49 protein-coding genes (2 of these 49 only partly in view) are annotated in these 57,671 nt (G+C 54.1%); 24 read left to right on the forward strand and 25 right to left on the reverse strand.

Translation table 11 applies throughout. The annotated features are described in order from the left end of the window. Both menD and menH read left to right on the forward strand, forming a co-directional pair. Positions 1 to 141, forward strand: partial view of a 2-succinyl-5-enolpyruvyl-6-hydroxy-3-cyclohexene-1-carboxylic-acid synthase gene (gene menD / locus HALA3H3_RS11395; protein WP_022521689.1) — the 3' portion only. Its footprint begins 1,635 nt before the window's first position; the window shows 141 of its 1,776 coding nt (coding positions 1,636–1,776); its start codon lies off the left edge, out of view; the stop codon is at positions 139 to 141. After that, complete coding sequence (gene menH, locus HALA3H3_RS11400; protein WP_053856963.1) at positions 131 to 883, forward strand: 2-succinyl-6-hydroxy-2,4-cyclohexadiene-1-carboxylate synthase; 753 nt, start codon at positions 131 to 133, stop codon at positions 881 to 883. Before menD ends, menH begins: the two co-directional genes overlap by 11 nt. 6 nt (positions 884 to 889) lie before the next feature. Here the strand turns inward: menH and HALA3H3_RS11405 are convergent, their stop codons facing one another. After that, positions 890 to 2,359 carry an anion permease gene (locus HALA3H3_RS11405; protein WP_022521691.1) on the reverse strand — a complete coding sequence of 490 codons (1,470 nt, stop codon included), beginning with the start codon at positions 2,357 to 2,359 and terminating at the stop codon, positions 890 to 892. 265 nt (positions 2,360 to 2,624) lie between these two features. On the opposite strand from HALA3H3_RS11405, the gene frdA reads away from it, so the two are divergent. The 7 genes from frdA to HALA3H3_RS11440 are packed head-to-tail and all read left to right on the forward strand — an operon-like array spanning position 2,625 to position 9,222. Further along, a complete protein-coding gene (frdA, locus tag HALA3H3_RS11410; protein WP_022521692.1) occupies positions 2,625 to 4,412 on the forward strand; it encodes a fumarate reductase (quinol) flavoprotein subunit in 1,788 nt (595 codons plus the stop codon). Continuing rightward, a complete protein-coding gene (locus HALA3H3_RS11415) occupies positions 4,409 to 5,161 on the forward strand; it encodes a succinate dehydrogenase/fumarate reductase iron-sulfur subunit (protein WP_022521693.1) in 753 nt (250 codons plus the stop codon). The genes frdA and HALA3H3_RS11415 overlap by 4 nt, the downstream gene beginning before the upstream one ends. A 12-nt stretch (positions 5,162 to 5,173) precedes the next feature. Next, entirely contained in the window at positions 5,174 to 5,575 is a 402-nt protein-coding gene (locus HALA3H3_RS11420) for a succinate dehydrogenase/fumarate reductase transmembrane subunit (protein WP_022521694.1), read from the forward strand. Continuing rightward, on the forward strand, positions 5,572 to 5,958 hold the full coding sequence (gene frdD, locus HALA3H3_RS11425; RefSeq protein ID WP_022521695.1) for a fumarate reductase subunit FrdD: 387 nt from the start codon (positions 5,572 to 5,574) through the stop codon (positions 5,956 to 5,958). Before HALA3H3_RS11420 ends, frdD begins: the two co-directional genes overlap by 4 nt. 50 nt (positions 5,959 to 6,008) lie before the next feature. Beyond that, positions 6,009 to 6,869 (forward strand): 1,4-dihydroxy-2-naphthoyl-CoA synthase, encoded by an 861-nt coding sequence (gene menB / locus HALA3H3_RS11430; protein ID WP_022521696.1) that lies wholly within the window; start codon positions 6,009 to 6,011, stop codon positions 6,867 to 6,869. Then, positions 6,869 to 7,819 (forward strand): o-succinylbenzoate synthase, encoded by a 951-nt coding sequence (gene menC, locus HALA3H3_RS11435; RefSeq protein ID WP_022521697.1) that lies wholly within the window; start codon positions 6,869 to 6,871, stop codon positions 7,817 to 7,819. Before menB ends, menC begins: the two co-directional genes overlap by 1 nt. Then, positions 7,816 to 9,222: an AMP-binding protein gene (locus HALA3H3_RS11440; RefSeq protein ID WP_022521698.1), complete on the forward strand. Its 1,407-nt coding sequence runs from the start codon at positions 7,816 to 7,818 to the stop codon at positions 9,220 to 9,222. The genes menC and HALA3H3_RS11440 overlap by 4 nt, the downstream gene beginning before the upstream one ends. Positions 9,223 to 9,639: 417 nt before the next feature. Here HALA3H3_RS11440 and HALA3H3_RS27620 read toward each other — a convergent pair whose 3' ends face one another. From HALA3H3_RS27620 to HALA3H3_RS11455, 4 genes are all read right to left on the reverse strand, one after another. Beyond that, positions 9,640 to 9,864, reverse strand: a complete 225-nt coding sequence (locus HALA3H3_RS27620; protein WP_022521699.1) for an anion permease — start codon at positions 9,862 to 9,864, stop codon at positions 9,640 to 9,642. An 8-nt stretch (positions 9,865 to 9,872) separates the two neighbouring features. Continuing rightward, positions 9,873 to 10,133, reverse strand: coding sequence for an anion permease (locus tag HALA3H3_RS27625; RefSeq protein WP_022521700.1), 261 nt, complete (start codon positions 10,131 to 10,133; stop codon positions 9,873 to 9,875). 164 nt (positions 10,134 to 10,297) lie between these two features. Then, positions 10,298 to 13,366 (reverse strand): efflux RND transporter permease subunit, encoded by a 3,069-nt coding sequence (locus HALA3H3_RS11450; protein WP_022521701.1) that lies wholly within the window; start codon positions 13,364 to 13,366, stop codon positions 10,298 to 10,300. A gap of 10 nt (positions 13,367 to 13,376) precedes the next feature. Continuing rightward, positions 13,377 to 14,429, reverse strand: coding sequence for an efflux RND transporter periplasmic adaptor subunit (locus HALA3H3_RS11455; RefSeq protein ID WP_022521702.1), 1,053 nt, complete (start codon positions 14,427 to 14,429; stop codon positions 13,377 to 13,379). A gap of 284 nt (positions 14,430 to 14,713) precedes the next feature. Here HALA3H3_RS11455 and HALA3H3_RS11460 point away from each other — a divergent pair, with 284 nt between their 5' ends. Beyond that, positions 14,714 to 15,754 (forward strand): AraC family transcriptional regulator, encoded by a 1,041-nt coding sequence (locus HALA3H3_RS11460; RefSeq protein WP_022521703.1) that lies wholly within the window; start codon positions 14,714 to 14,716, stop codon positions 15,752 to 15,754. 41 nt (positions 15,755 to 15,795) lie between these two features. Then, positions 15,796 to 17,301 (forward strand): efflux transporter outer membrane subunit, encoded by a 1,506-nt coding sequence (locus tag HALA3H3_RS11465; protein ID WP_022521704.1) that lies wholly within the window; start codon positions 15,796 to 15,798, stop codon positions 17,299 to 17,301. Between the two features lie 46 nt (positions 17,302 to 17,347). On the opposite strand, the gene HALA3H3_RS11470 is transcribed toward HALA3H3_RS11465, so the two are convergent. The 11 genes from HALA3H3_RS11470 to HALA3H3_RS11520 form a co-directional block, all read right to left on the reverse strand. After that, a complete protein-coding gene (locus tag HALA3H3_RS11470; protein ID WP_238326083.1) occupies positions 17,348 to 19,243 on the reverse strand; it encodes an esterase/lipase family protein in 1,896 nt (631 codons plus the stop codon). Between the two features lie 38 nt (positions 19,244 to 19,281). Continuing rightward, positions 19,282 to 20,499 (reverse strand): sodium/glutamate symporter, encoded by a 1,218-nt coding sequence (gene gltS, locus HALA3H3_RS11475; RefSeq protein WP_022521706.1) that lies wholly within the window; start codon positions 20,497 to 20,499, stop codon positions 19,282 to 19,284. 43 nt (positions 20,500 to 20,542) lie between these two features. Then, positions 20,543 to 21,175: a TetR/AcrR family transcriptional regulator gene (locus HALA3H3_RS11480; RefSeq protein ID WP_158414242.1), complete on the reverse strand. Its 633-nt coding sequence runs from the start codon at positions 21,173 to 21,175 to the stop codon at positions 20,543 to 20,545. A 7-nt stretch (positions 21,176 to 21,182) separates the two neighbouring features. Next, positions 21,183 to 21,704: a universal stress protein gene (locus HALA3H3_RS11485; RefSeq protein ID WP_022521708.1), complete on the reverse strand. Its 522-nt coding sequence runs from the start codon at positions 21,702 to 21,704 to the stop codon at positions 21,183 to 21,185. Positions 21,705 to 21,769: 65 nt separating this feature from the next. Beyond that, positions 21,770 to 23,980, reverse strand: a complete 2,211-nt coding sequence (locus HALA3H3_RS11490) for a DUF3141 domain-containing protein (protein WP_022521709.1) — start codon at positions 23,978 to 23,980, stop codon at positions 21,770 to 21,772. Between the two features lie 72 nt (positions 23,981 to 24,052). Continuing rightward, complete coding sequence (phbB, locus tag HALA3H3_RS11495) at positions 24,053 to 24,799, reverse strand: acetoacetyl-CoA reductase (RefSeq protein ID WP_022521710.1); 747 nt, start codon at positions 24,797 to 24,799, stop codon at positions 24,053 to 24,055. A 4-nt stretch (positions 24,800 to 24,803) separates the two neighbouring features. After that, on the reverse strand, positions 24,804 to 25,121 hold the full coding sequence (locus tag HALA3H3_RS11500; protein WP_022521712.1) for a hypothetical protein: 318 nt from the start codon (positions 25,119 to 25,121) through the stop codon (positions 24,804 to 24,806). 44 nt (positions 25,122 to 25,165) lie between these two features. Further along, a complete protein-coding gene (locus HALA3H3_RS11505; RefSeq protein ID WP_022521713.1) occupies positions 25,166 to 26,290 on the reverse strand; it encodes an ABC transporter permease in 1,125 nt (374 codons plus the stop codon). A gap of 1 nt (position 26,291) precedes the next feature. Further along, positions 26,292 to 29,066, reverse strand: coding sequence for a ribosome-associated ATPase/putative transporter RbbA (gene rbbA, locus HALA3H3_RS11510; RefSeq protein ID WP_022521714.1), 2,775 nt, complete (start codon positions 29,064 to 29,066; stop codon positions 26,292 to 26,294). After that, complete coding sequence (locus HALA3H3_RS11515; RefSeq protein WP_022521715.1) at positions 29,063 to 30,139, reverse strand: HlyD family secretion protein; 1,077 nt, start codon at positions 30,137 to 30,139, stop codon at positions 29,063 to 29,065. The genes rbbA and HALA3H3_RS11515 overlap by 4 nt, the downstream gene beginning before the upstream one ends. Before the next feature lie 297 nt (positions 30,140 to 30,436). Then, positions 30,437 to 31,090 (reverse strand): protein kinase family protein, encoded by a 654-nt coding sequence (locus tag HALA3H3_RS11520; protein ID WP_022521716.1) that lies wholly within the window; start codon positions 31,088 to 31,090, stop codon positions 30,437 to 30,439. A 530-nt stretch (positions 31,091 to 31,620) separates the two neighbouring features. Between HALA3H3_RS11520 and HALA3H3_RS11525 the strand changes: the two genes are divergently transcribed. Next, positions 31,621 to 33,249: a BCCT family transporter gene (locus tag HALA3H3_RS11525; RefSeq protein ID WP_022521717.1), complete on the forward strand. Its 1,629-nt coding sequence runs from the start codon at positions 31,621 to 31,623 to the stop codon at positions 33,247 to 33,249. Between the two features lie 130 nt (positions 33,250 to 33,379). On the opposite strand, the gene HALA3H3_RS11530 is transcribed toward HALA3H3_RS11525, so the two are convergent. The 5 genes from HALA3H3_RS11530 to HALA3H3_RS11550 are packed head-to-tail and all read right to left on the reverse strand — an operon-like array spanning position 33,380 to position 38,700. Further along, positions 33,380 to 34,789, reverse strand: coding sequence for an amidase (locus HALA3H3_RS11530; protein WP_022521718.1), 1,410 nt, complete (start codon positions 34,787 to 34,789; stop codon positions 33,380 to 33,382). 2 nt (positions 34,790 to 34,791) lie between these two features. After that, positions 34,792 to 36,066, reverse strand: coding sequence for a Zn-dependent hydrolase (locus HALA3H3_RS11535; RefSeq protein ID WP_022521719.1), 1,275 nt, complete (start codon positions 36,064 to 36,066; stop codon positions 34,792 to 34,794). Positions 36,067 to 36,084: 18 nt separating this feature from the next. Further along, positions 36,085 to 36,912, reverse strand: a complete 828-nt coding sequence (locus HALA3H3_RS11540; protein ID WP_053856964.1) for a FadR/GntR family transcriptional regulator — start codon at positions 36,910 to 36,912, stop codon at positions 36,085 to 36,087. Positions 36,913 to 36,924: 12 nt separating this feature from the next. Beyond that, positions 36,925 to 38,439 carry a sodium:solute symporter family protein gene (locus HALA3H3_RS11545; RefSeq protein ID WP_022521721.1) on the reverse strand — a complete coding sequence of 505 codons (1,515 nt, stop codon included), beginning with the start codon at positions 38,437 to 38,439 and terminating at the stop codon, positions 36,925 to 36,927. A gap of 15 nt (positions 38,440 to 38,454) precedes the next feature. Continuing rightward, the gene (locus HALA3H3_RS11550) at positions 38,455 to 38,700 is read right to left on the reverse strand and encodes a hypothetical protein (protein WP_022521722.1); all 246 of its coding nucleotides are present in this window, start codon (positions 38,698 to 38,700) and stop codon (positions 38,455 to 38,457) included. A 322-nt stretch (positions 38,701 to 39,022) separates the two neighbouring features. Here HALA3H3_RS11550 and aptA point away from each other — a divergent pair, with 322 nt between their 5' ends. From aptA to HALA3H3_RS11565, 3 genes are all read left to right on the forward strand, one after another. Then, a complete protein-coding gene (gene aptA, locus HALA3H3_RS11555) occupies positions 39,023 to 40,396 on the forward strand; it encodes an omega-aminotransferase AptA (RefSeq protein WP_022521723.1) in 1,374 nt (457 codons plus the stop codon). Between the two features lie 45 nt (positions 40,397 to 40,441). Continuing rightward, entirely contained in the window at positions 40,442 to 41,938 is a 1,497-nt protein-coding gene (locus HALA3H3_RS11560; protein WP_022521724.1) for a CoA-acylating methylmalonate-semialdehyde dehydrogenase, read from the forward strand. 92 nt (positions 41,939 to 42,030) lie between these two features. Next, positions 42,031 to 42,651 (forward strand): TetR/AcrR family transcriptional regulator, encoded by a 621-nt coding sequence (locus HALA3H3_RS11565; protein WP_022521725.1) that lies wholly within the window; start codon positions 42,031 to 42,033, stop codon positions 42,649 to 42,651. Positions 42,652 to 42,658: 7 nt separating this feature from the next. Here the strand turns inward: HALA3H3_RS11565 and HALA3H3_RS11570 are convergent, their stop codons facing one another. Then, on the reverse strand, positions 42,659 to 43,117 hold the full coding sequence (locus HALA3H3_RS11570) for an Lrp/AsnC family transcriptional regulator (RefSeq protein WP_022521726.1): 459 nt from the start codon (positions 43,115 to 43,117) through the stop codon (positions 42,659 to 42,661). Between the two features lie 125 nt (positions 43,118 to 43,242). On the opposite strand from HALA3H3_RS11570, the gene HALA3H3_RS11575 reads away from it, so the two are divergent. The 4 genes from HALA3H3_RS11575 to HALA3H3_RS11590 all read left to right on the forward strand — a co-directional run bounded on the left by HALA3H3_RS11575 (position 43,243) and on the right by HALA3H3_RS11590 (position 52,208). Continuing rightward, a complete protein-coding gene (locus tag HALA3H3_RS11575; RefSeq protein WP_022521727.1) occupies positions 43,243 to 44,205 on the forward strand; it encodes a nucleoside recognition domain-containing protein in 963 nt (320 codons plus the stop codon). Between the two features lie 329 nt (positions 44,206 to 44,534). Then, positions 44,535 to 45,167 carry a hypothetical protein gene (locus HALA3H3_RS11580; protein ID WP_022521728.1) on the forward strand — a complete coding sequence of 211 codons (633 nt, stop codon included), beginning with the start codon at positions 44,535 to 44,537 and terminating at the stop codon, positions 45,165 to 45,167. Positions 45,168 to 45,190: 23 nt separating this feature from the next. Further along, on the forward strand, positions 45,191 to 47,122 hold the full coding sequence (locus tag HALA3H3_RS11585; RefSeq protein WP_022521729.1) for a hypothetical protein: 1,932 nt from the start codon (positions 45,191 to 45,193) through the stop codon (positions 47,120 to 47,122). 166 nt (positions 47,123 to 47,288) lie between these two features. After that, a complete protein-coding gene (locus HALA3H3_RS11590; protein ID WP_022521730.1) occupies positions 47,289 to 52,208 on the forward strand; it encodes a DNA repair ATPase in 4,920 nt (1,639 codons plus the stop codon). A 114-nt stretch (positions 52,209 to 52,322) separates the two neighbouring features. Here HALA3H3_RS11590 and HALA3H3_RS27360 read toward each other — a convergent pair whose 3' ends face one another. From HALA3H3_RS27360 to HALA3H3_RS11600, 3 genes are all read right to left on the reverse strand, one after another. Continuing rightward, a complete protein-coding gene (locus HALA3H3_RS27360; protein ID WP_022521731.1) occupies positions 52,323 to 52,652 on the reverse strand; it encodes a TFIIB-type zinc ribbon-containing protein in 330 nt (109 codons plus the stop codon). Further along, entirely contained in the window at positions 52,624 to 52,878 is a 255-nt protein-coding gene (locus tag HALA3H3_RS27365) for a TFIIB-type zinc ribbon-containing protein (protein ID WP_022521732.1), read from the reverse strand. Before HALA3H3_RS27365 ends, HALA3H3_RS27360 begins: the two co-directional genes overlap by 29 nt. Before the next feature lie 149 nt (positions 52,879 to 53,027). Beyond that, on the reverse strand, positions 53,028 to 54,023 hold the full coding sequence (locus HALA3H3_RS11600) for a LysR family transcriptional regulator (protein ID WP_053856966.1): 996 nt from the start codon (positions 54,021 to 54,023) through the stop codon (positions 53,028 to 53,030). 87 nt (positions 54,024 to 54,110) lie between these two features. On the opposite strand from HALA3H3_RS11600, the gene HALA3H3_RS11605 reads away from it, so the two are divergent. The 5 genes from HALA3H3_RS11605 to HALA3H3_RS11625 form a co-directional block, all read left to right on the forward strand. Beyond that, on the forward strand, positions 54,111 to 54,743 hold the full coding sequence (locus tag HALA3H3_RS11605; protein ID WP_022521734.1) for a serine-tRNA(Ala) deacylase AlaX: 633 nt from the start codon (positions 54,111 to 54,113) through the stop codon (positions 54,741 to 54,743). A gap of 102 nt (positions 54,744 to 54,845) precedes the next feature. Further along, positions 54,846 to 55,616: a 2OG-Fe(II) oxygenase gene (locus HALA3H3_RS11610; RefSeq protein WP_022521735.1), complete on the forward strand. Its 771-nt coding sequence runs from the start codon at positions 54,846 to 54,848 to the stop codon at positions 55,614 to 55,616. Between the two features lies 1 nt (position 55,617). Then, the gene (locus HALA3H3_RS11615) at positions 55,618 to 56,283 is read left to right on the forward strand and encodes a LysE family translocator (RefSeq protein WP_022521736.1); all 666 of its coding nucleotides are present in this window, start codon (positions 55,618 to 55,620) and stop codon (positions 56,281 to 56,283) included. A 59-nt stretch (positions 56,284 to 56,342) separates the two neighbouring features. Next, positions 56,343 to 57,107, forward strand: coding sequence for a 2OG-Fe dioxygenase family protein (locus tag HALA3H3_RS11620; protein WP_022521737.1), 765 nt, complete (start codon positions 56,343 to 56,345; stop codon positions 57,105 to 57,107). After that, positions 57,062 to 57,671: the 5' portion of a LysO family transporter gene (locus tag HALA3H3_RS11625; protein WP_199105068.1), read on the forward strand. Its footprint extends 353 nt past the window's final position; 610 of the gene's 963 nt are visible here — the first part of the coding sequence; it begins with the start codon at positions 57,062 to 57,064; its stop codon lies off the right edge, out of view. The genes HALA3H3_RS11620 and HALA3H3_RS11625 overlap by 46 nt, the downstream gene beginning before the upstream one ends.

Genomic DNA, 57,671 nt, shown 5'->3' on the forward strand with positions numbered 1-57,671 from the left:
CTGGATGCCTTTATGGCGGCCTACACTCAGGCCCTGCAGGCGGGCGTTACGTTGATTGAGATTAACGTACCCCATCAGCAGGTAGCTGATGATCTCAAGCATCTTGGCGCAGCGATTCGAGGGGAGCCGCGTGAGCAGTAAACCTCAGGCGCCGACTCTGGTAATGCTCCACGGTCTGTTGGGCGATGCTGAGGACTGGAGTGAGGTAATCGCTGGCTTGGAAGACATTCGCTGCCTCGCGCTGGATTTACCCGGCCACGGCCAGAATCACCACGTGCAGGTAGGCTCTTTTGAGGTCTTTCACCACTGGCTTGTCGATACGCTGATAACTCACGGTGTTCGCCATTACTGCCTACTGGGTTACTCCCTGGGCGGGCGCTTGGCGCTGTACCATGCCAGCCGTCAGCCACCGGGGCTGGAAGCACTCTGGCTGGAGAGTGCCCACCCAGGGCTGCCCGCCAGTGAGCGCTCTGCCCGAATTGCGCACGATGAGCACTGGGCAACACGCTTCGAGCAGGAACCATTGGAAAACGTACTTGCCGACTGGTACCAGCAGCCGGTGTTCGCCGACTTAACCGAGGTTCAGCGCGGTCGGCAGATTCAACGTCGGCTAGCGAATCATGGGCCAGCTATTGCCAGCATGCTGCAATCAACTTCCTTGGGTCAACAGCCTACGCTTTGGCAGTGGCTGGAAAGCACCTCGCTACCGGTGGGGTACTTTTCGGGGCAGCGGGACATCAAGTTCCACACTCTGGCGTCTCATCTGGCAACAATGGCCCCGCGCCTGCGCCATATCACGCTGGAAGGGGGCCACAATCTTCATGCTGAGCAACCTGAGATGATTGCTCAGCAGCTCAATGCCTGGTATCGCACGCTAGGCTAATGTTTATCAGCTGATCACCATTAACCAGGGCAGGCCGACCACCAGCCAAATTACCAGAAATAGCAGCCCGAAGATCGCCCCTAGGCGCCAAAAGAGCGCGCTGGGCAGGTAGCCGCTGCCGTAGTAAACCGGGCTTGGCCCTGTGCCGTAGGGGGTCAGAATGCCCATAAAGCCAAGTGTGGGTAGCAGTAGCAGAACAAACATCTGCATATCCAGACCGGCAATGCCTGATGCCGCTGCCAGAATCACCGGTAGCAAGGCGGTAACGTGGGCAGTAACACTGGCAAAGAAGTAGTGCAGTAGATAGAAAATGACCACCAGCGCCACCATGGCCATTAGGGGGTTGAAGTGGCTTATTTGCCCGCCAACCACATTGCCAAACCAGTTAACGAACCCTACTTGGCTGAGCCCGCCCGCTAGTGCCACCAGAGTGGCAAACCATACAAAGGTATTCCAGGCTGCTCGGTTATCGAGAATATCGCTCCAGGTCACAATGCCGGTTAACAGCATGCCGCAGATCACCACCAAGCCTACCAGCGACCCAGAGATAATATCGCCCGCAAAAATCCATAGCAGCAGGGCGGTGACCACCATAATGACCAGCATTATTTCATGGCGGGTCAGTGCTCCCAGCTTAGTTAACTCCTGCCCCGCCCAGTCGGAGATTTCATTCCCCGCTTTCACTTCGGGCGCGCATAGCCAGTAGCTCAGCAGCGGCACCAGCAGAAGCAGCAGAATGCCGGCAGGTGCTACTGCCATAAACCACTGCCCCCAGTTGATATGAATACCTGTCGCGCTCTCGGTTAGCGCGATCGCCAATAGGTTGGGCGCCAGAGCGGTCAAAAATAGCGAACTGGTCACACAGGTGGAAGCCAGCGCGGTCCACATCAAAAAGCTGCCCATGCGCTTCATGCTGGGGTCATTGGGGTGCGAATCGTAAAGCGGCGGCAGGTTGCGAATCACGGGGTAGATCGTGCCTGCGCTACGTGCGGTGTTCGAGGGCGTAAACGGCGCCAGAATGCCATCGGCAATCATCACCGCGTAGCCAAGAGTCAGCGTACGTTTTCCCATTGACTTGACCAGCCAAAGCGATATTCGCCTGCCGAGTCCGGTTTTTTCATACCCCAAGGCAAACATAAAGGCGCCGAAAATCAGCCATACGGTGGAATTGGTAAAGCCCGACACCGCCCATGAGAATGCCTGGTTAGCAGCACTGAATCCGTCAGTCGCCAGTTGCTCCGGAGAGAACAGCACCCACCGGGAAAGTAGTGCCACCAGGGTAACGCCGACCAGGCCCACCACTGCGCCCGGCAATGGTTCAAGAATAAGGCCAACCACACAGCCGAGGAAAATGGCGAAAAAGTACCACGCATGAGGCGCAAGCCCCAGGGGAGTGGGTATCAGCGCGACGATGATAGCAACTGCTAGCGGCGCTAACAGTTTCCATCGCGGTGAGGGTTGAGCATCGGTCGTCATGCGGCACCTCTCTTCAGTGTTGGTAGTGTGCTCTTTTTGCTTGGTGGGCAGTGGTCTGCCCGGCAGTGAGTGATTTGAAGAGTAGGCGGTGCAGCACTAGGGTAAAAGTGATGCTAGCTCGATTCCTCCCTTTCTTGATGTACATCAATAGTCCTTTGGACTAATGAACAGGGCCTTCCCCTTGTATGGTAAGTTCGAATAGACAAGACGGCAGCGCAGATTGCCGCCAGTACCACCTTTGACTTGGCTAATGAAGGGGCTTTTCATGCAACAGCGAGATTTTGATATCGTCATTGTTGGTGGGGGTGGTGCAGGCTTACGCGCTGCTATCGGGGCTGCCGAGCAGGCCAAAGAGCAGGGCACTCCCCAGCGCATAGCGCTGCTGTCCAAGGTTTACCCCATGCGTTCCCATACCGTGGCGGCTGAAGGTGGCGCTGCCGCCGTCACCAGTGCCGAAGATTCCCACCAAGCGCATTTCGACGACACGGTGTCAGGCGGTGACTGGCTGGTTGAGCAGGGCGTCGTCGACTACTTTGTCCATCACGCTTATCAAGAGCTGGTGCAGATGGAGCGCTGGGGCTGCCCCTGGAGCCGGAAAGGCGATGGCCAAGTGCAGGTGCGCCGCTTCGGGGGCATGAAAACCGCACGCACCTGGTTTGCGGCCGACAAAACCGGCTTTCATATGCTCCACACCCTGTTTCAGACCTCGCTGAAGTACCCAGAGATTGAGCGTTTTGATGAGTTCTTTGTGCTCGATCTGGCGGTACACGAAGGTGCGGTTATTGGCGTTATAGCCCTGCAGATCGCTACCGGTGAACTGACCCTGCTGCGCGCTAAAGCGGTGATTCTCGCTACCGGCGGCGCAGGGCGCTTGTTCCGCTTCAATACCAACGCGGGAATTGTCACCGGCGACGGCATGGCGATGGCCTATCGTCACGGTGTGGCGTTGCGGGATATGGAGTTTGTCCAGTACCACCCCACCGGCCTGCCCGGTTCTGGCATTTTGATTACCGAAGCGTGCCGGGGCGAAGGCGGCATTCTGCTCAATAAAGAGGGCTACCGCTATCTGCAGGATTACGGCCTGGGCCCAGAAACTCCGCTTGGCAAGCCGGAAAACAAATATATGGAGCTGGGGCCACGGGACAAACTCTCCCAGGCCTTCTGGCAAGAGCAGCAGGCGGGCCGCACCGGCAAGTTTGGCGACAGCGATGTGGTCTATCTCGACCTGCGCCACTTGGGTGAAAAGTACATTCTGGAGCGCCTACCGTTTATCTGTGAACTGGCTAAATCCTATATCAATGTTGATCCGGTGAAAGACCCCATTCCCATTCGCCCGGCGGTTCACTACACCATGGGTGGGATTGAGACCGACCCTCAGTGCGAAACCTCCATTGCCGGGCTTTACGCCGCCGGGGAGTGTGCTTCAGTTGGTTTGCACGGTGCCAACCGCCTGGGCTCCAACTCGCTGACCGAGCTGCTGGTATTTGGCCGCTTAGCCGGTGAACAAGCGAGCCAGCGAGCGGCCAAAACCGAGTGGGCTGATGAGCGCTTGCTGGAAGCCCAGGGCGATCGCCAACAAGCCAAGCTGTTGCGGCTCTGTGACGGAACCGAGGGGGCAGAGAATTGGGTAGCACTCAAGCACGCCATGGTGCAAGCCATGGAGAGTGGCTGCGGTATTTACCGCACTGAAGAGGGCATGCGCCATTCGCTGGATACCATGCGTCAGCTACGTGAGCGCTTTAATAAGGTTCGCGTTAATGATACCAGCAAGATATTCAATACCGAGCTACTGGAATGTCTTGAACTGGAGTGTGGCCTGGATATTGCCGAAGCCTCTTGCTTAGGGGCGCTTGAGCGTCGTGAATCCCGTGGTGCCCATCAGCGCCTGGATGAAGGTATGCAGAAACGCGACGACGTTAACTACCTCAAGCACAGCCAAGTGTTTTATCAAGGCGATGCCCATGCCGAGCTACACTGGCAGGATGTCGATGTGCGGTTTTCCGCCCCGGCGGAGCGGGCTTATGGCGATGCGGGCAAGGGGGGCAAGGCATGAACACCCAGCAGATCAGCACCAAACAAATCAGCGTTAAACGCTATTTGCCAGACAGTTCGGCTGAGTCCTACTGGCAGCAGTACGAACTGCCGGTGGACGACAGCACCTCTTTGCTGGATGCCCTCAACCACATTAAAGAACAGCTCGATAGCACGCTGAGCTACCGCTGGTCGTGCCGGATGGCGATTTGCGGCTCCTGCGGGGTCATGGTGAATGGCATTCCCAAGCTCGGCTGTAAAACCTTCCTGCGCGATTACGAGGGAGATATTCGCATCGAGCCGCTATCCCACTTCCCGGTGCAGCGGGATTTGGTGGTGGATATGGCGATATTCCTTGAGCACCTGGCTGCGGTTAAGCCCTACCTGATCGATGACAATCCGGTAAAACCGTATGACCCCCAGGCGCCGGAAACCTATCAGCAGTCTCCCGAACAGCTAGCCCGTTATAAGCAGTTCGCTAACTGCATTAATTGTGGCCTCTGCTACTCGGCCTGCCCGCAGTTTGGCTTGAATCCTGAGTTCCTTGGCCCGGCGGCGCTAACGCTGGCCCACCGCTACAATCTGGATAGCCGCGACCACGGCAAGAAGCAGCGCATGGCCGAACTTAACCGCCACGAAGGCGTTTGGAGCTGCACCTTTGTGGGCTTCTGCTCCAAGGTATGCCCCAAACACGTTGACCCCGCCGCTGCGGTCAATCAGGGCAAGGTCGAAGCGGCCAAACACACACTCATTGCGCTGTTTAAAGGGTAGGGGAGGAACGTCATGGATAAATCATCATCGCAACGCCTGCCGCCACTGAAACGCAACTGGTGGCTGAAACACCGCTTTTTTAAACTCTACATGCTGCGCGAAGCCACTGTGCTGCCGCTGGTGTTTTTCACGCTCTGCTTACTCGCCGGTATGGTTGCTCTTCTTCAAGGGGCAGAAAGCTGGCAGGGGTGGATCGCCTTTATGGGCTCCCCCATCGTATTAGTGCTGAATCTTCTAGCGCTGGCCGCCAGCCTGTTTCACGCCGCCACCTTCTTTGTACTGTTCCCGAGGGTGATGCCTATTCGCATCGCTGGGCATAGTCTGCCCGATCAGGCCATTGTTGCCGGGCAGTGGGCGGGAGTCGTAGCGGTCGCGCTGCTGTTTTTCTGGCTATTGGGAAGGGGGGCAGCATGAACATGAACAAACACGATGTTCAGCACAAACAAGCCTTTGATGAGCCGCTTTGGTGGGGGCTGTTTAGCGCGGGCGGCGTCTGTTTCGCCGTTTTGTTGCCCGCCGTGATTCTCTTTATCGCCGTTCTACTGCCCCTGGGCTTGCTACCCGCTGAGGCGCTGAGCTATGAGCGGGCATCTTCGCTGCTGTTTAGCGTGCCGGGTTTTTTGTTTGTTGGTGCGGTGGTCTGCATGCCGCTATTTCATGCTGCCCACCGGCTGCGCCATGGGCTGTTTGATATCAGCGTGGGCAATGACGCACTCAATAAGAAGCTGATGTACGGTGGGGCGACGCTGTTGAGTGTTTTGGCGTTGGGCATTGTTGTGGCGGGTTTTCTTCGCTAAACGGCGCTTTATCATCACCTTAACCCTGACAGATAAAAAAAGAGGCTGGCATGATTAAAGGACTCACTGAAGCAGAACTCTACGCAGCGATTGAGTGGCAGGATCACTCAAACGACTACCAGGATATTCTGTATCACACATCAAAAGAGGGCATCGCCCGCATCACCATCAACCGCCCTGAAGTGCGCAACGCCTTTCGCCCGCTCACGGTGAGCGAGATGATCCAGGCGCTAAGTCGGGCCCGCTACGACAGCGCCATTGGCGCGATTATTCTCACCGGCGCTGGCGACAAAGCGTTCTGTTCCGGCGGTGACCAGCGCATCCGTGGCGACTACGGCGGTTACCAGGACGAAGAGGGTGCCCACCACCTTAATGTACTGGACTTCCAACGCGATATTCGCACCTGCCCTAAGCCGATTATCGCCATGGTGGCGGGTTACGCCATTGGCGGTGGCCATGTGCTGCATATGATGTGTGACCTGACCATTGCCGCCGATAACGCCATTTTTGGCCAGACCGGCCCTAAAGTCGGCTCTTTTGATGGTGGCTACGGCGCCTCGTATATGGCGCGCATTGTGGGCCAGAAAAAGGCCCGGGAAATCTGGTTTCTATGCCGCCAGTATGATGCCGCCCAAGCGCTTGAAATGGGGCTGGTCAACCATGTAGTGCCCCTGGCAGAGTTGGAAAAAGAGAGCGTACGCTGGTGCCGCGAGATGCTGCAGAACAGCCCGATGGCGCTGCGTTGCCTGAAAGCTGCACTCAATGCCGACTGCGATGGGCAAGCTGGGCTTCAGGAGCTGGCGGGCAACGCTACCATGCTCTACTACATGACCGAAGAGGGGCAGGAAGGGCGTAACGCTTTTAACGAAAAGCGCCGCCCGGACTTCACCCGCTACCCGCGCAACCCGTAATGCAGCTGGCGCTTTACCGCTACTCTCTGCCGTTTCGCCAGCCGCTGGTTTTTAAAGGCCAGCGGCTGGCGAACAGAGAAGGACTGCTAGTGACGATCAATGGCCAGTGGGGCGAGATAGCCCCGCTGCCTGGTTTCTCAACCGAAACCCTCGCCAAAGCGGAAACGGAAAGCCTGGCCTGCCTTGCCGCTATAAAGCGCGGCGAGAAAGCCATGCCAACGTTACCCTCAGTGCAGTTTGGATTCGACTGTGCCCAGCGCCAATGGCCTGCAAATCTTCCCGCGCTTTTGCCCCCCTATCCACTGCTTCAAGGGGAGCCTGCGGCGCTGATGGTCACCCTTGATAATATCGTGGCCGGTTGGGGGGCTTTGCCGCCGACCCGACTCAAACTCAAAGTGGCACGCTACGCCATGGAAGAGGAGCTAGCGCTGATTAATCAGCTTGCTACTCGGCTGCCCACCACCAAACTGATTCTGGATGCCAACGGCGGCTGGACACGGGAAGAAGCCCAGCGTTTCTGCGAGTGTCTATCCCTTAAACAGATCGACTACCTGGAAGAGCCCTGCGCCGCCTTTGCCGACACCATCGCCGTGGCAGAAGCGACTGGGGTGGCCATCGCCCTGGATGAAACGCTAACGCGCGGGGAGGAGTGGTACTGCCACCCGCAGCTCAAAGCCCTGGTAATCAAACCCACGCTGATCGGCTCGCTAAGTGACTGCGAGGCACTCGTTCAACGGGCACGGGCGGGCAACCTGCGCGTAGTCATCTCCTCCAGCTTTGAATCCGACCTAGGCCTTGGGCTGCTTGCCCGCCTGGCAAGCGAGTGGGCGCCCTCTGAGCCACCGGGGCTGGATACCGAACACTGGCTTACCGAGCGAGTTACCACTGCCACAGGCGAGGTAGTAGCAGAAAACTTGCACTGTCTCTCTAAAATGGAAAATTCAGCGTGATAGATACCTGTCCCATTCACTACTGGGCTAAAGAGACCCCTGAGCATATTGCGGTGGAGGCGGGCTCAGTGCACCTTAGTTACCGAACGCTCAATCGCCGGGTGGCGTCTTTAGCGCTGCAACTTGAGCGGGAAGGTTTTGTGCCCGGTGATCGTTTAGTTGCGCCCGCCAAAGGCTCGTTTAAATCCTTGCTGCTGGCGTGGGCCTGCCTGCGGACCGGGGTTATTTTTTGTCCGCTTAACCCGGCTTTTCCCGTTGCCCAGCAGCTCAATCTGGCCAAACGTTTGCAGGCTGGGTGGGTTTGCCAAACGGAAAGCGATCATCAATATTCTTCCGAACTAACGCCGGTTAGCCTCGATTTTCTAGCCGAAGCCAATGCGGGTGAACCTCCGACACTGGATGGCAACCAACTGTGCAACACGATTTTTACCTCTGGCTCCAGCGGTTCGCCTAAGGCGGTTCTGCATCGCGTAGGGAATCATTTGGCCTCCGCCCGTGGCTCCGCGTCGTTTATTCCCGTTGATCAAAACAGTGGCTGGCTGCTGTCGCTGCCGCTGTTTCATATCGGTGGCTACGCTATCCCGTTCCGCGTTTTTATGGCCGGTGGGCGAGTGATTCTTGATGACGATCCGCAAACACTTCCTGCGCGCCTTGAGCAGCAGTCGATTACCCACCTTTCCCTGGTGCCCACTCAGCTGTGGCGGCTTCTGAAAGTGGGTTTTTCCCCCAAACGCACTCAGTTGCGCGAGCTGCTGCTAGGCGGCGCGGCGATTCCCGCGCCGCTGGTGGCAAAGATGACATCCCTGGGGCTGACGCCGAAGGTTAGCTATGGGCTGTCCGAGATGGCCAGCCAGGTCTGCACCGGCATACCCACCGCGCCGGGCGTGGTCGGCAGGCCGCTACTGAACCGTGAAGTGAGGGTCGTCGAGGGTGAGATACAGGTGCGTGGCGAGACCCTTTTCTGCGGTTATTTGAATAACGGCGAGATTGATCCAGCCCTCAACGATGAGGGCTGGTTTGCTACCCGTGACAAAGGACACTTCACCACGGAAGGCGCGCTGGTGGTGGAAGGGCGGCTTGATAACGGCTTTATCTCCGGTGGCGAGAATATTCAGCCGGAAGCAATTGAGCAGCGCTTAGTCGACCACCCCGGCGTTGCCCAGGCGTTAGTCGTACCAGTGCCCCACCCCGAGTGGGGGGAGCGCCCGGTGGCGTTTATCGATTGGCACGGCGAGGCCGTATCGGAACAAGCACTAAGCACTTGGGTACGCGAGGCGCTGCCCGGCTTTATGGTGCCCGATGCCTGGCTGGCCTGGCCGCCAGGGGTGGGTTTTAAACCCTCCCGCAAGCAGTTTACTGAGCTGGCGCGGGCGCAAATAATAATTTATGAATCAAACATCTAGCATTGAGGGTGTACCGTTTGGGATATGGAATGTAACGTTAACGCCGTGAAATCCAGCTATTTCAATAAATATTTTAAACTCAGAATATTACGACGTATGTCGTGATGTGAACTGATCTATGGGCCAGTCGTGCGCATGATAGTAGGTACCAGTAGTGATCTAGTTGCCCCCACCCCACCCCTATCCAGAACGCCAGGTTAACGCCACTCATGATAAAACGCTTTCCACCATATCAGCCCAGGGGAGCAGGCAGCTCGAGCCGAAAATAACTGGCTAGGTGCCCATAACGTAGTGGGGGCAGCGTCATCATAATCAAGACCCCGAACCAGAACAGGGTATCCCAGGCGTTCTTGCCGGCAGCACATCATCCCAGGTTAATCCATCGTTGAGCAGGAGTATGGAGAGGCCAATAAACGCCTATGTTGTGGTATTGAGGGTGACCCAATCGCCTATAAATAGCGCCGGGATATCCGCCCAAAGCAGCAACAGAAAGACAAGCAACATGATGCCTTCGTTTCTATTGAGCTTACCTAGTGCAGCAAGTTTATGGAGTGCCATTTGCGAGTCATGAGGTGTCTGTTTGGCTTCAGGCGGATGCAGCCAGTAAAAAATCAGCGGCATGGCCAGCCCGGGTAACAGCATAGGACTGCCTAGGTCGTCCAACTCAACTGAATCTCTGGAGCGGTGGCAGTGACAGATGTTGCTGAGGTAATAGGGTTGGTATGATAATGCACCTGAGCTAGGTATGAGCCGATTTTGTCTGAAATGCCATCTTCCTGTCGTGCATCAAAGTCTTTAGCAATCAAGCGCATGATGTCGCTGTCACGGGCAGTATTGAGGGGAGTTATGGGAGTAACTATGAGTTTAGAAAAAATCAAACGATAGTCAATTTCCAGAGTTTTTCTTACCACAAATAGTGATGAAATAGTAGCTTATTAAGAAGAAAGTGCATTATGGCTTCACTACCGAATGGGATAGTTACATCGGCGTGTAGTGATTTTTAACCACTAGATATAATAAATGAATAAGTCGGCGATGTAGCCCATCGCCGACTTGTATTAAAGTTTATAAAAGGCTATGCCTTGTTGGGCTCATGCGCCAGCTTGTCCTTGTCGTAACGAATCTTAAAGAACAGTGAGTAGAGCACAGGCACCGCAATCAGCGTCAGGATCGATGCAAAGGCTAACCCACCCATGATAGTGACTGCCATGCTATTGAAGAAGGCATCCGTCAAAAGTGGGAGCATGCCGAGAATCGTGGTGCCAGCGGCCAACAGCACCGGGCGAAGACGGCTTACACTCGCATCAACAAGAGCTCTAATTGCTTCTTTATCGGTGTCGATCTGATCATCAATTTCATCGACCAGCACGATGGCATTTTTCATGAGCATCCCCGATAGACTCAGCATGCCTAGTAGCGCAGTAAATGAGAATGGCAACCCAGTGAGCAAAAGCCCAATCACCACACCGCATACCGACATAGGTACCACCAGCCAAATGATCAGCGGTTGCTTAAGCTTCCCGAACAGCAGGATCGAGATCAACAGCATGATTAGTACGCTGATGGGTATTTGTTTAAATAAAGCGGCCTGAGCATCACCTGAATTTTCATATTCCCCTCCCCATTGGAAGGAGTAACCAGGCGGCAACTCGATCGCTTCGAGATTGCTGCGTATCGACTGGAAGGCTTCATTGGCAGTATAACCATCGGCCGTGTCTGCTAGCACGGTAAGTGTGCGGACTCGGTTACGACGTGAAATCAAGCTCTCTTCGCTTCGCGTCTCGAAGGCGTCGACGATCTGGCTGATTGGAATGAACGTTTGCTCGGCATTGCTCCACACCAGACGATCCGACAGCAGGTCGACATTGTCGCGCTCGTTGGCGGGCGGGCGCGCGACCACCGGGATGAAGTTGTCACCTTCGCGGTAAGTGCCGGCTTGCGTGCCCGAGGAGGAGAACTGCAATGTCTGGGCGATCTCGTCACGATTGACGCCAGCGATCCTTGCTCGCTCCTCGTTGATAATCGGCACCACCATCAATTCCTGCTGTCGCCAGTCATGCCTCACATCGATGAGCATGGGATTTTCCAGCATCAGATGCTCCGCCTCTTCGGCAAGCCGACGCAGAACGGCAGGGTCGCTACCCTGGAACCTCGCTTCTACATCTGCCCCATCCCCGGGGCCGAATTGCAGTCGCTGGGTGCGCACCTCGGCTTGTGAATAGGCTTCGCTCAGTTCACGGTAGATTTCCGGATCCAGTGCATCGATGGTCTCCAAGTCCTGGGCTCGAATGATGAACTGCGCATAGGAGGGGGCGGGCTGCTCAGGGGCATAGGTCAGCATGAAGCGCGAGGCACCACGGCCAATAAAGGATGTGACCGACTCGACACCCTCTTTCTCCATCAGGTAGCGATCTATCTCCTTGGCGTCGCGTTCTGTGGCACGAATGTCTGTGCCGTGTTGAAGCGAGTAGTTGACATAGAAGATGGGGGTGTTGGAGTTGGGGAAGAAGGCCTGGGGAATCAGTCCGAACCCCCAGATACATAGTGCGGTGATGGCAACCAGCAAAGCAACGGTTATGAGCCTGACACGCAACGCAAGGGTCAGTAGTTTCTGATAAGCACGATAGAGAAAGCCAGCGTATGGATCCTTATCGTCACCCTTGATATTCTTCAGCAGATAATAACCCAACAGCGGCGTTACCGTGATGGCAAGCAACCAGCTCAGCAATAATGAGATCATGATGACCATGAACAGAGAGAACAAAAATTCACCTGTTACATCGTCGGAGAGGCCGATCCCGGCGAATGCCATGATCCCAATGACGGTGGCCCCGAGCAACGGAATCTGAGTGCGCTTGGCCGAGGCGCTGGCAGCATCCGTTGCGCTCTGGCCACGTTTGATATTGATTACCATCCCCTCGGCGACTACGATGGCGTTGTCGACTAGCATGCCCATGGCGATAATGAGCGCGCCAAGCGAGATGCGCTCCATCTCGATATTCAAGATGGCCATAAATAGTAGGGTGCCCAGTACGGTCAGCAGCAGTGTGGCGCCCACTACGACACCGATCCGCCAGCCCATGAAGAGGCACAGCACGATAATGACGATGGCCACCGACATTGCTAGGTTGATCAGGAAATCGTTGATGGCATCATCCACGACCCGGTGCTGCTCGTAGATGGGATGCAGCTCCACCCCCAGTGGGATGCGGCCCTCGAGCGATGCCAAATGGGCTTCGACTGCTTTGCCCACCTCGATGATATTCTCGGTCTCAATGCCGGCAATCGCAAGGGTGAAAGCATCCTGCCGGTTGTGGCGGATGAGGTGATTGGGAATCTCTGTGGTCGTGCGATAGACATGTGCGATGTCGGCCAGTGACACCTGTTCGGTGGAGCCGGGACGCCCGATGCGGATTGATTCGATATTCTCGACACTGTCAATCTGGGTTCTTGCCACTATCCTGACATGGCTATCACCTACTCGCAGAGATCCTGCACTTTCAACCGTATTTTCAGTCTGAATAGTGTTAAGCACTTGTTCGATGGGAATGCCCAGCGTTGTTAGGCGTTCATTGGGAATTTCTATATAAATAGTCTCCTCACGTTCGCCAGCTGTCGCAACACGAGATACACCGGATACGCTTAATAATTCTCGTTGCAAAAAGGTGGATATCTTCCGAATTTCGTTAGTTGAATAGCCTTCAGCTGTTACTGCATAGAACAACCCATAAACCTCGCCAAAGTCATCATTGACCTGGGAGGGGGAAGCGCCTTCAGGCAGTGTCCCCTGAGTATCGTTGACCTTCCTTCTCAGTTCGTCCCAGATCTGGGGAAGCTGATTGCTGCCATAGGTATCGGCAATCTCCACTTCAATTTCCGATCTTCCCGGTAGTGATAGAGACTCGATAATATCGACTTGAGGTAACTCCTGTATTGCTCGTTCCAGGCGCTCTGTGATCTCCTCCTCCACCTCCTGCGCTGTGGCGCCAGGATACTCAGTGTTGATGATGGCATTGGGAATCGTGAAGGCGGGATCCTCCAGTTTACCTAACGTATTGAACCCCCAAATCCCGCCAAAGAAACAGATAATGATGATAAGCCAAGTATTGAGTGGTCGCTCAATGGATGATCTTGTAATATTCATGACAAGCTCTCTATAGTGCCTGTTCCAGTGGCTGAACCGGCATGCCGTCACGCAACAAGTGCAAACCGGCGACCACGATGGTAGTACCTCGTTCCAGTCCGGAAATGACAGGCACGCTATCGCCACTGATCTCGCCTAATGCCACCTGCTGGGAGGTTACGGTCTTTTCGTCGGTGTTGTAGCGCCAGACATGAAAGTTGCCGGCCTCATCCTTGGCGACCGCGCTGACGGGAATCATGATGACAGGAGGCATGACATCATCGGCCAGGGAAATGAACACCGTCGCGGTCATGCCGGGCAGGGCGACTAAGGGAGTATCGTCGATGAGAGCAAACTCTACTTCATAGGTTTGCGCAACTTCATCGGGCTCGGTGACATGTTCGCGATATTCAAGAGGGATGCGATGGCCGGGCATGGCTAACAGTTCGGCTTCGATCTCGAAACGATCAGAGTTGGCGACATACTGGATCAAAGCTTCCGGCGCACTCATTCTGATTCGGAGCTCGGTAACATCCTGTACCCTGACCACCTGTTCATTAGGCTGAATGTTGCTGTGTAGGTCCGTTAGGCGGCGAGTCACCAACGCATCGAAGGGTGCCCTAATGGTAGTATACGAGAGATCCTGCCTAGCACTTTCCAACTGAACTTCCGACAGTTCAAAGTTGGTTTGAGCTTCATCGAACACGGACTGAGAAACAGCGTTGTGCGCCAGAAGGTTTCGCTTGCGTTGCATGTCGCGTCTAGCGAGGTTGCTTTCCGCTTCCGCTTTTCTTAACGCTAATGCATAGTCGGTTTGTTCGAGGCGAGCTACCAACTCGCCCTCAGGAATAACGCCACCTTGAATTGCTGGAAATTCAGACAGACGACCACCCACTTGAAATGAAAGATCGACAGTATTCAGGGCATCGACTCGGCCTACGAAACGGCGACTTATGATATCACTTTGCTGGTTAGTTTCTATAACTTTGACCACTCGCGGGCTCACTTCACGCTCTTTTTCGTCACTGCTACAACCAGTTAATAATACTGAAAAAATAAATATAAATGTTTTTTTTGGTCTCATTAAAGCCCTTTCTTGATGTAATGGCCGAGTGAAGTTTATAGGCGATGATGTTTGTTTTAAGTATGAGGGCATTTATTATGACTCTATGAGCCCGGGGTTTTTAATGTGTTTATTTTTTCATGTATGCTTTATTCCTATTTGAATTGCTGTTTACAATGCTGGGTTATATGGTGATGGTTGATTTGAGTATTATTTAATCGGTAATGGTGGAATATTTACCGCTGAACTTCTAGTGGCCTAGGGCGACAGCATGTTGGCTTTCTGCGACAGGAAAGAGGAGGCTTATGACTAAAATGGCAAAAACTCCCTCCACGAATGCAATCGAAAAGGGGACTATTGCTGCGTCGGTGGCGAGATATAAGATCGATGTGATCCGAAAGGTGGGGTTGGACGAGAAGCGTCTATGTTATTCGGTGGGTCTTAACATGGCCGAGCTTGATGACCCGAATGGCCGTATCCCCAAGGCCGTTCTCTTTCGTCTATTCTCACTTGCTTCAGCAGAATCGAAGATGATTAGTTTGGGTTTACAGTGCGATGAGTATCTCGATGCCGGTTTCTTGGGCATAGTCGGCTACACTATGATGTCTTGCTCAAATTTCAAGCAGGCGTTGCAACGTTTGGAAAGGTATTCTGTTCTCCTCGATGATGAACTAGAGGTGTGGGCCGAGCGGGAAGAGGGGAATTTAAGATTATCGGCCAGGATCGGTTCGGTTGAGCGTTATCCTTTCGATTACATGATGGCAGGAATTAAGGGGTTTTTGAGCTTTTGTAAGGTATTACTGGGGAGCTATCCGATTACACATGAGCTTAACGTAATGTACGGTAGGCCAAATAGTTATGAAGAAGGGACATTGTTTTTCAAAAACATTAATTTTGAGATGCCTTTTTTTTCAATTTTATTTGATGCTGACACGCTTTCCAAACCACTGCGTTCTTTCAACCCTAATCTTGACCGCGTTCATGTAGATATTGCAGAGGCAATGCTTGAAAATTTTAATTCAGTAAAAAGTGTTGATTATATTAGGCAGTTAATTAGTGAGTCACTTTCAGGCCGAGCTCTTAGCCTGGGGGATTTGGCTATTCGGTTAAGTGTGAGTAAGCGAACCTTACAACGTGAACTTGAAGTACAAGAAACTAGTTTCAAAGAGATACTTGATGATGTACGTAAACAGCAAGCCAAGCAATATTTGCTCTACTCCAAGAAGAACATGAAGGAGATCTCCTGGAGTCTTGGATTTGTTGAGATTAGTAGCTTTTATCGGGCCAGCCATCAATGGTTTGGGATGACTCCAAAGCAGTACCGCTTCAAGCATCAAGAGTTATGATTCCAGTGCTATCAATGACTAGAAATATAAGAGGTTAGAGCATGTTTTTAACGTTTAAGGAAGAGCCTAATGTTGTTTTCAAGGGATTGCTTACGCCGCTGCTAGTTGGCGCAATCCTGTCAGGCTGTGCCATGGGGCCGGAGTATCAGGCACCTGATATTGCTCTGCCTGAAGAGTGGCCTGAGCATGTGTTCTTGAGTGACAAGCAGCATCATGATTGGAGTGACTGGTGGCGCCAGTTTCAAGACCCTAAACTTGACGCATTGGTTAAGCAAGCTACTAGCGAGAATCTCGAGTTAAGGCTTCAGCTTCAACGTATTCAAGAGGCCCGTGCTCAACTAGGTATGTCACGTGCTGAACAATTTCCTACGGTAGCGCTTCAGGCTGAGGCTTCGCGCGAACGCACCCCTGGAGCGATGCTGCCTGGTAATGGAGACATGGAGCCGATCCGTGATTTGATAGAATCGACTAACAACATGTTTTCGATCACCGGCGTTTTAGAGTATGAAGTGGATCTGTGGGGCAGGCTGGCGCGGGAGCGTGAAGCGGCGGAGGCTATGCTTGAGGAGAGTGCTTTTGCTCACGACGCCGCGCGTATCGGTATCATAACCGATGTCGTATCTACTTATTTCAATCTGAGAAGCGCAGAAGCTCAGTACCGGATTACCGAAAATACGCTTGCTTCACAAGCAGAATCGTATCGTCTTGAGCAATTACGCTTTGATCTGGGCGATACCGATGAACTGGCACTGCGTCAGGCCCAATCTGAGCTGGAAACCTCACGTGCTGAACTGCCTGGCCTGAGACAGCGGGTTCGCTTACTTGAGGGGGCCCTTGCCATTCTGGTCGGTAAGTCGCCTGCTGAGTTATTCGCCGAACTCGATTTTGGTGATTCGCAGTTGGATGAGATAGTCTTGCCAAGTGGGATGCCGTCGGTACTGCCCTCCGACCTGCTGCAGCGTCGCCCGGACATTCGAGCGGCTGAGGCCACCATGATCGCGGCGAATGCCCGGATAGGCTCGGCTGAGGCGAGCAGGCTGCCATCACTCAATCTCTCTGCATTTCTGGGGAGTAGTACGGCGGACACCACTGATCTGTTCACCTCCTCAGCCGAAACTTGGGGGCTAGGCGCTTCCATCGCCGGGCCACTCTTCGACTTTGGGCGGGCGCGAGCGCAGGTTGAGACTGCTGAGGCACAAGCCGAGCAGGCGAATACTCAGTATCGCGCTACAGTCAATACTGCATTCAATGAGGTGCGTGATGCACTAGTAACTTACGACACCAGTGGTGAGCGGATTGATACGATACACAAACAGGTTGAGGCGATTAGCCATACCTACGATTTGGCCAAAATCCGCTATCGTGAAGGTATGACGAGCTTCATCGAAGTCCTGGATGCCCAGAGAGCACAGCATTCGGCTGAACTGGAGCTGGCTGAAGCGATGCGCGATCGCCTAACAGCGACTGCGACCCTGTTTAAGGCGCTAGGTGGAGGCTGGGAAGACCCCCGCGATGCCGTCGAACTGGCGATGCAGCAGGAAGAGTGATATCGATTGTGTTGGCCTCCTGTCGACAAGAAGCCATTGGCTCCCGTTAATAAGTGTTGGCTAGATCTTCGTGCAGAATACGTCTGATTTCCAAAATAGCTTGTGCATTTTCCTGGACGCTATGTCCGGAAATAAGCACTTTTTCAGAAGAAGCTCCAGCTAAGTGCGCACTGGTGTATGGCACTAGCCCATCATCTGAGGCTATCAAGAGGGTGTTGGCGTTTCGTTGGGCAATAATCGAATGGTATTGAACCTGGGGAGAAATAGGCAGGTTGCTGATTGCTCTAACGAAAGGGTCTGACTCACTCAAGTTATCGATACTGTTGGGGAGGCGAAGTCGGCCCCCGTCTGACTGCCTTTCGGTATTGGCCAACGTCTTAATAACATCATCGAATTCTTCCAGTAAGGTTAGCGGCAGTCGCACAAGACGGGCCATTGCTCTCCCTAGGCGATGGCCCGCAACTGGCGTACCTCGATGCGGAGCAGCAATGAAGATCGCACGATGAACCTCGGGCAGCGGTTCGAAATGGAGTAAGGGATCTAGGTGTTCCTGGACGAGCGTCAGCTGCTCCTGGGAAAGGTCGTGACTTTCCACTAATTTCCACAGACTGTCTCCGCTAGAGGAGACCATAAGACGCGCCAAAACGCCTCCCATACTGTGTCCAATCAAAACGATACCTTGTGAAGCAAGCGTTTCGGAGGTTGGGTCAAACTGCTGCAGGGTCTCGGCAACGGTACTACGGATCCTCGCATGATTCAGGGCGAGTGGCATATTGGTGGGATAGTAGACTTGCCATATTTGAAAATTTTGCCGCAAGGTTTCATCGCCCAGAACTTCATTGGCAACATTAACCCAGGCTTCAGGGCTGCTGCCAAGACCATGCAGCATAAGTATGACACGCCGTTCAGGATCGAAGGGCTGCATCATATAGATATGCGGTCGATTTATACCCTGCCTTTGGCCTCGCAAGGAACGGAGGGCCTGACGTGCGAAGTCGGAGTTCGCTAACCACAGGCCATAGCCTGCAGTGAAGTTCGCGGCTAAAGGAATTTCGTGCCCATGTAACTCGATGCTAGCGTCTTGATAGGGGTCGCGTACGATCACTTCAAGTGCTTGGGTGGATAGCACATGAGCGAGGTCTTCGCCGGGAAAATGGAGCAGTGCGGTAAGTGCCGGAAAAGGCATTTCGCTATAGACTCTAGCACGATGAAGCGCAAGGCTATCGTCCATTACTGCTACCAGTTCGGCACCAAAACCGTCACGTCGATACGTGCTGCGCAAACCGGAAAATACCAGTGAAGATGCTGGGATAAGCTCCTCGGGCACATCGTTCTCGTCGGCGAAATGGAGCCCGGTTATGTCGGTGGTAATATTCCAACCAGTAAGAGTAGGCGTGTCATAAGCAGAGAGGCTAGTGCTGCTTTCGGCAGCTGCGATATTCTGTTGAAACAGCCCGGAAATAACTTGTTGAACTGCATAATTATAGTAGTCCCGTACCTGAATCTGACGATCTTCAAAGGCGCGTTCCCCAGGTGATCGTTCAGTGAAGAATAGGTAGGCATAGGCATATCTGGCAACCTCTATCCAAGCGTTAATGTCAGTCTCAGAGCGAGGAGTACTGCTTGATGCTCCTGCTCGCGACATCGCCACTTGAAGCCACAGCTCTGCAAGTGCTGAAAGCCGCCGTTCATCATCTATGCCAAGCGCATTGGTTAAGGCAACGGCACAATTTTGGGAGGGCTCACGGCATGGGCCTTCGTCCAGACCGATAACATGAATAGTTTCCTGCGTGGCTGCGCTCAGCTCGCCCGTGGTAAGTAGATCCCCACGCTTAAGTGCAATGTACTCACCAGGAGTGAGCGAAGAGACGCCGACCATGGCGCAACCGCTCGATAGCATGGTAAACAGTAGGATTATGATGAAAAGCCTAGCTGGGTTCACAATGACACCTTCTTAATTTTAAGTGTATGGGTTTCTCTTCATCCCGCCATGGTGCCGATGATTAGCGCATTGACTAGATCAATGAAGAACCCACACACTAGTGGCACGACGATGAAGGCATTCGGTGCCGCACCGTACTGACGTGTGACTGCGGTCATATTTGCGATAGCCGTGGCGGTGGAGCCGAGTACGATACCGCCGAAACCGGCGCACATTACGGATGCCTCGTAGTCTTTCCCCATGACACGGTGCACGACAAAGATCACGAACGTGATAGTTAGTGATATCTGTATGGTCAGGGAGGTAGCGATGAAGCCCAAAACGCCTTGTAGCTCCCAAAGTTGCAGCCCCATTAGCGCCATGGTCAGGAACAGTCCAAGGCTCATGTCTGAGATCAGGGCGACGCCGGGCTGCATACTCGGCCAGTTCCACAATCGACCTCTGCCTTCATGGGTGATTAAATCGCATAAGCTGCGCAACATGATGCCTGCCAGCAGGCAGCCCACGAAGTTTGGTAGCTTCAGGCCACTCATGCTGATAAGTGCAGTCAATCCTTGTCCTAGCATTAGGGTTAGATTGAGCCAGAAGAGGGCTAGCAGCACGCCATGATAATCGAGTCGCAGTAATGGCTCATCTTTGTGTAGAGTGCTGATTTCTAGCTCGGCGTCGCCGGAAGGGCGGGTGTTATGTCTGCGTATAAGGAATCCGGCAATTGGACCGCCAATCAGGCAGGCCGCTATCAACCCAATCATATTGGCGGCCAAACCAAGCTCACCGGCATTGATGATGCCGAGTTCCTCAACGAAGTGAGGTGTCCAGGCCATAGTGGTGCCAACACCGCCAGTCAGTGAGATTGAGCCAACCATTAGTCCCGCACGGGCATCCATACCAAAGCCGGTAGCGATGGCCATGCCAGTGAAGTTCTGCAGCACGATGAAACCACTGGCTAATGCCAGCAGTATCATCAATGGGCGCCCACCCTTGATCAAGCTACTGATCTGGGAGTTCAAGCCGATGGCGGCGAAGAAATACAGCAAGAGCATGTCACGCGCACTAAGCTCAAAGAAAACACTAATATCGAAAACGTAATATAGAAGACAGACGATGGCCGCGCATAACGCACCGCCGACCACCGGTTCGGGAATGCTGTAGCGGCGTAGTAAGGACCAATGCTGGGTGAGCCCTTTGCCGATGAACAGCAATAGGATAGCCAGAGTGAAACTGAGAAAGGCGTTGATCTCTAACGATGGCGGCATAGGGTGCCTTTATTGTCGTTGATTAGAAAAAAATGCCAGATGGTCATGGTGCTAAAAGTTCATGCAGCATCCGCGTGTGAGCATGTCGCAGAGAGTCAACGGTGGCAGTAGCGGTGGTTTCGTCAAAAATCATTTGCCAGACAGCACCGTACAGCGCTGGAGCCATCAATAGTGCAGCGTCATCAAGGAAGGCACTATGGCGGAGGTGGCCATTATTGGCAGCTGCTTTCAAAATGGCCTGCTGCTCGGCGAGATACTTGTCGATAATCTCCCTGCGCCAAAAGTCAACAAGGTGGGGAATACGTCGGCTTTCCGTCAGCAGCAGTTTTAAGGTAGCAATGACGTCTGGGTCACTCAGTTGGCCATAGAGATGGTCAATAAAGGATTTTATCGCTTCATTCAGCGACTCACCGCCAGTTAGTACCCATTGCTGATTGTTGAAGCTTGGTGTCAGGCGCTTTAACAGCAGTGCTTCAAATATCGACTCTTTACTCTTAAAGTGGGCATAAAGGCCACCTTTCGAAAGCTCCGCTCGCTGGGCGATATCCTCCATACGGGCAGAGGAGAAGCCATGTTGTGAAAATTCCACCAGGGCCGCACGGAGTATTTGTTCTATACGAACGTCAGAAGGAAGACGGCGATGTTTGCGAATAGAGTTAATAGCAGGATAAGACAAAGCGAAGTTACTCATCAGTGGGCGTATGAAAGGCGTTATTTTTTATCACTTCTTGTTCTCCAGTGCGAGAAATTGCATGCCCGAGAGTATCCCTGACCAGCATAACGGGTACGGGAGCGATACGTGCAACTTGCTCGGCATCGCTGCCGAGTAGTAAGCGTTGCACTCCGCGCCGACCATGGGTGCCCAGAATAATGAGATCGGCCAAGGATGTCGTTGCATGGTCAGCGATGAGTTCCGATACCCGCTTTCCATCGGCCTCTAGAAGTACTGTAGTGACGATGACCCCCTGTGCCTCTAGCTGGCCGCGTGACCTGTCGAGAAGAGTATTGCCCACTTTCAGAAAATAGGGCCTGACTTTTTCGATATAGGCCCGTGGGCTTTCGAAGCCATTGGAGTACTCCAGTGCATTAACGATATGAAGTAGCTCGATGCTGGCGCCGGTCAACTTGGCCAGGGAACTTGCCTGAGCCAAGGCCAAAAGGGAGGTTCGGCTGCCGTCGATGGGTACAAGCAATTTTTTGTACATAGTTGATTCCTGAAAATTTCTTTCTTAGAGGATCGGGTTGTTGTGAAACCTTGCGGCTACGACTCTCAATCCTGTTCGTGGGCCGCTGCGGCGAATAACGCCAGCATCTGCTCCAAGCTGGCTTGCTCTTCCGGCAGGAGTGGTTCGGTAGCGGTCAGCATCTGCTCGATAAGTCTCGCCATATCCCGTATCTCGTGGGGGCGGCTACCCGCCAATAATGCGGGTATGGCAGCGATCGTCGCATCGAGGTCGAGGCGCATCAGCTTGGCTTGGCGTCGAAACAGTGCGCGGAAGGTGGTCATGTTGAAAGTAGCCAGGTAGTCCGGCTGTTGCATCTGGGCCGCGAGATTAGCCCGTCGCTCATCGGCTTCACCTTGAAAACGTCGGACAAAGAGCAGTGCACGAATAGCGGCTTCCAGCAGGCCGCCCTGATCGATCTCTGCGCGTAGGCGTTTGCTCTCCTCCGCGACGAAGGCACGATGCTCCGGTGAGACACCGGGATGCGGACGTGAGGGCTGGTCATCGGCGGCTAGCCCAGCTACGGCCTGTATCCAGGGGGACCCGTAGATCAGGTTGAATGTGCGCTCGTAAGTGTTATCACGCTGTATGCGCCAATGATCCAGCGCCGACACCAGGGCATCGGAGTAAGCTTGCTGCCATTGCACAAAGGGATTGTCACTGGCGACGGGGAGACGCGCTTCACGAATATGGCGTGCCTGCTCGGCCACCGTCGAGGCCAAGGGGTGCCGGCTCGACCAGCGTTCGTAGGCGATACGCAGTGGATGTACGCTCTGCAGCCAGTGGGCTAATGCAGGCGTGGAACGGGAGCGTACCCAGGGCTGAACGAACTGACGATAAAGCCCCAGGTTAATTCGTGATACCTGGTTGACAGCTGCAAATTTTCGGTCGTTTTCCTCGTCTGGCTGAACGATTGCGCGGACGTCTTCGACACGGCGAGCCTTGAACGACAATACGAAGTCGCCCTCGACCAGCTCGGCTTGTGGCATGTCCTCGGTCTTATCCTGAATCTCTGCTTGGTAGATACCGGCGGGCAGCACGTCGATTAAGTCTATGTTACTGGCGAATTTTTGGTGCTCCTTGCGGCCTACGCTGCCGGAAACAAAGATCCCCAGGTGGCCGATGTTGTCGTGTACTGCGTAGACAATGGTCTGGTCGTGACTGATCACTTCATCATCATCGCGGTAGAGGTCGGTGATCCAGCCAAGTGCCTGCGGAGGAGGGGAGATATTGTCGCCATTGGAACAGAACACCACGATCGGTGAGCGGATATTGCGTAAGTCCAGGCGGATTCCATCCGAGGTGACCAGCTCGGCGCTCGACAGACGGTTACCGATAAACAGGTTGTCAACGATATACTGCATTTCGACGGCGTTGAGGAAGACGTGGCCACCCCAGTATTTCTCAAAGCCCAGGTAGCGCGGCGCCTCGGTATCGATATTGGCGTACAGGTTGTACTGTTTGCCCCACAGGGTGTTGGCGGGGTTGAGACTTTCAAAGTTTTGCACCAAGTGGGCACCGTCGAAGCGACCGTTGCCCAGATCGCTGGCCAGCGCAGTTGCCCAACTGCCGCCGAGCAGACCACCCGCGTAGCGCATGGGGTTCTTACCCGGCCCGCCGGCCCAGTACGATACTGGGGTGCCAGCGACAATGATGGGGCCAAACAGCTCGGGACGCAGAGCCGCGGCCATCAGTATCTGCCACCCGGCCTGGCAGTTGGCGACCACCGCAGGCTTGCCTTCGCTGTGTGGATGCAGCTCGGTGACCTTCTCAAGGAAGGCGACTTCTGCGCGCATTACGTCTTCGACGGTTTGACCCGGCTCGGGGTCGGGGCCGAAGCCGATAAAATAGCAGGGATGCCCGGCAGAAAGTGCGACACTGACCTCACTCTCAGCCTTGAAACCGCCAATCCCAGGGCCATGGCCAGCACGCGGATCGACCACCACGAAGGGCCGCTTGTGAGGTTCTACGGGAACATCTTCCAGTGCTTGAATTCGCGCCAGCCCATAGTTCACTGGGCGCGGTAGATCGCGACCTGAGACGACGACGTCATAGGCGAAGTCGAGCACATGTGGGGCGTCATCTTCCAGATGCTCCCGGTACTGGTCACCACGCTGACGCATCACATCAGCATAGAGTACGGCACGTTGCCAAGCATCGGTCGAGTAATCCAGTGCGGCAGCCGCATACCCCTGAGTCATGTCCAGTAGTGGCCACCTAGCAGGGCGCTGGGTGGGTTCATTAAGCGCTTTTACCATGGGATCTTCTCCTTTGTAAGAGAATAGTGCCGAGTGGGAGGGGCGATGTCCCCCTCCCGTTACGCGGGCCGCTTAGTACATATGCTGCCCGCCGTTCATCGCCACATTACTGCCGGTCATGAAACCAGCTTGTTCGCTACAGATGAAGGCGATCAATGTGGCTATCTCGTCCGGTTTGCCGAGCCGCCCAACCGGAATCTGGGAGATCACCTTCGACTCCAATACCTCCTTGGGTACCGCCATCACCATGCTGGTCTCTAGGTAGCCAGGAGAGACGGTGTTGACGGTAACGCCACGCTTCGCCACTTCCATGGCCAGCGACTTGGTGAAGCCATGAATGCCAGCCTTGGCAGCGGCGTAGTTGGTCTGGCCGAACTGGCCCTTGGAACCGTTGATCGAGGAGATATTGACGATACGCCCCCAGCCGCGCTCGACCATTGCGTCGCAAAATGGCTGGGTCATATGGAACATCGAGTCCAGATTGGTACGCATCACCGCATCCCAGTCGACCTTTGTCAGTTTGCGGAAGGTGGCATCGCGGGTGATGCCAGCGTTATTGATCAGAATGTCGACAACGGTGCCTTCGGCCTCGATATTGCTTGCCAGTCGCTGACAATCGTCAAAGTTGGCCACATCGACGGCGTAGGCGGAGAAGTGGTAGCCCTTACTGGCCTGCTGCTGCAGCCACGTTTGGACATGGTCATTGTTGGGCGAGTGAGTGACCAGGACGTGATGTCCCGCATCGTGTAGTGTCCGCGCGATAGCTTCACCGAGGCCGCCCATGCCACCAGTTACAAGTGCTGTGTGTTGAGCTGTCATCCGTTCACTCTCCTTTTTTTGCTGTGTCTTGGGCGTCTGGTGTGCAGGTGTATAGCCAGTAGAGCGCTGGAGAGTTAGCACAGGTAGTGTCAAGCAAGGCTTTTGTCGTTTGAACCTGCCAACTTAATAGAGCTTCATACAGGCCCATTAGCAGAGCACTCTGTTTATCAAAGGACTGCTGTATGTATGTGCCCTTAGCGTAGGGTTGAGTGTCGAATATGTGCCACGCTTGCTGACTTTTCTGTGTCAGTTCCATCGTTTGATAACAAAGATCCTGATTGGCTTGAAAAAGCGCCAGAGGTAGGTTGATGTTGTGGTTCATTGTGTGCTCCTTCTGGTTTGTTGCGCGAATGGGCGCTGCTTTCCTCAGGCCATCTGGCTGATGGTCTTGCGAAAGCGAGTCAATGAGATGGTGAATAGCACGCTGCCAATTATCAGCAGCATCAGAAACTGACCCCAAACGACATCAATGCCGGCCCCACGGAATAGAATGGCCTGGCTCAGCTCGACGAAGTGTGTAGTGGGGGCGATGAGCATGATGTTCTGGACGAATTCGGGCATGCTTTCGCGTGGCGTAGCACTGCCCGAAAGCATTTGAAGCGGCATTAGAAATAAGATCATCAGCATGCCAAATTGCGGCATGCTGCGTGCCAGGGTGGCCAGGAAGATACCCATCGAGGTGGTGGCGAACAGGTGCAAGGCGGCTCCTGCCAAAAACAGGGCGACCGACCCTTCTACCGGTACTTGCAGCAGGCCCCGTACAACGAAGGTTAGTGAGAGTGTCACGGCGATCAAGACGACCGCCCCCATCGACCACACCTTGGCCAGCATGATCTCCGTTGGGGTGACTGGCATGACCAGCAAGTGTTCGATGGTGCCGTGCTCACGCTCGCGGATCAGTGCGGCTCCGGTGAGTATGATGGAAAGCATCGTGACATTGTCGATGATTGACATTAGCGAGCCGAACCAGAACTGCTCCAGCCCGGGGTTGAAGCGTGCGCGCAGGGCCAGGTCGACAGGCGGTGCGGCGCTCGCGCGGTACCGCTGGACGAACCCATTGATCTCGCCCATAACGATCTGCTGTACATAGTTATTGCCCGAGAAGGCCTGACTCATGCGGGTGGCGTCGATATTGAGCTGGAGGTCGGGCGTGCGTCCGGCCAGTACGTCACGCTGGAAGTTGGCGGGAACGACCAGTACAAAGGTGTAGTCCCCAGCATCCAGCCCTGCGTCCATTTCTGGAAACGAGATGATTGTCGGTTTCACAAATTGGGGAGGGTAGAAGGCCGAAGTGATCCGCGCGGAGAGCGGCGAGTCGTCTTCATCAACGATAGCGATAGGCGCGTTGTTCAGCGTCTCGGGCATCGCCGTGGCGGAGGTATAAACGGCGATACTAAACACGTAGACGATAAGCACCAGCATGATCGGGTCTCGCAGCAGGCTCCAGAACTCCTTGATGCCGAGACGAAAGATAGTGGCAATCTGGCGCATCTTAACGCTCCTGCTTTTTGAGTAGGATGATCGCCATTCCCATGATCACGGGAACCGACAACAGCATCGGTAAGAACGAACCGATGAGGTCGCGAAGGTCGAGTGCTTTGCTGAATACGCCGCGGCTGATGGTGAACATATGGCTTGCCGGGTAGATATTGCCGATGAATCGCCCGACACCGTCTAGTGACGAGACCGGGTCGGTCAGGCCTGAGAACTGAGTAGCGGGGATGAGGGTGCCGATCATGGCGAAAAACATGGCGGCGATCTGACTTTTGGTGATAGTGGATGCCAACAAACCCATCCCCGTAGCAATGATCGAGAACACTAGCGCCGAAAGTGCCAGCGTAGGGAAACTGCCGGTGATCGGCACGCCGAACAGCGTGATCGCAAGCCCGGTCATCAACAGAAAGTTGATCATTGCCAAGCCAATGTAGGGAATCTGCTTGCCGATTAGGAATTCGGCTCGGGTGACCGGGGTGACATAGAGGTTGATGATCGAGCCCATCTCTTTTTCACGTACTACCGACAGCGCGGTAAGCATTGCCGGGAGCATCAGTAACAGTAGTGGGATCACGGCAGGTACCATGGCCGGAAGGCTCTGGATATCAGGGTTGTAGCGGTAGCGGTTCTCGATGCTGGCCGCCATCGCGCTGGTCGCCATTCCAGACTGCCTTGCCTGCTCCTGTAGCCACTGCTGATGCATGCCCTGGACGTAGCCCTGCACGGTTTCAGCGCGCTGGGGCATGGCGCCATCGATCCAGGCCCCGATCGCCACGTTGCGTCCACGCATCACGTCACGTGCAAATCCCGGAGGTATCTCGATCGCCAGAGCCAGTTCCCCGCTGCGCATGCGGCGATCAAGCTCTTCATAGTCAGTCAGTGGGGGGCGCTTGATAAAATAGTGAGGGGCTCCAGAGAGATTCAGAGCGTAATTGTGGCTAAGCGAGGTTTGGTCACGGTCGAGGATGGCGTAGCTGAGATCCTCGACATCCATACTGATACCGAAACCAATCACAAACATCAAGATAAGCGAGCCGACCAGTGCCAGGGCCGCACGCACCGGGTCTCGGCGTAACTCCAGGGTTTCTCGCCACATATAGCTAAGCATGCGCTGCAGGCTGAAATGCTGGTGGCGTGGTGGTGGGGCAAGGTGAGTCTCTTCGACGATAGGGGGTAATTCTGTGGTAATGCTCACTGTCTGCGGAGTAGTTTGCGGCGCTGAACTCTCCTTATCTGCGCCTGCCTCGAGAAGATAGCCTATAAAGGCTTCTTCCAGTGTTGCCGCGCCACGTTTCTCGACCAGCGCCGCTGGCATGTCGCTATCGAGTACACGGCCTGAGTGCATCATCGACATGCGGTCGCAGCGCTCGGCCTCGTTCATGAAGTGAGTGGAGATGAAGATGGTCACCCGATCCCGTCGCGACAGCTCGACCAGGAGGCGCCAGAAGTTGTCACGGGCGATCGGGTCGACACCTGAGGTAGGCTCGTCGAGTATCAATAGTTCGGGCTTGTGAACCATCGCTACTGCCAGCGATAGCCGCTGACGCACTCCCAGCGGTAGACTCTCCGGCAGGTCGTCGAGTACATGATCGAGCTCGAATCGCTTGACCATCTCGGCGACCCGGTCGGCGATGTCGTGCTTTGCAATCTGGAATAGACGCGCGTGTAGCAACAAGTTCTGGTGCACGGTGAGCTCGCCATACAATGAGAATGCTTGGGACATGTAGCCCACTCGTCGGCGGGTATCGATATCCCGTGGATCGACCTCCTGACCGAACAGCCAAGCCCGGCCTTCGCTGGCAGGCAGTAGGCCGGTGAGCATTTTCATGGTGGTTGACTTGCCGCAGCCGTTGGAGCCGAGGAAACCAAAGATTTCGCCGCGCCGGATGCGAAAGCTGACATGGTCGACGGCCACAAAATCGCCGAAACGCATGGTCAAGCCCTTGGCTTCGATGGCAATATCGGTCTCGGTATCGACTTCCAGCGGAGGGATATGCACAGGTTGATAGTCGCGTTTCTTCTCTTCTGGTAGCAGCGCGATATAGGCGCCGTCCAGCGAGTCGCTGGCGGTACGCTCAAGTAGCTTCTGCGCGGTGCCGGTGGCGAGTATGCGTCCTGCATCCATTACCACTAGCCAGTCAAAACGCTGGGCTTCGTCCATGTAGGCGGTGGCAACTATCACGCTCATCTGTGGCCGGTCGACGCGGATGCGGGTGATCAAGTCCCAGAACTGGGCGCGGGCCAGCGGGTCGACGCCGGTGGTGGGTTCGTCAAGAATCAGCAGGTCGGGGTCATGAATCAGCGCACAGCACAACCCGAGCTTCTGCTTCATGCCGCCTGAGAGTTTTCCAGCGGGGCGCGCCAAGAACGAGTGTAGCCCGGTGCTGCGAGTCAGGTCGTCGATACGTCGGCGACGCTCACTGGCTCCGTGGCCGAACAGCCGGGCGAAGAACTGCAGATTCTCTTCAACGGAGAGGGTGGGATAGAGGTTTTTACCTAGCCCTTGGGGCATGTAGGCGATACGTGGCCCTACGCGGCTCCGGTGCCGCTTGTCACGCATGTCGCCGCCTAGCACCGTAACCTCGCCCTCTTGCACTTTGCGAGCGCCAGCGAGTAACGCCAGCAGGCTGGATTTTCCGACACCATCTGGGCCGATCAACCCGATCATGCAGCCAGCTGGCAATTCCAGATTCAGTGCGTCAAGTGCGGTGATGCGCCCGTGACGCAATGTTAGCGCGCTGACGTGGGCGACAGAGTGTGTCTCATGGCTCATGGTGAAACATTGACCTTGAGATTGTCGGGCCAGCTGGCGTCATCCTCAAGCTTTAAGTAAGCCATACCGGGTAGGCCTGTCTTGACCTGACTGATGTGCTCGAGAAGCAGATCAGGATTTATCTGAGCACGAACTCGAAACATCAACTTTTCTCGTTCGCTCTCCGTTTCTACGGTTTTGGGGGTGAATTGTGCAATACTGGCTACGAAGCTGACCCGGGCAGGAATCACATAGTCCGGCGCAGCATCTAGCACTAGGCGAACCTCGTCGCCGATGGCAACCCGGCCTGCCTCGCTAGTGGGCAAGAAGAATGTCATATAGACTTTGGTGAGGTCGACTAGGTTGAGTACCTTGCCTCCGGCACCCAACACCTCGCCTGGTTCGGCCACCCGGTACTGTACTCGGGCCAAGCGGTCAGTTTTCAGCTCGCTGTCCTCCAGGTCGGCCTCGATGCGCTGGATCGAGGCCTGGGTGGCTTCCACCTCTGACTCGGCTTCGATTACCTGGGATTCGGAAGCGCGGATAGCGGCTTGGGCGGAGAGCACCTGTGCATTGGCTGAAGCCAGGGCGGCCTGCTGGCTTTGGTAGTCGGCTAGGGTATCGTCGAATTGCTGGCGAGAGATGGCGTTTCGCTCTACCAATTCAGCCGAACGCTCGTAGCGCTTTCGAGAGGCATTCAGTTCAGCTTGTCGCTGGTTGACTACAGCGCGTGCGGTTTCCAGCTCGCTCTGGCGCATGGCAACCATGGCTCGGGCTGTCTCTAGGGCGTTCTCGGCTCGGCGAGTTTGTGCTCTGGCCTGAGCTAGATCGGCCTCCAGGGTGGCGGTATCCATGCGGGCGACCACTTGGCCGACTTCGACGAACTCGCCTTCTTCGACCAATACCTCCTTAAGGCGGCCAGCGACACGGGTGGCGATATCGATCTCAGTGGCTTCGATGCGACCGTTGCCGCTTGAGATACCTTCGCCCGGGCCCTCTGGCTGCAGCTCCTGCCAAACTAGCCATGCCGCAATACTGATAACGGCAATAGCCACCAAGCCTTTGATCCTTTGACTTTTATTGCTTGACTTCATGATGTTGCATCCTTGGTTGGCAGTCGATTGCTTGGTTAACGTTACTTACTCAATTACTGCGCCGATGGGTTGGCTGACATGGCTAGGTAAAGTTGTCCTGGTTTCAAGCGGTATGCGCACCGCTAATTTCCTGCCAGATGTGGAGAGTTAGCTCTGAGCCCATTTTTGTGGTATGAGCTTGTATTGAAAAAAAGTTGGAGCGATCAGATTCGTCGCTAAACCCTGAGTGAACATAAGCAATTAGATTGTTGTTGCTATTATCTAATTATTTATAGTCCAGGTTTTGACTTGGATCAATTAAAAACCGACTAGTCGGTTTTTAATTGATAAAATCTCCTCTCGTGCGGCTAAAAATGAAATGACTCTCCACACCCATTTTTGCAATCCATACTCATCCCAACGTCGAAAGCACCAAGCGAATGGGACGGCCCAGGGTTTCAGCTTAACCATTGATGTGAGATCGACTAGGTAGACACGCCCGCCTGGGGCCACCAAGATGTTTCCTCCACTGCGTAAATCCATATGGAAGAGGCGGCGTTCATGCAAAATTTCAACGCTTTTCTGAAGTTTGAGGTTGGCTTGTATTAGCTGGCGAGTGTCGAGTTTTGAAATAGGTATGGACGGCACGTAACGCAACATAAAAGCGTCTTTGTCGAGCCAGCCCAACCACTCGGGAACAAGCTCCGTACCATAAAGCCGCTGGTATGCTTTGCACTCTCGTCGCAATAACCAACGAATCAAGGGGCGTGCTAGCTTGGGGCGATAACGACAATCCTTAATTACAATCATTTCTTGTTGCCAATTTAAGGCGTAGGTGTCCGCATTGAGTGCTGAAGGCTTTTTTTTCAAAGGCATGCGTAAAGTTTGCGCCAAATGGTGCCGACGAAGAGCTTCCTTTTTGGGTAGAGAGCTCCTGGCTCTCGTGTCTTGGCAGAGTTTGGTTTGATTCATATCAGTTCCCTTTTGAGGGGGGGAAAAGCAGAAGTAGAATAGAGCCGAAAGCGGCGATGCTTTAATGATTCAACGAGTTATGAGGAAAGCAGAAGCTAATAATACACATACATTTCCGCATGTATGTGTATTAAGCAACAGCCTCAATGATTGCAATTATTCATTGGATTTAATCATTTAAGTTTGATGATAGTCAATAAAAACCGACCGGACGGTTTTTATTGGAGGGTGAGCTAGTTACACTAACGTAACGTTTCATCTAACGAGTAGGTTGCTACTAGTAGGGCCTGTTGACGTATCACTCACAGCCGCGTTGGTGACCGTCTTTATTTGGGGGAAGGCAGGAAGAGAGATGTTTGGTGTTTCCACATGAACGACGACTTGCTGTGCGGGCCGCCAATGCAATGATTTCGTTAGCAAGATATCTTGCTGATATCTTTGGTCACAAGGTGGTATCGCCTGCTGTGGGGCTGATCGAGCTGAATATTTAAAATTAAATCAAGCATAAGTTCGCTAAGCAAGGAGATGTGATGTATCGCCAAGCCACCTCAGGGTTATTCAAGGGAATGAATGCTCGCGTCACGTTGATCGCCATTATTATGGTGGTAGCGGCTTTAATTTATGGGGCCTTTTTTACCGGACACCTCGCCGACATCCTTGAACGCATGCGTCGCTCAGTGAACCCCTTTCTTGAGTGGTACTACGTCTTGCTCATCGCTTTTTTACTGCTGTTTATGATCTGGCTGGGTGTGGGGCGCTTCAAGAACGTACGCTTGGGTGGTGATAACGAACAGCCGGAGTTCACCTTTTTCTCCTGGGTTTCAATGCTGTTCGCCGCGGGCACTGGGGTAGGGCTTCTATTCTGGGCGGTGGCTCAGCCGATCCTGCAATTTCAGGAAAATCCTTTCATATCCGAAGGTATGAGCCCGGAGGCAGCGCGGGTGGCGATGCGCCTGACCTACTTCCACTGGGGGTTGAATGGCTGGGCGATCTTCTCTTTCGTGGCGTTAGTGCTGGCCTACTTCGCCTATCGCCGTAACCTGCCGCTGACGGTGCGCTCTGGGTTGGAGCCGATTCTGGGCAAGTATAATCATGGCATATTAGGCGACGTGGTCGACCTGCTTGCCGTATTTGGCACGGTATTCGGGATCGCTACCACGCTGGGGCTCGGCGTTCAGCAAATGAATGCGGGCCTTGATGCAGTCTTCGGGTGGGAGTCGTCAGTCAGACTCCAACTTCTTATCACTGCCGTGATTATGAGCGTAGCGACGCTGTCGGTTGTCTCTGGGGTCAAGCGCGGCGTGCGTCTACTCTCAGAGGCTAACTTCTGGCTAAGTATTGCGGTGGTGGTTTTCATGCTGCTGTTTGGCCCAACCCAGTACCTGATAGCGCTAACGATCGAATCCGCTGGTGACTATTTACAAAACCTGCTCGGCATGGCCTTTCACACCAATGCCACCGTTGCGGATGGCTGGCAGTCAGAATGGACGGTCTTTTTCTGGGGATGGTGGCTTGCTTGGTCGCCTTTCGTCGGTATGTTCATTGCACGGATCTCCCGGGGGCGTACCTTCCGCGAGTTCGTGATGGGAGTATTACTGGTGCCCACGGTGATTACCATTATCTGGATTGGCCTGTTTGGTGGCACCGCGCTCTATCATGAACTCTTTGGCGCAGGGGGGATCATCCAGGCCGTGGACGACGATGTGGCTACTGCGCTGTTTGCCACGGTAGCGGCAATGGATCTGGGCATGCTTGGCATCGGCGTATCGGCGGTACTGGTGGTGTTGATTGCGACCTACCTGATCACCTCTGCCAACGCTGGAACACTGGTGATCAACACTATTCTCGCCGGCGGTGATCCTGAACCGCCCACTGTACATCGCATCATCTGGGGGGCTGGGCTGGGTTTGCTGACAGCCGTAATGCTGCTGGCGGGTGGCCTTGAAACCCTTCAGTCAGCGGTGATTATGGCTGCCTTGCCATTTTCAGTGGTAGTGATCTTAATGGTGTTTGGACTACTCAAAGCATTGCACAGTGAGAGATTTGCCGCCCGTACCGGTTCGCGTATTGAAGCACCTCGCGAGCCTTGGGTAGACCTGGAAGATGCAGGGGCTCTACCCACACAAGTAAAGCCGGATGAGGACGTTAAGCGGCATTGATTGGGCTGAGCCTTGTGCCGTGTTAGCTTGGCTTCTCGAGATGAGGCTTACGCAATGCTAAAGTGCCGGAAAGCACTTATCTCGGCCCGCCTAAATTTGAAGGCTATGAGGTAGTGCTGTAAGACCGACTTTATAACACCTCTACCACTCCAGTCGGCGTCAGCGGCGGCAAATAGCGTTCAAGCAGTTGGGTGGCATGCAGTACCTTAAGGTCTTGATATTTATCTGCTACAAGGTGCAGACCTACCGGCAGTCCCTGGCTATCCAGCCCACAAGGCAACGAGGCGGCGGGTTGCTGGGTGAGATTGAAGGGGTAGCTAAACGGCGTCCAATCCATCCAGTCGCGGTAGATGCCTCCCGGTGGCACGTTGTGGCCCGCGGCAAAGGGGGCAATCGGCATGGTGGGTGTGACCAGTAGGTCATACTGTTGATGAAATGCCGCCATATACGCCGTCAGCTCGCTACGCTCGCGCCGCGCGGCAAGGTAGGCGGAAAGCGATACATCTTGCCCGCGCCGTGCGATATCCAGAAACCCAGGGTCGAGTGCCGCCTGCTGCTGTTCGTCTAGTTTTTCGAGTGCTTGCGTCGCGCCTGCAAACCACAGCGTATTAAACGTTTTGAGCGGATCGCTAAAGCCTGGGTCCACTCGCTCGACCGTAGCGCCCAGCATTTCGAGATAGGTAACGGCCTTTTCAAATCGCTGAGCAATATCCGGCGCTACCTCTACATAGCCAAGGTCAGCACTAAAGGCGATTCGCCAGCCGCGTAGATCCGCAGGAGGGGGCGTTAGCCAGTCCGGCCCAAGCGGATTGCCGGAGTAGCCATCCCGAGCATCGGGCTGCGCCATTACGCTAAGCATTAGTGCGCTATCTGCCGCGGTGCGGGTCATTGGCCCCAAGTGAGAGAGCGTACTCATGGTGCTGGCGGGCCACTGGGGTACCCAGCCAAAGGTCGGTTTAATACCAAAAGTGCCCGTAAAGCTGCATGGAATGCGTATGGAACCACCCGCGTCGCTGCCCTGATGCAACAGGCCAAGGTTAAGCGCCGCGGCTGCCCCTGCACCGCCGGATGATCCCCCTGGCGTGAGGTCAGTGTTCCAGGGGTTACGGGTAATGCCGTGCAGTGGGTTATCGGTGACGCCTTTCCAGCCAAACTCCGGCGAAGTGGTTTTGCCAATCACGATAGCCCCGGCGTTGCGCAGATGACGGCTGATTGGCGCATCCACCTCCCAAGGGCCTTCTGGTGGGGTGGTGGTCGACCCAAGACGCGTCGGCAAGCCTTTGGTTAAGGTCAGGTCTTTAATGGTAATGGGGATGCCATCCAGCGGGCCGCAGGGCGTGCCTGCTTGCCAGCGGATAGCCGACTCTGCGGCTAGGCGTCGAGCCTCTACATCGTTAACGCAGGTAAACGCATTGACCTTAGGGTTATCCCGTTCAATCCGTGCCAAGCAGTCTTCGACCAGTGACTCCGGCGAGAGCGAGCCCTCACCGAAACGGGCCAATGCTTGAACGGCCGTTAGTGTTTCAAAGGTCTCGGCCATGATTATTCACCACCCTCAACACCGGCAGCTTCAAGCATGGCGTGGAGTAGAACGTTACAGCCTGCGTGTACGTGCTCTGGTGTGGCGCTCTCAATCTCGTTGTGACTGATGCCATCCTTGCAGGGAATAAAAATCATTGCCGCGGGGGCAACGCGGCCAACAAACATGGCATCGTGCCCTGCGCCGCTGATGATATCCATATGCGACAGCTGGAGCTTTTCGGCTGCCTGGCGCACGGTATCAACACACGCTTTATTGAAGTGTTCAGGTGCAAAATCTGCGGTGGGCGTTAGCTCGTACGCCAGCCCGTGACGCTGACAAATCTCCTCAACAGCGACGGACACTGCCTGACCCATTGTCTCGAGCGCTTTAGGTTCCCAATGGCGCATATCCAGGGTCATTTTGACCTGGCCGGGAATCACGTTTCGTGAACCAGGGTGTAGCGTCATACAGCCGACCGTGCCGCGCCCGTGGGGCTGGTGATCAAAGGCGATGCGGTTGAGCGCTTGGGTAACTTCCGCAGCACCCATCATGGCGTCGCGACGTAGGTTCATCGGTGTAGGGCCCGCGTGGGCTTCAAGCCCGGTCAGGGTTAAATCAAACCACTTCTGGCCAAGCCCGCCAATAACCACGCCAATGGTAGTGTCGGTGTCTTCTAAAATAGGCCCTTGCTCAATGTGCGGTTCAAAATAGGCTTTGATCTCGCTTGGCGAGACCTCATCGCTGCCGCGGTAGTGAATAGCATCTAACGCATCGCTTACCGTCACGCCCTCTGCGTCAGTGCGCGCCATCATGGCGTCAAATTCAAGCACGCCACTAAACACACCGGAACCCATCATGCAGGGGGCAAAACGACAGCCCTCTTCGTTAGTCCACGCGACAACTTCGATGGGCGCTTGAGTCGTAATTTTGTGCTCATTAAGAGTACGTATCACTTCCAGGCCAGCCATTACCCCAAAACAGCCATCATACTTACCGCCAGTAGGCTGGCTATCAAGGTGGCTGCCTGCCATGACTGTTTTGGCATTGGGGTCACTGCCTTCCCGGCGGGCAAAAATATTGCCGATATTATCAATCCGAATGGTGCAGCCCTCGGCGCGGCACCACTGGATAAACAGGTCGCGCCCTTGGCGTTCTAAGTCGGTGAGCGCTTGACGGTTCACTCCACCTTTGGGGGTGGCGCCTAGCTTGGCCATTTCCATCAGCGCCTGCCATAGGCGGTCACTGTCGGTATGTAGGTCGTTGGTATGATTGGTTGGTGTAACGTAGGTGTTCATTTCACTCTCCTCACAAGATTAAACGGATGCATTTTCCGTCGTTAATTCGTGTAGCTTGGAACGGTGATTCTGCAGGTTGTGTGAATGGTTGCTGATCAGCATCTGAGCGGCCATTTCCGCTTCCAGTGCGCTCATATGATGCTCGGCATCAGCCATGTGCTCAGCCATAATGTTGCGGACACGCTGAGTATCTTCTGCACGGTAGGCCTCAACCAACTGGCGGTGGTAATCCTGGTTGGCGTGGTCGAACTGCTTGCGCTCAGGCACATAAGCTTTTTTGATCACCACTAAATCGCGCAGCATGTTGTTTAAAAACTGGCACATAAACGCCAGCAAAGGGTTAGGGCAGACGCGGGCCAGAAGTTGGTGAAACTCCAGCTCTAAAAAGCGCTGGCGGCGATGATCCTCCTCTCCGCCACAGCAGGCGCAGGCTGACATGTTGGCTTCAAGCTGCTGGAAATCATGCTCTGTCAGCCTGCCTACTACCGAGGCCGCCAGCTCAACCTCCAATAGCTTGCGTAGTTGGTAAACTTGCCTGCCATCCAACTGTTGGAAATGCAGGAAGTTGCGCAGCATGCGACTAGCGGGCTCCATGCCCGGCTGGTTAATTACCGGGCCGCCTTTAGGCCCGGTTTTTAAGGTGATTAGCCCCTCAACCTCGAGGATCTTCAATGCTTCGCGTACTGTGGCCTTAGCGCTGCCGTAAAGCTCCATCAGGGCTTTCTCATTGGGTAGCCGGTCGCCTTCCCCCAATGACTCGGCGGCAATCCAGCGCTTGATATCATCGCTAATCAACTCGGCAAGCTTGGGTCGGCGCCTTGAGGCTGAAACAGGGGTTTGAGCCATCAACTCCACTCCTTATTTGTAGTTAGCGGCGTTGGTCGTTTCTTGGGTGTATGCAAGCAAGCGCTCGGGGTGGTACTCGGCATCATAGTCGTAGCGTGCCTGGGTAAAACGTTCTACTACTGCTGTATCGCGACGATGTAGCGCATGGCTTAGGCCTACAAACAGCGCAGTGTTTAGCAGCAGACCCCAAATACCTGCGTGGTAACCAAAGGGGGCGCTTAGTGGCCCAAAGGTCATCAGTAGTACACAGGCAACACCGGCCCATAAACCAGCAAGCGCGGCGGTGGGGTGGGCTTTTTTCCAAGTGATGGCACCGATGGTAGGAATAATCAGCTGTGCGGTGCCCGCCAAGGCAGCAATCCCAATAGTCACCAGCACGCCGGGAACGGTAAGCGCCATGATATAAGCCGCAAGTGAGAAGCCCACCAGCGAAAGGCGGCCGATATAAACGATCCGTGCTTGGCTGGCCCCGCGGTTTATATAGCGCTTATAAATATCCATCGTTACCACGGTGGAAACTGCGTGAATTTGCGAGTTAGCGGTCGACATGGCGGCCGAAGCGCCTGCCGCCATAATCAGCGAGGCGAGTAAGTAAGGCGCATACTCCATCAGCATAATGGGCAGGATTTGATCAGGATTTTCTACATTGGGTTCGAGTATTACGCCGGAGTAACCAGAAAGCACCGACCCCACGTAGGCAAAGGCTGCCAGGCCAAGTAGAAATGGCATTAGGTTAAACAGTTTGCCGTGTTTGACTGAGTACATGCGCAGCCAGATTTGTGGGCCCATAAAGGCGCCAATCGCGAAAAGCGAGAACCACATGGGGTAACCCATCGTGCCGTTAGGCCCTGGCATGGTGAGGTGTTCGGGGGAGGTTTGGTGTAGCTGGCTAAATAGTGCCGTTGGCCCTCCTAACTGGGTGGAAATATAGTAGCCCGCGTACAGCATGCCAAAGAACAGCAGTGCGCCGTATATCACGTCGGTCCAGGCGATGGCGCGTATACCACCGATCCACACATAGATAATAATAATGAAGTAAAACAGCAACGCTGCTAACCAGAAAGGAATTAATCCCCCTGAGGCAACTTCAATTAAGTAAGCGCCCCCGGTTAATTGGATCTGTAAATAAGGCACGGTAAAAATCAGCGTGATTGCTGCAACGGTAATGCGCAGCGCCTCACTATTATAAAAGTCGCCAATTAAATCTGAAGGCGTTAAATAGTTGAATCGTTTACCTAAAAACCAAACTCGCTTGCCTATCCAGTAATACATAAAGCCAAATAGCAGGTTCCAGGCTAGCGCGGTAAGAAATACCGGGCCGTTGGTATAAAACGTTGCGTTAGAACCCAGGAAGGCAAAGGCACTCCACCAAGTGGCGGCAACGGTGAAGAACACCGCACTACTACCCATGGCACGACCTTGAACGAAAAAGTCTTCACTGGTTTCCTGTGATTGTCTTGCTGATAAAATCCCTACTATCAAGGGGATAATCATAAATGCAGCGATAATTAATAGACTACCTGTCATGGTTGATCCCTCCCCTTATGGCTGTTGTTTAGCAGTGTTTTCAGCCATTGGTGTCGGGCTGCCCCAATTAGTAAAGTACGCCACCAAAAAAAGCGCTGTTAACGCAAACCACCAAAACAGGTTCCATACAATAAGAAACGGAATGCCCAGTACCATGGGTTCAATCCGATTAGCCAGCATAATGATGGGACTTTCCAACATGAAAAAACTGAATATCATGCCGCCATAAATGGACAGTTTGAGCGGAGTTAAATATTTCATAGCAAGTAAGCCCTATGTTCCTGGTGAATTATTTATGTTTAGTAAGTGAGCGTTCTTTTCAGCACATGGCAGCCAACAGCAGCGGTTATTAGCGCGACGCTATCGGTGCTGTGGACTGTTTGGGCGTGATCCAGATATTTGTTGTATTTATTCGCATAAATATAATGATTAGGTGTTTTTTAAGCAGCCGTCAAGGTTGCAAGGTCTTCACAACACCGTTTTACGTATAGATTCTCTAACGTGAACAAAAGAAGAGCGTAATTTTATAAACGTGTTCGGTGGCGCATGCTGGGCAATGCCTCATACGATGGAGCCGGACACCATGTTTGGAATAAAAAGCAAAACCAAGACTAAAGCCTCACCTTCTTCTATGGGGGATGCGCCCTCAAAAACGGCACTTAATCAGCATTACTGGATGCCGTTTAGCGCCAATCGCGACTTCCACGCTAACCCGCGGGTTATCGCCGGGGCGGAAGGGCGTTACTACATTGATGACCAGGGCCGTAAGCTATTTGATTCGCTTTCCGGGCTATGGACCTGCGGCGCGGGGCATAACCGCGAAGAAATCCAAAAGGCTGTTTCGGCGCAGCTCGGCACCCTTGATTTCGCGCCAGGTTTTCAGCTTGCCCATCCATTGGCGTTTAAGCTGGCGGAAAAGGTGGCTAGCCTTACACCTGCTGGGCTGGATCATGTGTTTTTCACCAACTCGGGGTCAGAAGCGGCTGATACGTCGGTCAAAATGGCCAAGGCCTACTGGCGCTTAAAAGGTAAGCCTGAGAAAACCCGTATGATTGGCCGCGCCAAGGGGTACCACGGGGTCAACATTGGCGGAACCAGCCTGGGCGGGATTGGTGGCAATCGCAAACACTACGGCCAGTTGATGGACGTAACGCATCTGCCGCATACCCTTCAGGCGGGTCACGCCTACACCCGTGGCCAAGCGGAAACCGGCGCTGGGCTTGCCGATGCATTGCTCGATCAAATCGCCCTACACGATGCCTCCACCATTGCGGCGGTGATTGTTGAGCCAATGTCCGGCTCGGCAGGGGTTATTGTGCCACCAAAGGGCTACCTGGATCGGCTGCGCGAGATCTGCACCGCCCACGATATTTTACTGATTTTTGACGAAGTGATTACCGCCTTTGGGCGTAGCGGCGCGACCACCGGCGCGGAAGCCTTTGGTGTCACGCCGGATATCATGAACGTGGCGAAGCAGATCACTAACGGCGCCATTCCTATGGGGGCGGTGATCGCTTCCAGCGAGATTTTCGACACATTTATGCATGCCGGTGGCCCCCAGCACGCCGTTGAATTCCCCCATGGTTACACCTACAGCGCCCACCCGGTGGCCTGCTCTGCGGGATTGGCGGCGCTTGAGATGATGGAGCGAGAAAATTTCCCCGCTCAGGTTAGCGCCATCGCACCTACCTTTGAGCAGAAGCTACACGCCTTGAAAGGGCGCAATCACGTTGTCGATATTCGTAACTACGGCTTAGCGGGGGCCATTCAGCTAACGCCCCGGGAAGGCGACCCCATTATCCGCCCACGGGATGCGCATATGGCGCTTTGGGAAGCTGGCTTCTACGTGCGCTACGGTGGCGATACTTTGCAATTTGGCCCTCCGTTTGGCACCACCGAAGCCGAGCTTGAGCGCCTTTTCGATGCCGTTGCGACCACCCTGGATTCGTTAGCCTAAGATTCATTGGATAACCGACTGACCTAAATTTCAGAGAGTTTAACTATGAGTGTTGTTTCCCACCTGATTAACGGCGAGTTAGTTGAAAGTAAGCGGACGCTGGATGTCACCAACCCCTCAACGGGCAAGGTGATTCGACAAGTGGCTGATGCGGATGCCGCCGATGTAGAGCGTGCCATTGCCGCTGCCCAGGCGGCGTTTCCGGCTTGGCGCGATACGCCGCCCGCTAAGCGCGCCCAGGTGATGTACCGTTTTAAGCAATTGCTGGAAGATCACGCTGACCGCTTAGTGCAATTGGTTAGCGAAGAGCATGGCAAAACCCCCGAAGACGCCATGGGCGAACTCAAGCGCGGCATCGAGAACGTTGAGTACGCCTGCGGGGTGCCGGAGCTGTTAAAAGGTGAGTACTCCCACAATGTAGGGCCAGGTATTGATGCCTGGTCAAACTTCCAGCCGTTGGGTGTGGTGGCAGGCATTACCCCGTTTAACTTCCCCGCCATGGTGCCGCTGTGGATGTACCCCATGGCGATTGCCTGCGGTAACACCTTTATCCTCAAGCCCTCGGAGAAAGACCCTTCAGCGGCGATGGCGGTGGCCGAACTGCTGCAAGAAGCGGGGCTACCCAAAGGTGTGATGAATGTAATTCACGGCGGGCGCGAAGCGGTGGAAACGCTGCTGGATGCCAAGGCCGTTAAAGCTATTTCGTTTGTCGGCTCAACGCCTGTGGCGGAAGCGATTTACTCGCGCGGTTCCGCGGCTGGTAAGCGCGTACAAGCCCTTGGTGGGGCGAAGAACCATGCTGTCGTTCTGCCTGATGCTGATTTGGAAAATGCCGCCAATACGCTGATGGGTGCGGCTTACGGTAGCTGCGGCGAGCGCTGCATGGCGATCTCGGTGGCGGTATGCGTTGGTGATGAAACCGCAGACCGCTTAGTCGAAACCATGCTGCCCAAAATTGCTCAGCTGAAAGTGGGCCCCGGCACTGACAAAGGCCTGGATATGGGGCCGCTAGTGACGGCCGAACACCGTGACAAGGTACTCGGGTTTATCGAAGATGGCGTTCAGGCTGGCGCTAAGCTGGTTGCTGATGGGCGCAGCCTAATAGTGGCTGGCCATGAGGAAGGCTATTTTGTTGGCGGCTGTCTGTTCGATAACGTCACCGCTGAGATGCGTATTTACCAGGAAGAGATCTTCGGGCCGGTGCTGTGCGTCATGCGGGTCGCTAGCCTGGACGACGCCATGCAACTGATCAACGACCACGAGTACGGCAACGGCACCTGCCTCTTCACCCGCGATGGCGAAGCTGCCCGTCGCTTTACCGACGCTATCGAGGTTGGCATGGTCGGGGTGAACGTGCCGTTACCAGTGCCCGTGGCTTATCACAGCTTTGGTGGTTGGAAGCGCTCGCTGTTCGGTGACCTTCACGCCTACGGCCCTGATTCAGTGCGTTTCTATACCCGCCGCAAAGCAGTTTCCCAGCGCTGGCCATCGGTTAGCGAAGCGACGCGAGCGGAGTTCTCGTTTCCCGCCAATCAAAGTTGACGTTCTAGGGTAAATAGGACATCTTCTCAGCACCGTCGCCCTGCGACGGTGCTTTTTTAGTGCCTATCTTCGATGTAAGGGACGAGTGCAGCGTGGCAAGAACCCAGGACGAAATTCGCCAGACCAACGTTAAGAAGATTCTCTTAGCCGCGGAGCAGCTATTTGCCGAAAAAGGCTACGCCGGTGCCTCTATGGGTGAAATCGCCCAGTTGGCCGATATTCCCAAGTCCAACGTGCACTACTACTTCTCTACCAAAAAAGCCTTGTATCAGGATGTATTGCTCGAGCTTTTGGAGGTGTGGAAACAAGACGCGCTCTGCTTTGAGCTCTATGATGACCCACGGGTGGTGCTTTCCACCTACATTCGCGCCAAGATGAACCACTCCCGCAATCGCGCCCACGGTTCGAAAGTTTGGGCGGCCGAAGTGATGCAGGGTGCGCCGATCCTTAAAGAGCGCTTGCGCGATAACCTTTACGAATGGGCCAAGCTGAAAGAGTCAAAAATTCGCGAGTGGGTCGATTCTGGTCAAATCAACCCTGTCGAGCCTTCCTACTTGCTGTATATGATCTGGGCATCAACCCAGCATTACGCCGACTTCGACTACCAAATCTGCCTTCTCAACGACGACCAGCCGCTGGACGATCTACAGTTCGAGAAAGCCGTACAGTCGGTTACCTCAGTGATCTTGAGGGGCATTGGGTTGACGGCCTGAGCAGCACTCAACGACTGAGCCGAACGGATGTATCAAACTTATGCCGCTTACGCGACAGAAGCGTGCGGAACTTGCGCAGGTTGTCGTCGCCATAGAGCACGCGATCACAAAAGCTGTCGTACTCGTCTAAATCAGCGACTGTCACTATCAACACAAAATCACACTCGCCGGTTACCTGATAACACTGCTTAACTTCAGGGGCGCTCAGCGCTGTTGTTAAAAAACGCTGGTAGAGTGATTTGTTATCCCTCTCCATGGTGACTTCTACCACCATGTGCAAGCACTGCCCCAAAGCGTCAGGATTGAGTAGTGCTACCTCCTGCTCAATGATTCCAGCGTCGCGTAATCGATTAACGCGCTTTAAGCAGGCGGAGGGTGAAAGCCCTATCTCATCTGCTAGTGCTTGGTTGGTCAGGCTGGAGTTACGCTGAAGCTGATCAAGGATTCGTCGATCAATGGCGTCCATGAAATAAAATGTCCTTTCTGAGCTCATAAAGAACGAATAGTGATTGTTAGTGCGGAATTGAAAAGAAGATTCTGCGTGAGCCCCATTATCATAACCGTTGTTCTAAGGATGGCAACGGAGGCTTGATGCAGATAACAATTCATCATCTATTGGCTTGGATAACCCACCTATTACAAGACGCGCTGCGTGTGTACCTGACGTTGCTCAAAATCCTGATTCCGGCGTTGCTTATCGTCAAAGGATTAGAACTCTTGGGTGTTATCGGCTGGCTGGGAACGGTATTGGCTCCCTTAATGAGCATACTCGGTTTGCCCGAGCAGTTGGGTGTTGTGTGGGCGGCGGCGCTCTTTACCAACTTGTACACCGCCATTGCGGTCTTTCTTCAAGTAGCCGGTGATATGCACTTGAGTACCGAGCAAGTAACGGTGCTGGGTGCGTTGATGCTGGTAGGGCACTCGATTCCTGTTGAAGGGGCCGTCGCCAAGCGCGCTGGCGTACCGTGGTGGGCTACGTTACTCCTGCGCGTAGGTGGGGCTTGGCTGCTTGCTTGGCTCTTGCACTGCTTCTATTCGTATTTTGGTTTGTTGCAAGCGCCAGCAGCACTGGTATGGCAACCAAGCTTGTCACCAGCGCCGACGCTAAGCAGCTGGGCTATAGCACAGCTTGAAACGCTAGCGCTTATCTTTGTGATTATTTTAGCGCTGATTGTGCTGCTAAAACTTCTGAAAAAGCTCGGCCTTGAGCGCTGGATTCATCTTGGCTTGCTACCGTTACTCAAACTATTAGGCATTGGCCGTTCTGCGGCTAACGTTACCGTGATTGGGTTCACGTTGGGATTAAGCTATGGCGCAGGGCTGCTGATTCGTGACTTGCAAAACGGTGTGCTTAGCAAACGGGATAGCACGCTTGCACTGTGCTTTCTCGGCCTCTGCCATAGCGTTATAGAAGACACGCTGCTGATCTTGATGCTGGGGGCTGACATAGCGGGCATTTTATGGGCACGGCTGCTGTTTGCTGTTGCTGTCACCGCAATGATTGCCCGCTGGCCGAGATTCATTGCTCGATTAGATGAACGAAAGCGGCAGTAAACCCCTTGGCCAAGTTTTCTTTGTTTGAACACCGCTTTGACGTTGGTGATCAGACCTAGCCGCCCAAAAGGGCGGATTTTGTAAGACATTCGCTATTGGTTTTGTAAGATATCTCTTAAAAATCGATGCCTGAATTGATTTCGCTAGGAGATGCTGTAGCTTTTCTTGGCGTTGCTAGCAGGGCTAAAGTCCTGAGCAATAAATAGCATCGACTTAATACTACTTTTTATAGAAAAGCCCTTTCTCAGCAAAATGAAAAAAGGGTGATGACTCATGGCGGCATTCCCTATTGATGGCGCTTATGTTTGGCCTTACTGGGTTTCAGGCGCATGCCTCTATTTATTTCGATTATTACCAGCTTTCCTACCGTCATCTTTACAGTACTGCTAAGTGTCGCCGTTCTTTACTGGTTAGTTTCGCTATCGGGTTTAGTCGATAGCGACGTAGTCGAGGGTGATGTTGGCGAAGGAGGTTCGCTGGCATTGGGCGGTTTACTGGCAACGCTGGGCTTGCACGGCGTTCCCCTGCCGCTAGTGATTACGCTGCTGGCATTAACCGGCTGGCTGTTTAGCTATTTCGCAATGCTGTTGTTAGGAACACACCTAAACCCAGGCCTGTTGCTGTGGGTGTTTAATGGCGTCGTGCTGATATTAGGGTTTGTTGTCGCCACTATTATCACGTCCTTGCTGATTCGCCCTATGCGGCCCCTTTTTCGCCCCGCTCAGCACCTGCCTATTGAACAGCGTTTGACAGGTAAGCAATGCACGGTTCGCTCGGGAGAGGTGACAAAAGAGAAAGGCCGCGCCGATGCGCATATCGATGGTGACCATCTTATTTTGCAAGTGCGAAGCGACTCAGTGCTGGTGCGCGGCGAGCGCGCCATCATTATTCAGTACCTGTTTACTGAAGATGCGTACTGGGTGGTATCTGAAAAAGATTTTGAAGCCGGCTTAGCCGATTAATTGCCTTGGTGCAGGAGATAAAGATGGATTTGTCGTGGATCATGCCACTACTGGTTACTGTCAGTGCGCTTGTTATTTTGCTGCTTGCAATACTGACACTGTTTAAAGCCTTTTATCGAAAAATAGATCAAGGCCAGGCATTAATCGTCAATGACCTTTCCGCAACGCCCAAGGTTTACTTTACCGGGGCTATGGTGCTGCCCGTTGTTCACCGTTCCGAAACCATGAAGGTGTCGGTGATCACCCTGGAGCTCAATCGTACCGGGAAAGAGGGGCTGATTTGCCGCGATAATTTGCGTGCCGATATTAGCGTAGCATTCTACCTACGCGTCAATGCGACTGCCGAAGACGTCTTGCGCGTTGCTAAATCCGTTGGTGTTGGTCGTGCGTCCGATCGCGATGCCGTTAATGAGTTGTTTAACGCCAAGTTCAGCGAAGCATTGAAGACTGTCGGTAAAAAGATGGACTTCATGCAGCTCTTCGAAGAGCGCCAGCAGTTCCGCGACGCCATTGTTGAGACCATTGGTCAGGATCTTAATGGCTACATTCTCGAAGACGTTGCCATCGACTATTTAGAGCAGACGCCGAAAAGCTCTTTGGATCCGAACAACATCCTGGATTCGGAAGGCATCAAATGCATCACTGAGATTACCGCCCGGCACAATGTTGAAACCAACCGCCTGGAGCGTGACCAAGAGCTGGAAATTCAGCGCAAGAATGTATCCGCACGTGAAGCCGCGTTAGAGCTTGAGCGAACTCAGGCCGATGCCGAGGCGCGTCAGCGTCGCGAAATCGAAAGCCTGCAGTCTCGTGAGCAGTCCGAAGCCGAGCAGGTACTCCAGCAAGAGCGAGCAAAAAGCGAAGCCGCGCGGATTAAAACCGACGAAGAGCTGGCGATTGCCGAAGAGAACAAGCAGCGCCAGATCGAAATGGCCACTAAGGCCCGCGAGCGTGCGGTACAAATCGAAGAGGTGCGCATTCGTCAGGCGAAAGAGCTTGAGGATGTGACCCGTGAGCGCGCGGTAGAAATTGAACGAATCGGTATGGAAAAAGCGCTGGAAGAAGAGCGCAAAGAGATTGCCGACATTACCAGCCAGCGTATTGCGGTTGAGCGCAGCGTGGCGGAAGAAGAAGAGAATATTAACGATGTGCGCAACCGTGCCGAGGCGGAGCGCCAGAAGGTCACTCGCTTGACCGCTGCCCAAGCCGAAGCTGAAGAGCGCAAGCTCAAAGAAGTGCGTGCCGCGGAAGCTGTGTTCGAGCGCTCCAAACTGGAAGCGGAAGAAGCCGTTATTCGAGCACAAGCCGATCTGGATGCCGCCGAGAAGAAATCCGCAGCAGAAGAGAAGCAGGCGCGTGGCCAACAGGCGCTTGCCGCGGCAGATGGGCTGGCCGAAGCACAAGTGCTGGAAGCGCGAGCTCACGCCCAGCGTAGCGAAGGCTTTGCCCTTGCCGAAGTTAAAACGGCTAATGCGAAAGCCGATGAAGATGCCGGACTGGCGGAAGTGCGTATTCTTGAGCAGCGCCTGGAAGCCGAGGCTATGGGCGAGGAAAAACTGGGCACCGCGAAAGCGCAGGCCCGGGAAGCAATGGCCAAAGCCGAAGCGAATGGTTTGGTCGAGAAGCTGCGCGCTTACGACAATATGTCCGAAGAGGCTCGCCACTTCGAAGAGTTCCGTATGAACCTGGAAGTCCACGAGAAAGAAGTCATGGCGCAAATCGAAGCTCAGCGCATCGGTATGCTCGAAAATGGCAAGGTAATGGCTGCCGCGATGCACAATGCTAAGTTTGAACTGATTGGAGGCGACAGCGATGTATTTGAAAAGCTCACCGCCGGCCTAGGCTACGGTAAAGCGGTTCAAGGAGTGCTCGATAAGTCGCCAGCGTTGCAAGCCACTCTGGCGGGCTTAGCGAATCGTGCCATGAGTTCTGGCAAATCCTCTGAAACTGCCTAAAGGACAGGGCGGCTCACTATGGGGAGAGCCGCCTTACTTTTGCCGGTAGTGTCGCGCCAAGCGGCCGGTGAACTATCCAGGCAGTTTTCGTGAAAGCCTAAGACCGCAACTGTCAGCCAATTGCGGTCTTTGCTATTTCTAGTGAGCACTTTTCAGGATGAATACTATGTCGAAGGAGCACGCTTCGGTTGAAAATATCGTCAGAGAAAGCACCGCATTTGAGACGATACAGCGGCGTTTGAGAACCCAGGGCGGCGAACTGGGTGCGTCGATCAGTAAACTGAATGACGCCCGCGCTGACGTTTTCGGTAGCAGTAGCATGGCGCTTTTGGGTAGGGCCCGTGTTCGAACCGAAAATAACGCCATTGCTCGCGATATGGTACGCATTGGCGAGCAAATTTTGTTTGGCTTTAATGTTCAATTAGGGTTGCGCAAAGAACTGGAAGCGAGCGATATTTTTGCGCTCTACCACCTCAAAGATGATGAAGAGGGGCTTGAGTTAAGTGAAGCGCCAATGGCGAATAGCTTCCTCACCGAGAGCCGCTTTGTTCAGGATTTCAAAGAACTCCAGAAATACTACAGCCATGCCACGCTGGTTCAACTGGTCACCCTTAACAATAAGCTGCTAATTGCTTTTCAAATCGGTGAAAAACTAAGCGACCTGCGCGTCTTCCGTTGGGAGTTAGCCGCCAGCGGTGAGGTGAGCCGCTATATCGATAATCGCGGCGAGCGCGACCTGATCTTTCCTGACCGCTTTGCTTTCCCCTGGCAGACAGCAGGCCGGGATATGCAGGAGCAGGGTCGTGCTCCCCATCTGAATATCCTTGATACCGTCTTCGTGGATAACCTGCGCGGCAACATTACCTTCAAGATTGAGAACAACACCAGCAGCGGCGAGGGTATCTTTACCGACCCGGTGGAGTCAGACTCCCAGTCGCTGGATGATGCCTCTTTTGAATATGCTGATCTTGGTGCGGTGGTGCTGATTCGCATTTTGCCCTTCAATGAGAAGCAGTGGCGCTACTACCTTTTCAACCGTGCTGAGCAGCACGTTAAACGTGTTGATGCCATGGCGGGCTCGGTGGTTGAGCTGCCGGAAAACCACGGCCTGATTTTTCCCTCAGGCTACTACTTGAATACGGGTGAGTTGACCACCTACGAAGTACCCGAGGAAGACCTGCGCTTCAAGCGCATGGTGCGCTCGCCAAACGGCGAAGATGTTCTCTACACTTTCTACGCGCCGCAAACCGGGCAGGTGGTGCTTTATCGCTACAACTTGATCCGCAAGCAGGTCGATACCCCCATGGTGGGGCACGGGGCGGCGATACTTGAAAACGGTCACCTAGCGATTTTTTACGCTGAAGACGAGCCTACGCTGGTGCATCCTATCCAGGTATGGGCGACGCCCTTTATGTCGGAGCGTTTTCATGCCCAGGACGCGGTGCGCAACGACACGCCACTAGGCCGAATCGGCAACCCTGATCTGGTGCGCGGTATTGCCGAGCTCAATAGCATTGTGCAGCTCGCTAACGAGCAGCAGGCGTCCGAGCGTCACTTTAACGCCATCATTCGTCGGGTCGACCGCACGCTGAACCAGTTCCACTGGATTGGTGAAGCTGACTTTAAAACCATTCACGCCGCGCTTGAACAGCTAAAGCACACCGCTGAACTGATGCTCGATGAGTATGAGAAAGTCCAGGCGATTCGTGCCCAGACAGCCCAGGCGCTAGACGAGGTTGAGAAACAGCAGGCGGCGCTGCTGCGGGAGCTCAAGCCCAGTAGTTGGAAAACCCCCGACCTATTCGTTACCTACCTGAAACACTTACGCGACCATCGTGGGCGACTAATGGCGCTGCGCGAGCGCCGCTACCTGGATGAGGAGCGCCTGCAAACATTAGAGCAAGCGCTGGATAAAGCGGAGCAGTCGCTTACCCAGCAGACCTTCAGCTTTCTTGCCCAGCCTGAAGCCTTGGACGGCTACCGGGAAACCCTGGCGACGTTGAAAGAGCAGGTGGGCGAAGCGGAAAATCGCCAGCAGCTGGCAGAGTGCGTGGGGCGTTACCGCGAGTTGACGGCGGGCCTGGATATGATTCAAGGGCTGTTGTCGTCGATGTCCGGCGGTGATGCTATCGAACAGACGCGGATCACCGAGAACATCTCCAGCATCTACGCCTCGATTAATCAGCAGCGCTCCGAAGCGGAGATCCGTTTAAGAGAGCAGGGGAGCGCAGAGGCTCAGGCGCAGTTTGCAGCCCAGATCCGCCTGTTTGAGCAGAGCTTGGCCAACGGTGTCGGTGCGCTGCGGGAGCCCGACGACTGCGATCAGCTAATGACCCGCATACTCGACCAACTCCAGGAGTTGGAGAGTCAGTTCGGTGAATTTGATGAATTTTTGACCACCATTCTCGAACAGCGTGAAAGTGCCCACGAGAGTATCGAAGCACGCCGCCAGCAGTTGCAGGATGAACGTCAACGTCGTGTCTCTACCCTAACGGACGCCAGCCAGCGGATTCTGGCCAATGTGGAGCGGCGCACAGAGCGCTTTGAAACCCTGGAAGAGCTGCATAGCTTCTTCGCAGCGGATGCCATGGTAGCCAAAGTGCGCAGCATGGTCGATGAGCTGCGCAATATGGGCGGCAATCTTGAGGCGGACGATATCGCCGGACGCCTGCGCTCCTCTCAAGATGCCGCCATGCGTAGCGTGCGTGACCGTTCCGATATCTATGAATCCGGTGGCGACGTCATTCGCTTAGGCCCGCGGCACCGCTTCAGCGTCAACCAGCAGCATCTCGACTTAACCCTGGTGCCGCGCCAAGAGCGAATCATGCTGCACCTGACGGGCACCCAGTATTACGAGCCGCTGGAAGATGAGCGGCTGACCGAACTGCAAGACTACTGGAGTATGCTGCTGCCTTCGGAAAGCTCTGCGGTCTATCGCGCCGAGTATCTTGCCTATCGCTTTATGGGCGAGCTAGCGCAGCCCGGTGCTAAGCCGGTTAATGTGGAAGATTTCAGCGAGCTTCAGCGTCAGATTGCCAATTTTGCTTCGCCGCGCTATCGCGAAAGCTACGAAAAAGGCATTCACGACCACGATGCTGCATTAATCGTACGCACCCTGTGGCCGGCTCGCCAAAGCGCTGGTTTGCTAGGGTTTGGGCCACTGCCGCGGGCATTGGCGATGCTGTTCTGGGCTGACCGCATCCATGATGAAGAGGCGACCCGTAACCTTCGCGCTCGCTGTCTATCGGCGGGCATTCTTTGCCGCATTATGAATAACGAGGATCTGCTGCGGGCCTTGATTCAGGAAGTACAACCGCAGCTTGGCGCCTTTTTGTCGGCCCAGCAGATCAAGTGCTCGGTGAGTCATATCAGCAGTGCCACAGACTTTCTAGTGCGCCAGTTGGCTGAAGAGGGCGAACGTTTTCCGGTCACCCAGTACGCCGCAAGCCTGGTGGAGAGCTTTACTACCTCCATGCAGCAGCAGGGCCACTACGCACACTTTCAAGAGGCTTTGGCGGTGGTTACGGGTAACCCCGGCGCCCGCTGGGTGATCACCTCCCACTGGCTGCAGGCCCACGCGGGGCAAGCCAAGCAAGAGGCGTTGCTGCACTACCTGCCCGAAGCGATTGCCATGCTTAACACGGCTGACCGGCTAAGCACCTCCACCCATAATGTCGAGCTAGCCTTCAACGTTACCGGCTTACTGGGCCAGCATGGGCGTCTTGAACAACAGGAGCTCACGCTTCAGCTCGATGACTTTCAGGAGCGACTGCGCCATCACGAGCAGGTCGTTATACGCGACTGGACGGCACTGCAAGAGCGTCGTCAGCTGATTTTACGCGAGCAGCGGGAGCGGTTGCGGCTCGAAGAGTACCTGCCGAAGCCACTCAACTCCTTTGTGCGCAACAAGCTGATTACCGAAAGCTACCTGCCCATTATCGGCGATAACCTGGCCAAGCAGATGGGCACGGTAGGCGATACGCGGCGAACGGATAATAGCGGTTTGCTGATGATGATCTCCCCGCCCGGCTACGGTAAAACCACGCTTATGGAGTATGTGGCGAACCGCTTGGGGCTGATCTTTATGAAGATTAACTGCCCCAGCCTTGGCCATGATGTGACCTCGCTGGATCCTGAGGCCGCCACGCACTCCACCGCTCGGGCCGAGCTGATCAAGCTGAACCTGGCGTTTGAAATGGGCAACAACGTCATGCTCTATCTTGACGATATTCAGCATACCCATCCGGAATTTTTGCAGAAATTTATCTCGCTATGCGACGGCAGCCGTCGGGTAGACGGTATCTGGAATGGGCGCACCAAGACCTACGATATGCGCGGTAAGCGCTTCTGCATCGCGATGGCGGGTAACCCCTACACCGAAAGCGGCGACGTGTTCAAAGTGCCCGACATGCTGGCTAACCGCGCCGACGTTTATAACCTGGGTGATGTATTAAGCGGCATGGAAGAGGTGTTTGCGCTCTCCTACATCGAGAACGCCATGAGTGCCAATACGGTGCTCGCCTCTTTGGCCACACGTGGCATGGAAGATTTCTACCGCTTTGTGGATATCGCCATGGGTCGCGAGGTGCCAAGCACCGACTTTGAACACGATTATAGTGCCGCAGAGCGCGAAGAGATCGTGGCGGTGCTGAAGAATATGTTTAAAGCCCGAGAAGTGGTGCTGCGCGTGAATCAGCAGTATATCGCCTCCAGCGCCCAGGCTGACGAGTACCGGACGGAGCCGTCATTCCGCCTACAGGGCAGCTACCGCAATATGAATCGGTTGGCAGAGAAGATGTCACCGATCCTTAGCGACGACGAGCTCGAAGCCATTATTGATGATCACTATGTCGGCGAAGCGCAACTACTCACCCAGGGTGCCGAAGAGAATCTACTCAAGCTGAAAGAGCTTAGAGGCACCTTGAGCGAGGAAGAAAAACAGCGCTGGGAAGCGATTAAGCGTGAGTTCCAACGTCGGCAACTAACCGGAGGCAACGAAGAGACCGGTGCCTTGGTGGTGCGTCAATTAAGCTTAATTGCGGAGGGGGTTGGTCAATGGGGGAAGGTAAGGTCGGAGGATGGTTAATGTTGCTGGAAGAACTACCCGAACATTAATCATGAGTTATTGATTGGAGATACTTAATTGTTAAAAATCAGCCGCTGGTTATCAGCGGCTGACTAATCATTTATCTAAAAGCACTCACTCAACAGCCGAGTAAGGGTTTTCTGCCATTAAGAAAGCGCGTAAGTCGGCTTTTTGAGAGTGGTTGTGCAGCCACTCACGCACGTCACAGGCCTTTTGGTAGTCAGCATCACCAAACTTGCTGCGATAGAGCTGCTCAAAGGTGTCACTGGTTTTTTCCTGACGTATCCGCTTTTGCCAGGAGTCTGTCAGTATGCTGTTAAGGTTACCTGCAAGTCCTTCAGCAACCAGCATTTCCCACTCGCCTTTATTCAGCCACACGCCGCCTACACGAGCGCTATAGTCGATCCGATGAGCATTATCTTTGGCGATTCGAAACTTGCTCATAATGCCGCCGGTCACTGGGCAAATCAGTGCGCCTACCCGTATCTTCCGCCTCAACGCTCTCGACACCAGTATCATCAAATACGTGTTCGGGGTGACGTTCTTTCCAACTAATGTAGTCTTCAATCAAGATCCAATTGCCGCCGCAGTTATCGCAAGTATGGCTACGGAAAAGAGCATCAATAAAGCTGGGGACTAAGTTCCCTTGTTGGCATGCGGTACATTTCATCGGCGCGTTCCTGCTGTTAAGTCCATGATATCTTTCTCATGTATGAAAGTTGTCACAAAGGCTAATTAAGAGCAAGTTGTCACGCCGAGAAATTAACACTTAAAACTTAACCGATGCCTGCAGGCTAACTTCCAGTGGGTTGCCGACTACTAAAAGGACGCCTCAGGCGATTCGTAGGGAGGGGACGATAGCTCTAGTAGTTCCTGGGGTGGCTTTTTATACAAAGTGGGTTCCTGGCCCAGTCGCTCGGCCATGAAGCTGATAAAAGCACTCAGTTTTGGTGGCAGATACCGAGTTGGTGGATAAAGCACCCAGGCCTCGCCGCAATAATAATGGGTCTTGAATTCCCATTCCGGAAGTACTTGGACGATATGTCCCTGCTGCAACGCATGGCGAGCAGTGAAGTACGGCAAGCTGCCAATACCAAGGTGTTGCAAGACCGTATCCAGCCTTGCACCAGTGTGATTGACCGCATAGCGACCGTGCACATTGACGCTCACGTTCTTGCCGTTGCGCTGGAATTTCCAGCGGGAATCACCGGGCTCCTCGCCCAGAAAAATGCAATTGTGCACTTTTAGATCGTGCGGGTGCGCAGGTGCACCTTGACGCTCTAGATATGCCGGCGTCGCACACAGCATATGGTCGATGTCGATGAGTTTTCGCCCCATAAGACCCGGTGAAGGGCGATCGGTAATGCGGATTGCCAAATCCACCTGATCATCAATCAAATCCACGTAGCTGTCCTTGAGCTGTAACTGAACGTCGATTTTGGGATAACGCGCCAGGAAGTCAGGAATGTGGGGGTGGATGACAAAACGTCCTACCGCCTTCGGTACACTGACTCGTATTAGACCTTGTGGTTCTGGGTCGAACTGCCCAGAAACGGCCATCACGGCCTGCGCTGCGCTCACCATGTCCACGCAACGTCTATGAACCTCATGCCCGCTTTCGCTTAGCCGCAGTTTGCGGGTCGTGCGCTGGAGCAGCCGCGTACCCAGCGCCTTCTCCAGGCGGGCAACCGAGCGGCTGATTGCCGAGGGGGTTGCGCCTAACTGGCGTGCCGTTTCTGAAAAGTTGCCGGTTTCGACCACCTTGACGAAGACCGCCATTTCGCCCAACAGGGCGACCATCTGATTTGTGCTCATGAGGCAAAAACTATTTGAATTTGCGTTGGATTATCGCAGCCGCTCTTTATCAATACAATTGATAATTAATGATAGAGGAGCCGAGCTATGACGCGAAAGTTGTATTGGGAAGGCGGCATAACGGAATCTGAAGTTGAAGTTCTATATTGCGAGAAATTGGCTGATGGCGAGTATAGCGTGCGGTTGAATGCAACTCCCTTTCACCCGCAGGGAGGTGGGCAACCCGCAGACGTGGGCTGGATCGATGAAGCGGAAGTGTTCGCTGTGGAAGTGGTGGACGGGAATATTATCCATTACACCCACCAGGAGGTTGGCTCTGGTTCAGCTTTCGCCAGGGTGAATGTCGATCAACGCCAACGTCATTCCAGGCTGCATTCGGCTGGACATCTAATTGGTCACGCACTTGAAGCGTTCGCTTGGCGGCCCGTCAAGGCACACCACTGGCCCGGAGAGGCGCGAGTGACCTTTAAACCTGCTGGCGATGCTCAGGCCGTAGATGTGGAAACGGTACAAAACCTTTGTGAAGACCTGATCGCCCGCAACCTCCCGTGCAAGGTCAAGGTAGACGAAAAGCAATCCCGCCAGGTTGGCTTCGGTGAACTAAAACCCTATGGATGTGGCGGAACTCACGTCGCGGCAACGGCGGATCTGCAAGGCCTCCAGATATTGTCGGCGAACCTGAGGAAAGGCCAGTTAATCGTTCAGTACGACATTCAATGATCTAGCCATGATCCCGCTGCTTATGTCGGTGACGTCACAGGAGCCAATAAACGTTGCCTGCCATCCGGTAAGTGGCAGCAAAGATAATTAACAGGGGGAAGTATGTTGATCGAGCTGGATGATTTAAAGCAGGGGGCGGTCGAGAGGCTGGCGCGTGAAGAAGTTCTGGCGGTTCGTGTACGTCACTTTATTGACAAGGACATTGCCGCCAGGCTTTCCGAGCAGATCATGGAGCGCGGGCTTCAAAAATACTTGAATGCACCCAGTATTGGCCGGATTGGGATGGCCTTTTACGAAGCAGAGAACCAGCCGCCGCTCATCGCTAATTATTTCGAGAGTGTTTTCGACAACATCAATGAACTGAGGAAGCGCTGCGCACCTTATGTATCCCCTATCGATTTGCTCAGGTGTGTATTGGACGAAATATGGCCGGCAGGTGCTCAGCTCCAAACGCTATATGGTCGAAAGATGTATGTCGGATTGTCGCGTGCTGTTAAGCCAGGCGTCACTTTCCTGGCTCATCACGATATCTTCGCCAAAGACGCGCCGAACAGTTTTCAGGCTTGTAGCTTACAAGCGCAAATGGCTGCCAACGTCTATCTGTCCATGCCCGGCGAGGGTGGCACGTTGCAGATATGGGATCAGCAGCTGTCTGCAGAGGCTTTCGATGAGATGCGAGGTGACAGTTATGGCATTGATCCAACGCTTCTGGGAGCGGCCACTTTGGAGGTATGCCCAGAGGCCGGAGACCTGATCCTGTTCAACTCGCGCAAGATGCACGCCGTAACACCGGGCACCGAAGGGATGCGACTCAGCCTGTCTTGTTTCGTGGGTTATCGCGGCCCAGCGACCCCGCTCTCCTTTTGGAGTTGATATGACACCGGATTATCTGGGGGAATTTCTTGCCCTGGCCGCCATACACTTTCTTGCAGTTGTGGCGCCGGGGCCGGATTTCGCCGTCACGATTCGCCAGAGCGTGCTCTATGGGAGGCGTCTAGGCATCGCTACGGCGGTCGGCATTGGGGCCGGTATCTCGGTACATGTGATCTATACCTTGCTGGGGGTCGGCGCGTTGATGCACACAACCCCCTGGTTACTGAGTGCGGCCGAGTTGGTGGGCGGAGCCTACCTGTTATATCTCGGCGTCACGTTCATTCGGCAGGCAGGCAAGCACACAACCGGGCTGGCGCTAGATGCCGGAGCCGAGGCAGGGGCAAGGAGCTTTCGCCAGTCGTTTGGGCTGGGGTTTCTGACCAATGCGACCAACCCCAAGGCGACGCTGTTTTTCCTGGCCGTGTTCACGACTGTGGTCAGTGATTCGACGCCATTGCGCATTCAAATGTTTTATGGCGGCTGGATGTGCCTGGTCAATGCCGGTTGGTTCGTGTTGGTCAGCCTTGTGTTCACCAGCCCGCCTGTTCGCGAGCGTTTTCTGCGTATTGGTCACTGGTTCGAGCGGTTAATGGGAGTGCTGCTCATCGCCTTTTCGATGCGTTTGTTGTGGGGGATTGGAGGAGTGATGTTCACCTTTTCAAAATGAGAAGGCGCTTAAATCTTGTGCAGAGAATAACTGTTAATTCATAAAAAAAGAGGTAGACAATGATCAGAGAAAGTCTTGTGAAGGATGGGTATTCCCGCTTTTCTATGAACCACGCTTTCAGTGAAGAAGACATTGCTTTTCTTCACAGAGAATTTAGGGCACTAGAGCCAGATCCTTATGCGCCGCCTGGCGTTCAACGATTCAGGCGATATGGAAATGGAGTGATCGTTCCATGGCGGGGCGGCGCTGGGGTGGATTGGATGCCCGTGGTAATTGATTCTCGAGGACACGGAATGTCTGGCTATGATCAAGGTGGCAATAATCCTGAGCATGAGAACATACGCTACTTTTATGCATTGAGCGACATCATTAAGTCCACTGAGCTATTGACAGAACTTGTCATTAGAGATTTTGAAAATACTTTCTGGTCTGAGAGGGATTTGATATCTCCAATATATTTCGGCGTACATTTCGTCAGAATAGTATCTTCTTCGATCAACAATCGCGGTATAAGCTCGCCTGACTGTTTCCATCAAGATGGCGAACCTTTTACATTTGCTCATCTGGTTAGTCGGTCAAAAAGCACGAATGGCGGTGTGAACTATATAGGTTCTACCCACGTGAGAAATCTGACGCTGAATGAAGTTGCTGAAGAAGATATCTGTGCGAAGTTTGAACTACGCGAATTCATGGATAGCTTTGCTGTTCATGACCCACGGGTCTCTCATTACGTATCACCAATAGTTAAATCTGAAGTTGATGCAGAAGATGCCGATAGGTGCATGATACTTATAGATTTCTCACCAATGGTTCAAAGAATATGAAAATACTGTTTTCTCTGCTACCGATTCTGATTGCGCTACTTGCGGGGTATGCGATTGGAAGACTGCTTCCCACCCAGTTCCGTAAGCCACTTCTACATTCGATAGCACCTTTAGTTTGGGTGCTTCTATTCCTTATTGGATTCGAATTTGGTGAGGTGATTTTGTCGGCAAGCTCGATAGGCATCGTGATGAAGGCCGCGTTTGTTTTTGCAGTCTGCACCACGGTGTTTCCATGCCTGCTCATTCTCATGCTTAAAAGCAGTCGGCAAAGCCTCCCTGCCAAAGCGCGTCAGCCATTCAGATTGAGCTATATTTGGCCGCCGCTTAAAGAGTGCCTCATCGCCCTGGTGATGGTTGGGCTGGGCGGTGTGCTTTACCTTCTACAGGATCGCATTCTAGGGGGGGCGCTGGCGTTTCCGTCAAGCGGTGCCATGCTACTGCTGCTAATTCTTCTGGTCGGTATCGACCTTACACACGTCAAACTTAATGTGCAGTGGTTATCGTGGTCGATATTGGCCGTTCCCCTATTTGTTGTTCTGGGCTCCTTGGTCGGTGGTGCGATGG

This window comes from Halomonas sp. A3H3 (genome assembly GCF_000982975.1).
Taxonomy (GTDB): Bacteria; Pseudomonadota; Gammaproteobacteria; order Pseudomonadales; family Halomonadaceae; genus Vreelandella; species Vreelandella titanicae.

Bases quoted from the DNA above. Each gene is read 5' to 3' on its own strand.
- HALA3H3_RS11420 (WP_022521694.1), top strand. From the start codon at position 5,174: ATGGATAAATCATCATCGCAACGCCTGCCGCCACTGAAACGCAACTGG.
- HALA3H3_RS27360 (WP_022521731.1), bottom strand. From the start codon at position 52,652: ATGAGCAAGTTTCGAATCGCCAAAGATAATGCTCATCGGATCGACTAT.
- HALA3H3_RS11490 (WP_022521709.1), bottom strand. From the start codon at position 23,980: ATGGTAAAAGCGCTTAATGAACCCACCCAGCGCCCTGCTAGGTGGCCA.
- HALA3H3_RS11540 (WP_053856964.1), bottom strand. From the start codon at position 36,912: ATGGCTCAAACCCCTGTTTCAGCCTCAAGGCGCCGACCCAAGCTTGCC.
- HALA3H3_RS11575 (WP_022521727.1), top strand. From the start codon at position 43,243: ATGCAGATAACAATTCATCATCTATTGGCTTGGATAACCCACCTATTA.
- HALA3H3_RS11610 (WP_022521735.1), top strand. From the start codon at position 54,846: ATGTTGATCGAGCTGGATGATTTAAAGCAGGGGGCGGTCGAGAGGCTG.
- rbbA (WP_022521714.1), bottom strand. From the start codon at position 29,066: ATGAGCCATGAGACACACTCTGTCGCCCACGTCAGCGCGCTAACATTG.
- HALA3H3_RS11500 (WP_022521712.1), bottom strand. From the start codon at position 25,121: ATGAACCACAACATCAACCTACCTCTGGCGCTTTTTCAAGCCAATCAG.
- menC (WP_022521697.1), top strand. From the start codon at position 6,869: ATGCAGCTGGCGCTTTACCGCTACTCTCTGCCGTTTCGCCAGCCGCTG.
- HALA3H3_RS11615 (WP_022521736.1), top strand. From the start codon at position 55,618: ATGACACCGGATTATCTGGGGGAATTTCTTGCCCTGGCCGCCATACAC.
- HALA3H3_RS11450 (WP_022521701.1), bottom strand. From the start codon at position 13,366: ATGAATATTACAAGATCATCCATTGAGCGACCACTCAATACTTGGCTT.
- HALA3H3_RS11465 (WP_022521704.1), top strand. From the start codon at position 15,796: ATGTTTTTAACGTTTAAGGAAGAGCCTAATGTTGTTTTCAAGGGATTG.
- HALA3H3_RS11605 (WP_022521734.1), top strand. From the start codon at position 54,111: ATGACGCGAAAGTTGTATTGGGAAGGCGGCATAACGGAATCTGAAGTT.
- HALA3H3_RS11580 (WP_022521728.1), top strand. From the start codon at position 44,535: ATGCCTCTATTTATTTCGATTATTACCAGCTTTCCTACCGTCATCTTT.
- HALA3H3_RS11525 (WP_022521717.1), top strand. From the start codon at position 31,621: ATGTATCGCCAAGCCACCTCAGGGTTATTCAAGGGAATGAATGCTCGC.
- HALA3H3_RS11460 (WP_022521703.1), top strand. From the start codon at position 14,714: ATGACTAAAATGGCAAAAACTCCCTCCACGAATGCAATCGAAAAGGGG.
- HALA3H3_RS11560 (WP_022521724.1), top strand. From the start codon at position 40,442: ATGAGTGTTGTTTCCCACCTGATTAACGGCGAGTTAGTTGAAAGTAAG.
- frdD (WP_022521695.1), top strand. From the start codon at position 5,572: ATGAACATGAACAAACACGATGTTCAGCACAAACAAGCCTTTGATGAG.
- phbB (WP_022521710.1), bottom strand. From the start codon at position 24,799: ATGACAGCTCAACACACAGCACTTGTAACTGGTGGCATGGGCGGCCTC.
- HALA3H3_RS11570 (WP_022521726.1), bottom strand. From the start codon at position 43,117: ATGGACGCCATTGATCGACGAATCCTTGATCAGCTTCAGCGTAACTCC.
- frdA (WP_022521692.1), top strand. From the start codon at position 2,625: ATGCAACAGCGAGATTTTGATATCGTCATTGTTGGTGGGGGTGGTGCA.
- HALA3H3_RS27365 (WP_022521732.1), bottom strand. From the start codon at position 52,878: ATGAAATGTACCGCATGCCAACAAGGGAACTTAGTCCCCAGCTTTATT.
- HALA3H3_RS11600 (WP_053856966.1), bottom strand. From the start codon at position 54,023: ATGAGCACAAATCAGATGGTCGCCCTGTTGGGCGAAATGGCGGTCTTC.
- HALA3H3_RS11455 (WP_022521702.1), bottom strand. From the start codon at position 14,429: ATGAGACCAAAAAAAACATTTATATTTATTTTTTCAGTATTATTAACT.
- HALA3H3_RS27620 (WP_022521699.1), bottom strand. From the start codon at position 9,864: ATGCTGTTACCCGGGCTGGCCATGCCGCTGATTTTTTACTGGCTGCAT.
- gltS (WP_022521706.1), bottom strand. From the start codon at position 20,499: ATGCCGCCATCGTTAGAGATCAACGCCTTTCTCAGTTTCACTCTGGCT.
- aptA (WP_022521723.1), top strand. From the start codon at position 39,023: ATGTTTGGAATAAAAAGCAAAACCAAGACTAAAGCCTCACCTTCTTCT.
- HALA3H3_RS11405 (WP_022521691.1), bottom strand. From the start codon at position 2,359: ATGACGACCGATGCTCAACCCTCACCGCGATGGAAACTGTTAGCGCCG.
- HALA3H3_RS11620 (WP_022521737.1), top strand. From the start codon at position 56,343: ATGATCAGAGAAAGTCTTGTGAAGGATGGGTATTCCCGCTTTTCTATG.
- HALA3H3_RS11585 (WP_022521729.1), top strand. From the start codon at position 45,191: ATGGATTTGTCGTGGATCATGCCACTACTGGTTACTGTCAGTGCGCTT.
- HALA3H3_RS11505 (WP_022521713.1), bottom strand. From the start codon at position 26,290: ATGCGCCAGATTGCCACTATCTTTCGTCTCGGCATCAAGGAGTTCTGG.
- HALA3H3_RS11590 (WP_022521730.1), top strand. From the start codon at position 47,289: ATGTCGAAGGAGCACGCTTCGGTTGAAAATATCGTCAGAGAAAGCACC.
- HALA3H3_RS11520 (WP_022521716.1), bottom strand. From the start codon at position 31,090: ATGAATCAAACCAAACTCTGCCAAGACACGAGAGCCAGGAGCTCTCTA.
- HALA3H3_RS11545 (WP_022521721.1), bottom strand. From the start codon at position 38,439: ATGACAGGTAGTCTATTAATTATCGCTGCATTTATGATTATCCCCTTG.
- HALA3H3_RS11535 (WP_022521719.1), bottom strand. From the start codon at position 36,066: ATGAACACCTACGTTACACCAACCAATCATACCAACGACCTACATACC.
- menB (WP_022521696.1), top strand. From the start codon at position 6,009: ATGATTAAAGGACTCACTGAAGCAGAACTCTACGCAGCGATTGAGTGG.
- HALA3H3_RS11550 (WP_022521722.1), bottom strand. From the start codon at position 38,700: ATGAAATATTTAACTCCGCTCAAACTGTCCATTTATGGCGGCATGATA.
- HALA3H3_RS11415 (WP_022521693.1), top strand. From the start codon at position 4,409: ATGAACACCCAGCAGATCAGCACCAAACAAATCAGCGTTAAACGCTAT.
- HALA3H3_RS11485 (WP_022521708.1), bottom strand. From the start codon at position 21,704: ATGTACAAAAAATTGCTTGTACCCATCGACGGCAGCCGAACCTCCCTT.
- HALA3H3_RS11530 (WP_022521718.1), bottom strand. From the start codon at position 34,789: ATGGCCGAGACCTTTGAAACACTAACGGCCGTTCAAGCATTGGCCCGT.
- HALA3H3_RS11515 (WP_022521715.1), bottom strand. From the start codon at position 30,139: ATGAAGTCAAGCAATAAAAGTCAAAGGATCAAAGGCTTGGTGGCTATT.